Annotated in this window: 37 protein-coding genes, 7 tRNA genes and 1 rRNA gene; 41 read left to right on the forward strand and 4 right to left on the reverse strand. The window is 59.9% G+C overall.

Annotated elements, in window-relative coordinates; all coding sequences use genetic code 11:
* From I8J29_RS28755 to I8J29_RS28905, 31 genes are all read left to right on the forward strand, one after another.
* Nucleotides 1-101, forward strand: a 23S ribosomal RNA gene (locus I8J29_RS28755); the annotation flags it as partial.
* A gap of 191 nt (nucleotides 102-292) precedes the next feature.
* Nucleotides 293-369 (forward strand) — tRNA-Met (locus I8J29_RS28760).
* 9 nt (nucleotides 370-378) lie between these two features.
* A tRNA-Val gene (locus tag I8J29_RS28765) sits at nucleotides 379-454 on the forward strand.
* Between the two features lie 14 nt (nucleotides 455-468).
* A tRNA-Asp gene (locus tag I8J29_RS28770) sits at nucleotides 469-545 on the forward strand.
* Between the two features lie 77 nt (nucleotides 546-622).
* A tRNA-Phe gene (locus I8J29_RS28775) sits at nucleotides 623-698 on the forward strand.
* Nucleotides 699-732: 34 nt separating this feature from the next.
* Nucleotides 733-817: transfer RNA gene (locus I8J29_RS28780), tRNA-Tyr, on the forward strand.
* 15 nt (nucleotides 818-832) lie between these two features.
* Nucleotides 833-905, forward strand: a tRNA-Lys gene (locus I8J29_RS28785).
* Between the two features lie 133 nt (nucleotides 906-1,038).
* Nucleotides 1,039-1,980, forward strand: coding sequence for an MraY family glycosyltransferase (locus I8J29_RS28790; protein WP_208850780.1), 942 nt, complete (start codon nucleotides 1,039-1,041; stop codon nucleotides 1,978-1,980).
* Between the two features lie 72 nt (nucleotides 1,981-2,052).
* Entirely contained in the window at nucleotides 2,053-3,207 is a 1,155-nt protein-coding gene (locus I8J29_RS28795; RefSeq protein ID WP_208850781.1) for a PucR family transcriptional regulator, read from the forward strand.
* A gap of 91 nt (nucleotides 3,208-3,298) precedes the next feature.
* Nucleotides 3,299-4,420 (forward strand): ABC transporter ATP-binding protein, encoded by a 1,122-nt coding sequence (locus I8J29_RS28800; protein WP_208850782.1) that lies wholly within the window; start codon nucleotides 3,299-3,301, stop codon nucleotides 4,418-4,420.
* Between the two features lie 208 nt (nucleotides 4,421-4,628).
* Nucleotides 4,629-5,567, forward strand: a complete 939-nt coding sequence (gene hprK, locus I8J29_RS28805; RefSeq protein ID WP_208850783.1) for an HPr(Ser) kinase/phosphatase — start codon at nucleotides 4,629-4,631, stop codon at nucleotides 5,565-5,567.
* 61 nt (nucleotides 5,568-5,628) lie between these two features.
* Nucleotides 5,629-6,663, forward strand: a complete 1,035-nt coding sequence (gene lgt, locus I8J29_RS28810; protein WP_208850784.1) for a prolipoprotein diacylglyceryl transferase — start codon at nucleotides 5,629-5,631, stop codon at nucleotides 6,661-6,663.
* Between the two features lie 10 nt (nucleotides 6,664-6,673).
* On the forward strand, nucleotides 6,674-7,330 hold the full coding sequence (gene ppaX, locus I8J29_RS28815) for a pyrophosphatase PpaX (protein WP_208850785.1): 657 nt from the start codon (nucleotides 6,674-6,676) through the stop codon (nucleotides 7,328-7,330).
* A gap of 6 nt (nucleotides 7,331-7,336) precedes the next feature.
* A complete protein-coding gene (locus tag I8J29_RS28820; RefSeq protein ID WP_208850786.1) occupies nucleotides 7,337-7,828 on the forward strand; it encodes an acyltransferase in 492 nt (163 codons plus the stop codon).
* A gap of 1 nt (nucleotide 7,829) precedes the next feature.
* Nucleotides 7,830-8,963: a polysaccharide deacetylase family protein gene (locus I8J29_RS28825; RefSeq protein ID WP_338113312.1), complete on the forward strand. Its 1,134-nt coding sequence runs from the start codon at nucleotides 7,830-7,832 to the stop codon at nucleotides 8,961-8,963.
* A 159-nt stretch (nucleotides 8,964-9,122) separates the two neighbouring features.
* Nucleotides 9,123-10,364 carry an ATP phosphoribosyltransferase regulatory subunit gene (locus I8J29_RS28830; RefSeq protein ID WP_208850787.1) on the forward strand — a complete coding sequence of 414 codons (1,242 nt, stop codon included), beginning with the start codon at nucleotides 9,123-9,125 and terminating at the stop codon, nucleotides 10,362-10,364.
* Nucleotides 10,361-11,026: an ATP phosphoribosyltransferase gene (gene hisG / locus I8J29_RS28835; RefSeq protein ID WP_208850788.1), complete on the forward strand. Its 666-nt coding sequence runs from the start codon at nucleotides 10,361-10,363 to the stop codon at nucleotides 11,024-11,026. The genes I8J29_RS28830 and hisG overlap by 4 nt, the downstream gene beginning before the upstream one ends.
* A gap of 158 nt (nucleotides 11,027-11,184) precedes the next feature.
* The gene (gene hisD / locus I8J29_RS28840; protein WP_208850789.1) at nucleotides 11,185-12,480 is read left to right on the forward strand and encodes a histidinol dehydrogenase; all 1,296 of its coding nucleotides are present in this window, start codon (nucleotides 11,185-11,187) and stop codon (nucleotides 12,478-12,480) included.
* A 203-nt stretch (nucleotides 12,481-12,683) separates the two neighbouring features.
* Nucleotides 12,684-13,283 (forward strand): imidazoleglycerol-phosphate dehydratase HisB, encoded by a 600-nt coding sequence (hisB, locus tag I8J29_RS28845; RefSeq protein ID WP_420831172.1) that lies wholly within the window; start codon nucleotides 12,684-12,686, stop codon nucleotides 13,281-13,283.
* Complete coding sequence (gene hisH / locus I8J29_RS28850; protein ID WP_208850791.1) at nucleotides 13,284-13,904, forward strand: imidazole glycerol phosphate synthase subunit HisH; 621 nt, start codon at nucleotides 13,284-13,286, stop codon at nucleotides 13,902-13,904. It abuts the gene before it with no gap.
* 300 nt (nucleotides 13,905-14,204) lie between these two features.
* Nucleotides 14,205-14,963 (forward strand): imidazole glycerol phosphate synthase subunit HisF, encoded by a 759-nt coding sequence (hisF, locus tag I8J29_RS28855; RefSeq protein ID WP_208850792.1) that lies wholly within the window; start codon nucleotides 14,205-14,207, stop codon nucleotides 14,961-14,963.
* Nucleotides 14,960-15,649, forward strand: a complete 690-nt coding sequence (gene hisIE, locus I8J29_RS28860) for a bifunctional phosphoribosyl-AMP cyclohydrolase/phosphoribosyl-ATP diphosphatase HisIE (protein WP_208850793.1) — start codon at nucleotides 14,960-14,962, stop codon at nucleotides 15,647-15,649. The genes hisF and hisIE overlap by 4 nt, the downstream gene beginning before the upstream one ends.
* A 357-nt stretch (nucleotides 15,650-16,006) precedes the next feature.
* Nucleotides 16,007-16,957 carry a ribose-phosphate diphosphokinase gene (locus I8J29_RS28865; protein WP_208850809.1) on the forward strand — a complete coding sequence of 317 codons (951 nt, stop codon included), beginning with the start codon at nucleotides 16,007-16,009 and terminating at the stop codon, nucleotides 16,955-16,957.
* A gap of 224 nt (nucleotides 16,958-17,181) precedes the next feature.
* On the forward strand, nucleotides 17,182-18,924 hold the full coding sequence (locus tag I8J29_RS28870) for a tetratricopeptide repeat protein (protein WP_208850794.1): 1,743 nt from the start codon (nucleotides 17,182-17,184) through the stop codon (nucleotides 18,922-18,924).
* A gap of 29 nt (nucleotides 18,925-18,953) precedes the next feature.
* Nucleotides 18,954-19,901, forward strand: a complete 948-nt coding sequence (gene trxB / locus I8J29_RS28875) for a thioredoxin-disulfide reductase (protein WP_208850795.1) — start codon at nucleotides 18,954-18,956, stop codon at nucleotides 19,899-19,901.
* 201 nt (nucleotides 19,902-20,102) lie between these two features.
* A complete protein-coding gene (locus I8J29_RS28880; RefSeq protein ID WP_208850796.1) occupies nucleotides 20,103-21,053 on the forward strand; it encodes an ROK family glucokinase in 951 nt (316 codons plus the stop codon).
* Nucleotides 21,054-21,131: 78 nt separating this feature from the next.
* Nucleotides 21,132-22,022 (forward strand): RNase adapter RapZ, encoded by an 891-nt coding sequence (gene rapZ / locus I8J29_RS28885; RefSeq protein ID WP_090640016.1) that lies wholly within the window; start codon nucleotides 21,132-21,134, stop codon nucleotides 22,020-22,022.
* Nucleotides 22,023-22,030: 8 nt separating this feature from the next.
* Entirely contained in the window at nucleotides 22,031-23,014 is a 984-nt protein-coding gene (locus I8J29_RS28890; RefSeq protein ID WP_090640014.1) for a gluconeogenesis factor YvcK family protein, read from the forward strand.
* A gap of 6 nt (nucleotides 23,015-23,020) precedes the next feature.
* Nucleotides 23,021-23,950, forward strand: a complete 930-nt coding sequence (whiA, locus tag I8J29_RS28895) for a DNA-binding protein WhiA (RefSeq protein WP_208850797.1) — start codon at nucleotides 23,021-23,023, stop codon at nucleotides 23,948-23,950.
* Nucleotides 23,951-24,050: 100 nt separating this feature from the next.
* The gene (locus I8J29_RS28900) at nucleotides 24,051-24,320 is read left to right on the forward strand and encodes an HPr family phosphocarrier protein (RefSeq protein ID WP_090583454.1); all 270 of its coding nucleotides are present in this window, start codon (nucleotides 24,051-24,053) and stop codon (nucleotides 24,318-24,320) included.
* Between the two features lie 183 nt (nucleotides 24,321-24,503).
* A complete protein-coding gene (locus I8J29_RS28905; protein ID WP_208850798.1) occupies nucleotides 24,504-25,274 on the forward strand; it encodes an SIMPL domain-containing protein in 771 nt (256 codons plus the stop codon).
* A 97-nt stretch (nucleotides 25,275-25,371) separates the two neighbouring features.
* On the opposite strand, the gene sda is transcribed toward I8J29_RS28905, so the two are convergent.
* From sda to I8J29_RS28920, 3 genes are all read right to left on the reverse strand, one after another.
* Entirely contained in the window at nucleotides 25,372-25,686 is a 315-nt protein-coding gene (sda, locus tag I8J29_RS34040; protein ID WP_240546560.1) for a sporulation histidine kinase inhibitor Sda, read from the reverse strand.
* A gap of 263 nt (nucleotides 25,687-25,949) precedes the next feature.
* Nucleotides 25,950-26,531 (reverse strand): ATP-dependent Clp endopeptidase proteolytic subunit ClpP, encoded by a 582-nt coding sequence (clpP, locus tag I8J29_RS28915; RefSeq protein ID WP_208850811.1) that lies wholly within the window; start codon nucleotides 26,529-26,531, stop codon nucleotides 25,950-25,952.
* A 263-nt stretch (nucleotides 26,532-26,794) separates the two neighbouring features.
* Nucleotides 26,795-26,869 (reverse strand) — tRNA-Arg (locus I8J29_RS28920).
* Nucleotides 26,870-27,118: 249 nt separating this feature from the next.
* On the opposite strand from I8J29_RS28920, the gene I8J29_RS28925 reads away from it, so the two are divergent.
* The 7 genes from I8J29_RS28925 to I8J29_RS28955 all read left to right on the forward strand — a co-directional run bounded on the left by I8J29_RS28925 (nucleotide 27,119) and on the right by I8J29_RS28955 (nucleotide 35,411).
* A complete protein-coding gene (locus tag I8J29_RS28925; RefSeq protein WP_090640222.1) occupies nucleotides 27,119-28,165 on the forward strand; it encodes a sugar-binding transcriptional regulator in 1,047 nt (348 codons plus the stop codon).
* 92 nt (nucleotides 28,166-28,257) lie between these two features.
* Nucleotides 28,258-29,262 carry a type I glyceraldehyde-3-phosphate dehydrogenase gene (gene gap / locus I8J29_RS28930; protein WP_208850799.1) on the forward strand — a complete coding sequence of 335 codons (1,005 nt, stop codon included), beginning with the start codon at nucleotides 28,258-28,260 and terminating at the stop codon, nucleotides 29,260-29,262.
* 262 nt (nucleotides 29,263-29,524) lie between these two features.
* Nucleotides 29,525-30,706, forward strand: coding sequence for a phosphoglycerate kinase (locus I8J29_RS28935; RefSeq protein WP_208850800.1), 1,182 nt, complete (start codon nucleotides 29,525-29,527; stop codon nucleotides 30,704-30,706).
* Nucleotides 30,707-30,746: 40 nt separating this feature from the next.
* Nucleotides 30,747-31,499, forward strand: coding sequence for a triose-phosphate isomerase (gene tpiA, locus I8J29_RS28940; protein ID WP_208850801.1), 753 nt, complete (start codon nucleotides 30,747-30,749; stop codon nucleotides 31,497-31,499).
* Nucleotide 31,500: 1 nt separating this feature from the next.
* The gene (gene gpmI, locus I8J29_RS28945) at nucleotides 31,501-33,033 is read left to right on the forward strand and encodes a 2,3-bisphosphoglycerate-independent phosphoglycerate mutase (protein ID WP_208850802.1); all 1,533 of its coding nucleotides are present in this window, start codon (nucleotides 31,501-31,503) and stop codon (nucleotides 33,031-33,033) included.
* Between the two features lie 111 nt (nucleotides 33,034-33,144).
* The gene (gene eno, locus I8J29_RS28950; RefSeq protein ID WP_208850803.1) at nucleotides 33,145-34,437 is read left to right on the forward strand and encodes a phosphopyruvate hydratase; all 1,293 of its coding nucleotides are present in this window, start codon (nucleotides 33,145-33,147) and stop codon (nucleotides 34,435-34,437) included.
* Nucleotides 34,438-34,643: 206 nt separating this feature from the next.
* Entirely contained in the window at nucleotides 34,644-35,411 is a 768-nt protein-coding gene (locus I8J29_RS28955; RefSeq protein ID WP_208850804.1) for a sugar phosphate isomerase/epimerase family protein, read from the forward strand.
* Nucleotides 35,412-35,604: 193 nt separating this feature from the next.
* Here I8J29_RS28955 and I8J29_RS28960 read toward each other — a convergent pair whose 3' ends face one another.
* Entirely contained in the window at nucleotides 35,605-36,531 is a 927-nt protein-coding gene (locus I8J29_RS28960; protein WP_208850805.1) for an AraC family transcriptional regulator, read from the reverse strand.
* Between the two features lie 178 nt (nucleotides 36,532-36,709).
* Here I8J29_RS28960 and I8J29_RS28965 point away from each other — a divergent pair, with 178 nt between their 5' ends.
* The 3 genes from I8J29_RS28965 to rnr all read left to right on the forward strand — a co-directional run.
* Complete coding sequence (locus I8J29_RS28965) at nucleotides 36,710-37,645, forward strand: phytanoyl-CoA dioxygenase family protein (RefSeq protein ID WP_208850806.1); 936 nt, start codon at nucleotides 36,710-36,712, stop codon at nucleotides 37,643-37,645.
* Nucleotides 37,646-37,760: 115 nt separating this feature from the next.
* Nucleotides 37,761-37,997, forward strand: coding sequence for a preprotein translocase subunit SecG (gene secG, locus I8J29_RS28970; RefSeq protein WP_090639985.1), 237 nt, complete (start codon nucleotides 37,761-37,763; stop codon nucleotides 37,995-37,997).
* A gap of 228 nt (nucleotides 37,998-38,225) precedes the next feature.
* The coding region (gene rnr, locus I8J29_RS28975) for a ribonuclease R (RefSeq protein ID WP_208850807.1) at nucleotides 38,226-40,455 on the forward strand (2,230 nt) is incomplete at its 3' end.

Genomic DNA, 40,455 nt, shown 5'->3' on the forward strand with positions numbered 1-40,455 from the left:
GTATGTAAGACCCCTTGAAGACGACGAGGTAGATAGGTTCGAGGTGGAAGCGCAGCAATGCGTGGAGCTGACGAATACTAATCGGTCGAGGGCTTATCCAAGGTACATCGTTCAGCTAAGCAAGACCTTCGCAAAGGTTCGTATCCAGTTTTCAGGGTGCAATTCCGAGTATTGACTGTCGACAAGTGCGCCATGTTAATTACCGATTGTAAAGACGTTTGGCGACGTCTAAACCTGACCTACATAACTGCCTCGGTTATGAATGGACAAGCAGTTCGCGAGGCAACAACGTGGCGGCGTAGCTCAGCTGGCTAGAGCATTCGGTTCATACCCGGAGGGTCGGGGGTTCGAGTCCCTCTGCCGCTACCATATTCCCTAGGAGGCTTAGCTCAGCTGGGAGAGCATCTGCCTTACAAGCAGAGGGTCGGGGGTTCGATCCCCTCAGCCTCCACCATTCATTACTAACGCGGAGCCGTGGTGTAGAGGCCTAACATGCCTGCCTGTCACGCAGGAGACCGCGGGTTCGAATCCCGTCGGCTCCGCCATTTCCTTCAAAATCGTGAGTTGTCTTCAGATAGCTGAACCATCGGCCGAAGCTCGACGTCACATTTTGTTCTTGCTTGGCTCGGTAGCTCAGTTGGTAGAGCAGAGGACTGAAAATCCTCGTGTCGGCGGTTCGATTCCGTCCCGAGCCACCATTTGTTTTCTAGGCAATATGCCTGATGCATTCGTGGAGGGCTAGCGAAGTGGCCAAACGCGGGAGACTGTAAATCTCTTCCTTCCAGGTTCGGTGGTTCGAATCCATCGCCCTCCACCATTCCCTTCACAGTAAGAGCCATTAGCTCAGTTGGTAGAGCACCTGACTTTTAATCAGGGTGTCGTAGGTTCGAGTCCTACATGGCTCACTTTCGACGCTTTCAAGAACCTGTAGGTCATTGACCTGCAGGTTTTTTGTTGTTCCCCGAGCGGATTAATCATTCGGCTGCGGGTAAACTGAACTCAAAGACGTACTGCTTCGCGTCAGGGGGTTTCATCTAAATGACATTAGCACTTGCGGCATTGTTATGCTTTACGATCGTGGCTACGCTCGTTCCCGTTCTTCGGCGACTGGCAATTCGATACGGATTCGTCGACCGTCCGAATGCCCGGAAAATTCACAAGACGCCGGTTCCGCTTATGGGAGGCGCCGCGCTTTACGTCGGCATTGCCACGACGCTTTTGATCGTTCAAGGCGCTACTTCGCTCAGTCTGACCATCGCCATCGGCGGCCTCGCGCTCGTCCTGACCGGGCTGCTCGACGATGCGGCCAAGGCAAAAGGAAAGGATTTTCCCGTATGGCCGCGCGTGATCGTTTATTTGGTCGTAGCGGCTACGCCCTTATGGTTCGGCATTGAGATCGAAGGTTTGTCGAGCCCGCACGGCATGCTGATTTTCCCGCATTGGCTGGGCATCGTCGGGTCGATTGTTTGGGTGTTCGCCTTAATCAACATGATCAACTTCATTGATGGCGTAGACGGTCTCGCCTCTGGGGTCGCGACGCTCTCTTCGTTGACCCTATTCGTTGCCGCGCTCATCAAACATCAATTCCCGACCGCGCTGCTTGCGGTGATTCTGGTTGCCGCGTGCATCGCCTTCTTAATGTATAATTTTTACCCGGCGCGGATCTTCATGGGCGATGCGGGGGCTACGTTCCTCGGCTATTCCTTGGCCGTAACGGCGGTGGACGGGGCTTTCAAGAGCGCTACGCTGGTTACGGTGGCGGTGCCGCTGCTGGCCCTCGGGGTACCGATTTTGGATACGGCCGTCGTCATGCTCCGGAGGCTCCTATCGGGCAAAGGGCTTCACCGCGCGGATAAACTGCATACGCACCATGTTCTCATGCGTTGGGGGCTTACGCAAATTCAGACGGTCTCCTTCATTTATTTGATCGCCGCGCTTTTCTCGCTGCTGTCGCTGGTGCTGCTGCTCGCGCTAAGCTGAAAAAACAGTCGATTTGTGGTATACTGGTGCATAAAAAAAGCGCGATTCGCGCCGACGGATAGGGGCAAACCGATGAGTGATGCAAAATGGATCACGCAGTTGCAAGCCGTTCTGGACTGCCCGGTCCGAGAGCATCAGCTCCCGATTCATGACTGGCGATTGTTGAGCAGCGAGCAGAGCCATTCTCCGAATGGCCGATTGCAAAAGTCAAAAGCGAATGCGGTTACAATTGGCGATTATGTCGAAGGTCCGGAAGGCGCGACGTGGTTTGCGCTGGAGCAGGAAACGGAGCTTCTGCATATCCTCGAAGTTTGTCGGCGCGAGCTGAGCGAGACGGAGCAGCGCCTCATCGGGTGGACGTTGAGTCAAATGCTTACGGATCGTTCCAAAACGTTCGACGGCATGACGGAGTCCGAACGCTATGCCAGAGAACTAGGAGCGTGGATCGACGAGCAGTTGGAAACCGGCGATCCGAAGCAGCAGCTGCCCGATCGGTTTGTCTCGCGGGGACGATTGTTTTCGTCCATGATCCCGTTCCTGCTGGTCAGCGAACAGCCGGAGCCGGGAGGATCCAACTTCGGAGAACTGGAAAAGCTGCTGCGGACGTTCCTGGCGGAAGAGGTGCTGATCATTCCCCTGAAGGAGCAGGAGTGGCTGATTCTGGGGCCGGCTTCCCTCATTCATGACGCCCAGTCGGGCGAGCGGGACGAGGAGGATGACGAATCCCTCGAAGAGAGCTTGTCTTCGATCGCTTCCGGTCTGCACGAAATGCTGTCCAGCGAATGGATGGGCGGCGAATGCCACCTGGCGGTCTCCCACCCGATCTCGCCGGCGAATTCCATCGTCGGGACGACGGCTCTGCTGCGCGAAACCGTTCATCTCGGCCGTGCCTTTCATCTCGGGTCGAATATTCATTTGCCATGGATGCTTCATCTGGAGCGGCTGCTCAATACCATTCCCGAAGCGCACCGCATCAAATTCGTGGAACAGGCGCTCAAACGGACGGACGCCTTCTTGGATCCGGAAATTCTGACGACCCTGGAAACGTTCTTCGCGTTGGATTGCAATGTCAGCGAAACCGCGAAAAAGCTCTATATTCATCGGAATACGCTGCTGTACCGGTTGGACAAGCTGAAACAGGAGACGGAGCTGGACGTCCGGCAGTTCCGGGACGCCGTGCTCGTCAAAATTATTTTGCTATTGTATAAAGTGACGAAAAGGACTTAGTTTTTTTGTAAGGTATGTGCATAGTCATATGGACAGCACTGATATAAACTAAATGTAGTGAAAGACAACTAATCGTTAGGGGGAAGCACAAATGGCTGGTGTACGCTTAGAACACGTTTACAAAAAATACGCGGGTAGTGACCTCGCTTCGGTTAAAGATTTCAACCTCGACATCAAAGACAAGGAATTCCTGGTTCTGGTCGGTCCGTCCGGTTGCGGCAAGTCCACGACGCTTCGTATGATCGCAGGTCTTGAAGAAATCTCCGAAGGTAAACTGTTCATCGGCGAACGTCTCGTTAACGACGTTGCTCCGAAAGACCGCGACATCGCGATGGTATTCCAATCGTACGCCCTGTACCCTCACATGAACGTTTACCAAAACATGGCTTTTGGTCTGAAACTGCGTAAATTCAAAAAAGCGGAGATCGACAAGCGCGTTCGCGAAGCCGCTAAAATTCTCGATATCGAACACCTGCTCGACCGTAAACCGAAAGCACTCTCCGGCGGTCAGCGTCAACGTGTCGCCCTCGGCCGTGCTATCGTCCGTGAGCCGCAAGTCTTCCTGATGGACGAACCGCTCTCCAACTTGGACGCGAAACTTCGCGGTCAAATGCGCGCGGAAATCTCCAAGCTGGCAAAACGTCTGGAAACGACCGTTATCTACGTAACGCATGACCAGATCGAAGCCATGACGATGGGTGACCGGATCGTCGTTATGAAAGACGGCATCATCCAACAAGCCGCTTCCCCGGAAGAACTGTACAACCACCCGGTTAACATTTTCGTAGCTGGCTTCATCGGAGCCCCTGCGATGAACTTCATCACGGGCACGCTGAACGAAGCTGGCGGTTCCGTTCGCTTCAAAGCGTCGGGCGTCGACGTTCTCGTCCCTGATGGCAAAGCGCAATTGCTGCGCGAAAGAGGCTTGATCGGCAAAGAAATCATCCTGGGCATTCGTCCGGAAGACCTGCACGAAGAGCCGGTATTCCACGAGGCTTCCCCGCAAACGATCGTGAACGCTCACGTCGAAGTTGCCGAGAACCTTGGTCACGAAATGTACCTGTACCTGAACGGCGTAGGCAAAGATACGGTTATCGCGCGTATCGACGGCCGTTCCGGCGTAAAAGAAGGCACGAACGTGAAGCTCGCGCTCGATATGAACAAAGTTCATATCTTCGACAAAGAGAGCGAACTGAACGTATTCGAAGCTTAATTAACGGGACTTATCCCTACGAACGGCCGTCCGATTTTATCGGGCGGCCGTTTTTTGCGCATGGGCGTCCGACGGAGCAAGGACCTGCCTGTCTTCCCACTCGCTTGGCGTTGATTTCGGTTCTTATTTCCTATAGGATGAATACATCTGGAATTTTACTACTACCAATCAACGCGTAGCCGGCTGCGGGTTTTGAGGAGGCCAATCGATGGGCAAGAAAGTGAAAGTATCGGATCTGGTGAGCCAGTTTCAGCTCGAAATTTTGGGCGGCGAAGACGGTCTGAAACGCAGCATCTCCCTGGACGATTTGTCCCGACCGGGACTTGAAATGGCAGGGTATTTCGATTTCTACCCGAAGGAACGCGTGCAAATTCTCGGGAAAACGGAAATTACGTTCATGGACACGCTGTCCAAGCAGGAGCGGATCGACCGGATCGAGCGGCTGTTCGACGACGAAACCCCTTGCTTCATTATTACGCGGGGCTTGGACGCGCCCGCCGAGCTGATCGAACAGGCAAATCTGCGGCAGATCCCGGTGCTGCGCAGCAACGCGGCGACGACGATCTTCTTAAGCCGCATCACGAACTTCCTCGAGCGCAAACTGGCACCATCCGCGACGATTCATGGCGTCCTCGTGGACGTGTACGGGGTCGGGATGCTGATAACGGGCGGCAGCGGCATCGGCAAGAGCGAAACGGCGCTCGAATTGGTGAAGCGCAGCCATCGCCTCGTTGCCGACGATGCGGTGGAAATCCGCCAGACGTCCGACAACCAACTGCACGGGACGGCGCCCGAGCTGATCCGGCATCTGCTCGAGATTCGCGGACTGGGCATCATCAACGTCATGACGCTGTTCGGTGCAGGCGCCGTTCGCAATAACAAGCGGATCAGCGTCGTCATTAAGCTGGAGAACTGGCAGGCCGACAAGCAGTATGACCGGCTTGGCCTCGACGAAGAGACGACGCGGATCATCGATACGGACGTGCCGATCGTGACGGTCCCGGTCCGGCCCGGACGAAACCTCGCGGTCATCATCGAAGTGGCGGCGATGAACTTTAGGCTGAAGCGGATGGGGTACAACGCGGCGCTGCAGTTTACGAACAAGCTGACGGAGACGATCGCGGAGGACGCGGACGATTTCGATTGATTGCCGGCTTGAGGTGGACCCGGATTATCAAAACCGATAATAGAGAAGGAGCCAAGGACGCATGTTTGGATTACGTTTAGATCCGATCGCTTTCTCGCTGGGCCCGATCAGCGTGCACTGGTATGGCATCATTTTGGGAAGCGCGGCGCTTGTCGGCTTGCTGCTGGCGGTGCGGGAAGGCCGGCGCTTCGGGTTATCGCCGGACTTTTTCATGGATTTGCTGCTGTTCGGGGTACCGTCGGCCATTATCGGCGCCCGCATTTATTTCGTGGCCTTTCAATGGGACGAGTACAAGAACCATTTGATGGACGTCTTTAAAATTTGGAACGGCGGGATCGCGATCTACGGCGCGCTGATCGGCGCGTTCGTCTGCGGCATTATCTATTTCCGGCAAAAGGGCTATAGCTTCTGGCGGATCGCCGACATCTGCGCGCCGTCGCTCATCGCGGGCCAAATGATCGGCCGCTGGGGCAACTTCGTCAACCAGGAAGCGTACGGCGGCCCCGTCGAGGAGGGCTTCTTGCGCAATACGCTTCACCTGCCGGGCTGGATCGTAAACCAAATGAACGTCGAAGGCACGTTCCATCACCCGACTTTCCTCTACGAGTCGCTCTGGAACCTGGTCGGTCTCGTCATCCTGCTCATTATTCGCCGCCGTCCGTTTCTGCGCGCGGGCGAGGCGCTCTTCTTCTACTTCATCTGGTACTCCGTCGGCCGCTTCTACGTCGAAGGACTGCGGACGGACAGCCTGGCGTTCCATGGGGCGGACTGGGCCGCTAGCGTCCTGAACGCGCTCTGGTCGCCGATGAAGACGGTATTCACGGCGCAAGGATTCCTGGATCCGTCGTACGGCAACATCCGGATCTCGCAGCTTCTGGCGGTGCTGCTCGTCGTCGCGTCCATCGCGATGATCATCGTCCGGCGCCGCACGGGGGCCGCTGCCGAGCATTATAACGATCCGATCATCAACTTCAAGACCGGCCTTCCCGCCGGTACCGAAAACAAAAAGAAGACGGATGCTGCGAACGGCAATCCGCCTGTCGAACACGACGGCGGCATGACGCGCGGAGCGGACGAATCGCCGATAAAGGAGTAACTCGCAAGGCATGACAAACACGATCAAAGCGGTACTGTTCGACTTGGACGGCACAATCATGGATACGAACGAGCTGATTATTCAGTCGTTTCTCTTCGCCTTGAAGGACATCGTTCCGCCGGATTTCACGCGGGAGCACATCATTCCGAGCATGGGTCTGCCGCTGTCTACGCAGCTGCAGCTGTTCTCGGGCCGCGAGCAGGTCGAAGATCTGGTGTTGGCGTACCGGGAAGTGAATCTCAGGCTGCATGACGAATACGTAAAAGCATTTCCCAGCGTCAACGAAGCGTTCCTGAAGCTGCGCGAAGCCGGCATCAAGATCGGGATCGTCACGACGAAGATTCGGCTCACGACCGAGCGCGGGCTGCGGTATGTCGGCCTGTACGAGTATGTGGAACCGGGCGCGATCGTGACGATCGAGGACGTAACCCGCCCGAAGCCCGATCCGGAGCCCGTGCGGCGCGCGCTGGACATCATCGGCACCAAGCCCGAAGAGACGCTGATGGTCGGCGACAGCGTGGTCGATATTCAAGCCGCGGAAGCGGCCGGCGTCGGATCGGTCGGCGTGGCCTGGTCGCTGAAGGGCGAACGGGTGCTGCGGGAATGCGGAGCCCGGCACATCCTACGCGATATGCGCGATTTATACGCCTTGGTCGGATTGGAGTAATCGCCGTTGAGAAACGTGGAGCGTTATCCCGTGGAAGGGCCGAACGCCCTCTGGCAGGTGTACCGGACGGTAAGCCGCCGAAAGGCGGTGCGCAACTTCGTCTTTATCCAGGCGGCGCGCTACTGTCCCTCCTTGCCGGTCAAAAACTGGATCTATCGGCGCGTGCTCGGCATGCAGGTAGGGCGCCATGCCGCGTTTGCGCTGATGGTCATGGTGGACGTGTTTTTTCCGGAGAAGATCGCGATCGGGGACAACTCGATCATCGGTTATAACACCACGATTCTGACGCATGAATATTTGATCCGGGAATACAGGCTCGGCCCCGTCCGCATCGGAGCGAACGTCATGATCGGCGCGAACACGACGATATTGCCCGGCGTGACGATCGGCGACGGCGCGGTGGTCGCGGCCGGTTCCGTGGTGCACAAGGACGTCCCGCCCGGTGCCTTCGTCGGCGGCAACCCCATTCAAGACATCCAGAGAAGGCAGGAGAACTGACGTGAACACGAACCGCAAAGCGTCCCTGACGGCGCTGCTCGTCGTGCTGGCTGCCGTGCTGACGGGCGGCTATTACCTTCAAGTCAAATGGTTATCGCATTCGTCGGCGGCCGCAATGGCACGACCAGGGGGCACGCCGCGCAAGCCGAGCGCAGCCGGCAAGCCGGGGGGCGGACCGATCGAAACCGACAATCCGCACGGGGTGTATTACCGCAATCGCGTCATCGTGCTCATGTATCACGAGGTGGCGGCAAAGCCGATGGACGACAAGGCGCTGCCGCTCGACAAGTTCAAACAGCAGCTGATGCTGATGAAACGAAACAACTTTCATTGGATTACGATGGAACAGTACAGACGGTTTATTTTGAAGGATGCGCCTGTCCCGGACAATGCCGTGCTGATGACGTTCGACGACGGCTACGAATCGTATTACACGGACGCTTATCCGGTGCTCAGGCAGTTCCATGTGCCGGCGACGAACTTCCTGATCGTCAACACCGTCGGCAATCCGCATCATATCGGGATTCCGAAGCTGACGTGGCAGCAGGTCGAGGAGATGCATCGGAACGGGTACGACTTCTACAACCACACCTTCGATTCCCATGCGTACGCTTCGCACGACGGCAAAGGCGGCAAACAGCTGCCGATGCTGGCGGCGCCGATGTACCTGAAGAAGCTGCACCGGAGCGAAACGACGAAGGAGTACCTCGTCCGCGTGAAAGACGACCTGGCGAAGGCGGATGACGTATTGGACGGCAAGCTGGGCAACAAGGATCATATCCTGGCCTTCCCGTACGGCGCGTACAGCAATGCCGTCCTCCGTCTCTGCCGCAAGCTGGGCATCGACGTCACGTTCACCGTCAAGCCCGGCATCAATGGCTACGGTCAGCGCAACGGTTACCGCGTCAACGCCGGCGGCATCGACGACAAGCCGGTCGCCCTGATCGATTTGATGAAAGAAGGAACCCGCATCACCAAACCGGGAAGCGACGCTTCCCGGTTTTTGCTGGAGTTCGGCGCGTTCAGCACGGCGATTCTGACGACCGTCCTGCTGAAGCTCCTGGTGAACGCGTGGGAGGACAACCATGGCCGGCGGATGCTGCGCAGGCGCCACGCGCACGACGATCGGGGGTAGCCGGCACCCGGCGCCGCGCTTAGGATGTTTTGCTGCGGTAAAGAGCTGCCGTATTGACGGAACATGCGGGGCGTGTTATTATTACGACTAATCCTTTATTTTGGCAGTATGGTAATATGGTAACACGTTAACAAACTAAAGTGTCGTAGGTGAAGAGAAATGTCCAAACCGAAGGTATTCGAGAAACCGATCGGCGTGAAGGATTATCTGCCGCATGCGGTAACGAAGCTGAGACAAATCGAAAATCAAGTGCTGGCTTGCATGCGTTCATGGGGGTATGAGCAAATCATGACTCCGACGATGGAATATTACGATACGGTCGGCGTAGCGAGTTCGACGTCCGACCAAAAGCTGTTCAAGCTGCTGAATAACCGCGGCACGACGCTCGTGCTCCGCTCCGACATGACGGCGCCGATCGCGCGCGTCGTGTCTTCCGTGCTGAAGGACGTCCAGTTCCCGATCCGGCTGTCGTATCATTCGTCCGTCTACCGCGCGATCGAAGAAGAAGCGGGACGCGATGCGGAGTTTTTCCAAACGGGCGTGGAGTTGGTCGGCGACGCCTCGCCGGACGCGGACGCGGAAGTGGTCGCGCTGGCCATCGCGTCGCTGAAGGCGGCGGGCGTGAAACGGTTCAAGATCGCGATCGGCCACGTCGGCTTCTTGAACGGGCTGTTCGAAGCGGCGCTTCCGGGCTGCCGCGACGCGCAGGAAGAGCTGAAGGCGTACCTGCTCGGCCGCGACTACGTCGGGTACCGGGAACGACTGCGCTCGCTGACGATCTCGGATGAGATGCGCGCGGAGCTCGAAGGCATCCTTCGCCTGCGGGGCGGCCAAGAGATCTGCAATCAGGCCATGGCGCTGCGGCTGGACGACATGGCGCTGTCCTCCATCCGCCATCTGTGCGAAATGTGGGACGTGCTCGAAGCATATGGCGTCTGCGAGCATGCGTTGATCGACCTGACGATGATCGGGGACTTCCAATACTACACGGGCATGACGTTCGAAGCGTACGCCGCGGATCTGGGCTTCCCGGTGGCGAGCGGCGGCCGCTACGACAATCTGCTGAAGCAGTTTGGGCGTCCGGCGCCGGCGACGGGCTTCGCGCTGAAGACGACGCGCATCCTCGAGCTGATCGGCGATGCCGACGATGACGCGGGGCCGGCGCGCGTGCTGATCGGCTACGATCCGGCCGGCCGCGCGGTCGCGCTGGAGAAGGCGCGCGAGCTGCGCGAAGCCGGCGGAGCGTCCGTTACCGTCATGACGGAACGGATGGATGCCGTTTCGCAGGCGGCCGTGCGCGAAGCGGCGTCGGGGGGCGGGCAGGTGCTGTACAAGGGCGTCGCGTTTACGAAGCTGCTGACGTATTTCGGCGGCGAGCGGGAAGGGGAGCAGCTGGCATGAATGCAAACGAATCGCAAGCGGCCGGGCGCGAGCTGCTGAAGGTCGCGATGCCGAAGGGCCGCATCTATAAGGTCGCCTCGCAGCTATTCCGCGACGCGGACGTGCCGATTCCGAGCGACTTCGACGACACGCGCAAGCTGATTATCGAGCTGCCGGATGCGGGCATGTCCTTCATCATGGCGAAGCCGGTGGACGTGCCGACCTACGTGGAATACGGCGTGGCCGATATCGGGATCGTGGGCAAGGACGTGCTGATGGAGGAAAACAAGGACGTCTACGAGCTGCTGGATCTTGGCATCGCGAAGTGCCGCATGTCGGTCATCGGGCTGCCGGATTGGAAGCCGGTGATCCATCCCCGCGTGGCGACCAAATACCCGAGCGTGGCCTCGCAGTATTTCCGCGAGCAGGGACAACAGGTCGAGGTCATCAAGCTGAACGGCTCCATCGAGCTGGCGCCGTTGATCGGGCTGGCCGACCGGATCGTCGACATGGTCGAGACCGGGCAGACGCTTCGCGAGAACGGCCTCGTGGAGATGGAGACGATTTTCGGCATCACGAGCCGGCTGATCGCGAACCGCGTCAGCTACCGGATGAAAAATGAGGCGATCCAAAGCCTGTGCGATAAGCTGCAGCACGCGATCGCGGCGAAGGCGCTCGTGTAAGAAAGGGCAGCCTGGATCGGCGGCGCCCGGGTGTGGCGGGAACCGAACGGCTGGCTCAGGGTGGCGCGCTAGCACATGCGGCGCCCCGGCGGGCCGGATGCGGGCGCGTCCGAGCCTGCACGGACAAACGATAACGAGCGCGAAAGGAGCGGAGCGGCATGCGAAAGCTGCGTGCGGAGCAATTTGGATTAGAACGCAAGGTGGAGTACGGCTCCCCCGAGCAAAACGAGACGGTCGCCCGGATCGTCGAGGACGTCCGGACGGAAGGCGACGCGGCGCTGCTGCGCTATACGGAGCAGCTGGACCGGGTAACGCTGGACGCGGGGTCGCTGCGCGTCGCGGGCGAGGAGATACAGGCCGCGTACGATCGCGTGGATGCGGACTTCCTGGCGGCCATCCGTCAGGCGGCGGCGAATATCCGGGCGTTCCACGAGAAGCAGCTGCGGCAGTCATGGGTCGACGTGCAGCCGGACGGGACGATGCTCGGCCAGCTGCTGCGTCCGCTGAAGCGCGTTGGCGTCTACGTGCCGGGCGGCAAGGCGGCGTATCCGTCGTCCGTGCTGATGAACGTGATTCCGGCGCAGGTGGCGGGCGTGCCCGAGATCGTCATGGCGACGCCGCCGGCGACCGGCGGTCAGGCGGGCATCGATCCGTACATCCTGGTCGCCGCCGCGGAAGCGGGCGTCAAGGAGATGTACCGCGTCGGCGGCGCGCAAGCCGTCGCCGCGCTGGCGTACGGCACGGCCACGATTCCGCCGGTGGACAAAATCTGCGGCCCCGGCAACATCTACGTCGCGCTGGCGAAGCGCGCCGTCTTCGGCGTCGTGGCGATCGATAGCATCGCCGGCCCGAGCGAGATCGTCGTGCTCGCCGACGAGACGGCGGATCCCGCCTACGTCGCGGCCGACCTGCTGTCGCAGGCGGAGCATGACGAGATGGCGTCGGCGATACTCGTGACGACGTCCGAGACGCTCGGCGACGCCGTGACGGCCGAAGTCGAGCGGCAGTTGGCGACGCTGCCGCGCGAGGGAACGGCCCGCCGCTCCATCGAGGGCAACGGCGCGATTCTGCTGGCCGCGTCGATGGACGAAGCCGTCGCGGCCGTGAACCGGATGGCGCCGGAGCACTTGGAAATCATGACGGCCGAACCGATGACGCTGCTGGGCCGGATCGAGAACGCGGGCGCGATCTTCGTCGGCCCGTACAGCTCGGAGCCGGTCGGCGATTATTTTGCCGGCCCGAACCACATCCTGCCGACCAACGGCACGGCGCGGTTCTCGTCGCCGGTGAACGTGGACGATTTCGTGAAGAAATCGAGCTTGATCTCCTACAGCCGCGAGGCACTGCTGGCGAACGGCGGTCAAATCATGACGCTGGCGCGGCACGAAGGCCTCGAGGCGCACGCGAGAGCGATCGAGATCCGGCTGGAGCGGGAGCGTCTGAACGAACGTTAAGTTCAAGATGTAAGTTCTCGAGGTAAGCTAAGCGGGATGACCGAACGGGAGATCAAGCGGCGAGACGATCCGAACCGGTGCCGGCAGGCTCGACGGCCGCAAGCCGGCAGCACGTTAGGATCGGTCTGCATTAGGCTCGCATCGCGCAAGCCAGGCGGCGGCATTACGATCAGATTCGACGGGAAAGAAGGATGGATGCGATTATGGCGGAACAAGCAATTCGCGCGGCCGACGTGGCGCGCAAGACGAACGAAACGGACATTACGCTCGCGTTCGCGCTGGACGGGACGGGCGTATCGAAGCTCGAGACGGACGTGCCGTTCCTGAACCACATGCTGGACCTGTTCACCAAGCACGGCCAGTTCGACCTGACGGTCGAGGCGCGCGGCGACGTGGACATCGACGACCATCACACGGTCGAGGACATCGGCATCTGCCTCGGGCAGACCATCCGCGATGCGCTGGGCGACAAGCGCGGCATCAAGCGTTACGCGTCGGTGTTCGTGCCGATGGACGAGGCGCTGGCGCAGGTCGTGCTCGATCTCAGCAACCGGCCGCACTTCGAGTACCGGGCGGCGTATCCGTCTCAGCAGGTCGGCAGCTTCTCGACGGAGCTCGTGCACGAGTTTCTGTGGAAGCTGGCGTTGGAAGCGCGCATGACGCTGCACGTCATCGTGCATTACGGCCACAATACCCATCATATGATCGAAGCGGTGTTCAAGGCGCTCGGCCGCGCGCTTGACGAAGCGTCGACCGTCGATCCGCGCGTGCAAGGAGTGCCCTCGACGAAGGGGGTCCTGTAAATGATCGCCATCATCGATTACGGCATGGGCAATCTGCACAGCGTGAGCAAGGCGGTGGAACGGCTCGGCTTCGAGGCGGTCGTGACCGCGGACGCGAAGGCGATCATGGACGCGGACGGCGCGATTTTGCCGGGCGTGGGAGCCTTCGGCGACGCGATGGAAAATCTGCGGAACACCGGGCTCGACGATGCGGTGCGGGCATACGGGGCGACCGGCAAGCCGCTGCTCGGCATTTGCCTCGGCATGCAGCTGCTCTTCAGCGAAAGCGAGGAGTACGGCCCGCACGAGGGCTTGAACCTGCTGCCGGGCACGGTCGTGCGGTTCCGGGGCGACTTCAAGGTGCCGCACATGGGCTGGAACAAGCTGACGTTCCGCCAAGAGAGTCCGCTATTCGCGGGGCTTGAGCCGGGGCATGTTTACTTCGTGCATTCCTTCCACGCGAAGCCGGAGCGCGACGGAGACCTGCTGGCGACGACGGATTACAACGGTCCGGTCACGGCGATCGTCGGCAGCGGCAACGTGTACGGCATGCAGTTCCACCCGGAGAAGAGCGGCGATCTCGGCATGAGCCTGCTCCGCAATTTCCTGGCGCTAACGGGCGCGCGCGAAGCGGTTCGCTGATCGCGGGCGGGCCGCGAAGCGCAGGGCGCGCGACGAACGGTTCCTCGGTTAACTCTTGATGAGGTTAAGTATTCGCGTCGTCAATAAAGCATGGCGTGAGGTTAAAGATTCGCATCACAAAGGTTTCACCCACAAAACTTAGCCCATGCTTCCGAAGCGAGTTTTGTTTTTCTTGCCGTTTTCTCCGGCGAGCTTCGCACCACAAAACTTAGCCTATGCTTCCGAAGCGAGTTTTGCTTTAACTTAACTTTTCCCAGGTTAAAGTTTCACTCACAAAACTTTTAGAATGGAGCGTCCTCCATGTTAGCGAAACGGATTATTCCCTGCCTCGACGTGAAGGACGGGCGCGTCGTCAAAGGCGTGAACTTCGTGAACCTTCGCGACGCCGGCGATCCCGTCGAGCTGGCGGCGATTTACGATAAGGAAGGCGCGGACGAGCTGGTGTTTCTCGATATTTCCGCTTCCGTCGAAGGCCGGGCCACGATGGTCGAGGTCGTCAAACGGACGGCGGGCGAAATCACGATCCCGTTCACGGTCGGCGGGGGCATCGGCCATGTCGACGACATGAAGCGGCTGCTGCGCGCCGGCGCCGACAAGATCGGCATCAACACGGCCGCCGTGAAGAATCCTTCGCTTGTCCAAGACGGCGCGAAGAAGTTCGGCTCGCAATGCATCGTGGTCGCGATCGACGCCAAGTTCAACCCCGAATGGGGCGAGTGGGAAGTGTACACGCACGGCGGCCGGACCGCGACCGGCATCAAGGCGCTCGCCTGGGCCAAGGAAGTCGAACGGCTCGGCGCCGGCGAGATTCTGCTGACGAGCATGGACGCCGACGGCACGAAGGACGGCTTCGACCTGAAGCTGACCCGCGCGGTGTCGGACGCGCTCGGCATTCCGGTCATCGCCTCCGGCGGCGCGGGCCGGGTGGAGCACTTTTACGACGTTTTCGAGCAGGGGCGCGCGGACGCGGGCCTGGCGGCGACGATTTTTCACTACAAAGAAATGACGATCCGCGACGTGAAGGACGACTTGCGGTTGAAAGGGGTCGAGATTCGATGAGCACGGGCAAGACGATTGGGGAACTAACCGAGCAAATCAAATGGGACGAGGCGGGCCTAGTCCCGGCGATCGTGCAGGATGCGAAAAGCAAGGAAGTGCTGATGCTGGCGTACATGAACCGGGAATCGCTGGCGCTGTCGGCGGAGTCGGGGACGACGTGGTTCTGGAGCCGCTCGCGTAGCGAGCTGTGGAACAAAGGCGCGACAAGCGGCCACACGCAGCGCATCGTGGCGATGCATTACGACTGCGACGGCGATACGCTGCTCGTCCGGGTGGACCAAACCGGTCCGGCGTGCCACACCGGCGCGTACAGCTGCTTCACCGGCGAAGTGGCGGGCATCAAGGGCGCGGAAGAAGGCGCGAGCTCCTTCCAGCAGTCCGGCGACCGGTTCGCGATGCTGAACCAGCTGGAAGCGACGATCGCCGAGCGCTACGCCGAGCGTCCCGAAGGCGCGTACACGACGTACCTGTTCGAGAAAGGCGTCGACAAGATCTTGAAGAAGGTCGGCGAGGAGACGGCGGAAGTCATCATCGCGGCCAAGAACCAAGACAACGACGAGCTTCGCTGCGAGACGAGCGATCTCCTTTTCCACCTGATGGTGCTGCTGCGCGAGCGGGGCTTGTCGCTGGACGAGGTCATGCGCGAGCTCGGCCATCGCCATAATCAGAAGAAGGCGTCCTCCTGATCCGTTGGGGGAGGCGCGAGCCGTAACCGAGCCGCGGAGCGCGCTCGGTTCTGTCGCGTCCGAAGGCGCGAAAATGCGTCAAGTCCGTGAACAAGCCCCGCGAGACGCCGCAAAGCGCCGGGATCGTGACGGCGGCCCTGGGCATGCGCGGTTGAGCGCCGGCCAGGGGCGGTCAGGGCGGTTCATTTCCAAAGATCGTTTTTTGAAATATGGCGGTTTCCATGTATAATGAAAGTTGTCGAAACAAGCGGTATTTTCAAATGCCGGAAAGTCGGTCGTTAAGTTGTATCTCCCGGCCGTTCGCGGAGGGAAGAAAGTCTTACATTCAGTGGTCTAATCGCTCAGGAGGGTATTATGTTGTTTAGCGACAAGCTGCGTATTTTCTCGGGTTCCTCGAATCCTCAATTGGCTGAAAAAATCAGCGGAGAGCTCGGGCTGCCGCTCGGTAAAATCAAGGTGTCCCGGTTCAAAAGCGGCGAGATTTATGTTCACTACGAGGAAACGATCCGGAACTGCGACGTATTCCTGGTCCAATCGTTTTCGCATCCCATCAACGATCACTTCGTCGAATTGCTCGTCATGATCGATGCGGCGAAGCGTGCTTCCGCCCGTACGGTAAACATCATCATGCCTTATTACGGCTATGCGCGGCAAGAGCGCAAAGCGGCTCCCCGCGAACCGATTTCGGCCAAGATGGTCGCGGACGTCCTGACGACCGTAGGCGCGACGCGCGTCATTACGATCGATCTGCACGCCCCGGCGATTCAAGGGTTCTTCAACATTCCGGTGGATCACCTGACGGGTCTCGACCTGCTCAGCGACTACCTGAAATCGAAGAATATCCGGAACCCGGTCGTCGTGTCCCCGGATGCCGGACGCGCGTCGACCGCCGAGAAGCTGGCCAACTACTTGGATGCGCCGTTTGCCATCATGATCAAGAAGCGCCCGGCCCACAACGAGTCCATCATCACGCACGTCATCGGCGACGTCCAAGGGCAGACGCCGATCATCATCGAGGACATGATCGACACGGGCACCACGATCGTCAACGTCGTGGAAGGCTTGAAGGAACGCGGCGCCGAGGACGTATACGTCTGCGCGACGCATCCGCTCTTCTCGGGTCCCGCCCTGCAGCGATTGGATCATCCCAATATTAGAGAAGTCGTCGTCACGGACACGATCGCGCTCCCGGACAACCGTTCCGACCGGTTCAAGGTGCTCTCGGTCGCGCCGATCCTGGCGGAAACGACGCGGATCATCATCGAAGGCGGCTCCATCAGCACGCTCTTCAAGAACGCGGGCATCTAACCGGCGGCAGCCGGGGAGACGCCCCATACGGCCGCATTTCGCGGCCACCCACCGGAATCGCGGGCACTCGTCCGCGATTTGCCACGTATTCTTGCGTGTATGGATAGGCCGCGCTATGGTATAATCGTAGAAACTTTGTACGGGGCTGTTCATAATGACGTGCATAATTTCTGATGCGCTTGCGGGTACCGCTCGCCTGCGCAACCGAGGAGGTGCCTTGCGTTTTGAAAGAAAAAAAACTTGCGTTCGCCGGCCGCAGCACGAAAATCATACCGATTCAATGGGACGCAACGTTCTTCTTCGAGCGCGCGGTTCGCTCGATGGATCGATATCATTATGACAAGGCACTGAAATATTTCCGGCGCGCGGCCGAATACGAACCGGACAATCCCGTCAACCACTGCAACATGGCGGGCATTTTGTCCGAGATGGGGAATTACGAAGAATCCAACCGCATTCTCCAGTCCATCGTGACCGAGCTCGATCCCGAAATGACGGAATGCCACTTTTATATGGCGAACAACTACGCCAACATGGAAAGGTACGAAGACGCGGAGAACGCGCTGATCCGATACCTGGAGGAAGACGCCGAGGGGCAGTTCCTCGAGGAAGCGGAAGAGATGATGGAGCTGCTCCACTACGAGCTCGAGCGTCCGACGAAGCTGGCGTTCGTCAAGGCGCGCGAAGGCTTCTTCGAGCACGACAAAGCGAGAGCGATGCTGGAAGAAGGCAAATTCGCGGAGGCCGTCCGGCTGCTGGAGAGCATCGTCGAGAAGAACGGCGAGTTCCTGGCGGCGCGCAACAATCTGGCGTTGGCGTATTATTACATGGGCGTGTTCGATAAAGCGATGATCACGATCAAGCAGGTGCTGGAGCTGGAGCCCGGCAACCTGCACGCCTTGTGCAACCTGGCGATTTTCTACCAGCATGGCGGGGACAAAGAGCTGCTCGCGCCGCTCGTCGGGCTGCTGCGCAAGACCGTGCCGTTCCACCAGGAGCACGTGTTTAAGCTGGCGACGACAATGGGCATTCTAGGAGAGCATGGCGAAGCCTACCGGCACTTCATGCGGCTGCTCAAGGACGGCGGGCTGAAATCGGATGCCTGCTTGTACCACTACGCGGCCGTGGCGGCGTTCAACCTGGAACGCTACGACGAATCGCGGCGGTTATGGCTGCAAGTCCGGAAGCTGGACGCCGACTCCCACGTGCCGGGCTACTATCTGGAGCAGCTCGACCGCATGGCCCAAGGCCAGCCCGCCGCGCCGGCCAGCTATCATTATCACCTGCCGTTCGAGGAGCAATTCAAGCTGTGGGAGAAGTCGACGGAATCGCTGCCGGACCATATGAAGCGCGACCCGCTCGTCCGCTCGTCCTTCTTCTGGGCGCTGCGCCACGGCGACCGGCACACCAAGCTGCAGGTCATCCAGGCGCTCGGCATGATCGCCGACGGCGAAGTGAAGGACGCGCTGCGCGACTTCATCGTGGAGCCGCAGGAGGACGACTACCTGAAGCGGATCGCGATCTTCGTGCTCCGTTCCATCGGGGTGCACGAATCGCTGCACGCGATTCTCGAAGGCAAAGAGACCGTCATCGAGCACAGCCGGATGCCGTCTCGCCTGCCGATCTGGGAAGACAAATGGCAGTCCGTGCTGGAAGCGGCGCTCATGCGCATGAATAAGCAGTACGACCTCGTGCAGCAGCATGACCTGCTCACGCTCTGGATCGAATTCCTGTCTCGGGTCTACCCCGACGTGCCCAAGCTCGGGAAAGTCGAAGGGTGGGCCGCCGCGCTCGAATATCTGACCGCGAAGATGCACCGCCGCGAAATTTCGTACCACGAGGTCTCGCAGCGCTACGGCATCTCGATCGCGACCGTCAGCAAATGCGCCAAGCGCATCGACGAGATTTGCGGCATCAAAGAAAAAATGAGAACGATCTTCCCGGCATTGGCGGATCACCGCGACTAAGGGAGCGCACACGCAAAGGAGGCAACATCGTGTACAAAGCTATTATTATCGGAACCGGCCCGGCAGGTCTTACGGCCGCGATTTACCTGGCTCGCGCCAACATGAACCCGCTGGTCATCGAAGGCCCCGAACCGGGCGGCCAATTGACGACGACGACGGAAGTGGAGAACTTCCCGGGCTTCCCGGACGGCATCATGGGTCCGGACCTGATGGCCAACATGCGCAAGCAGGCGGAGCGCTTCGGCGCGGAATTCCGCACCGGCTGGGTCAACTCCGTCGATACCTCCAAGCGTCCGTTCACGCTGCAGGTCGAAGGCCAAGGCGAGCTGCAGGCCGAAGCGCTGATCATCTCGACCGGCGCCTCCGCGAAATACCTGGGCATCGCGAACGAGCGCGAGAACGTGGGCCGCGGCGTCAGCACGTGCGCGACCTGCGACGGCTTCTTCTTCCGCGGCAAGAAAATCATCGTGGTCGGCGGCGGCGACTCCGCCATGGAAGAAGCGAGCTTCCTGACGCGTTTCGCTTCCGAGGTCGTGCTGGTTCACCGCCGTCCGGAAATGCGCGCCTCCAAAATCATGCAGGACCGCGCGCGCGCGAACGACAAAATCAGCTGGGCGCTCGATCGCACGCCGCTTGAAGTCGTGGCCGGCGGCATGGGCGTCACCGGGCTGAAGGTGAAGAATAACGCGACGGGCGAAGAAGAAGTCATCGAGACGAACGGCATTTTCGTCGCGATCGGCCATACGCCGAACACGAAGTTCCTGAACGGCCAGCTGGAGACGGACGAAACCGGCTATCTGATCGTCAAGCCGGGCACGTCGGAGACGAACATCCCGGGCATCTTCGCCTGCGGCGACGTACAGGATCATAAGTACCGGCAAGCGATTACCGCGGCCGGCAGCGGCTGCATGGCGGCGCTGGATTGCGAGAAGTTCCTCGAGGGCCATGCGGTTCACGACTGGAGCCAATCGCTGTAATCGAAGCTTAAGGTTAGCGGAAGCGCGACGGGACGCTGTTCGGACGGACGAACAGCGTCGCTTCATGTCGGCGGACGTGCGCGAACCGGTTGATTTTGGCAAGTCCGGCTTATTCTTGACCAGTTGGAAGCGTTCGCTTATAGTTTAGTTGGAACGGAAGCAAGACCTGATCCTTATATTAGTTATAGAGGTGGCCCAGTGATGTCTGAGAAAATTGTCGTAGGCGTTGATATTGGCGGTACGTCCATCAAGGTAGGCATTTGCGATAGTGAAGGCAGTCTGCTGCATACGTATGAAGGACCGACGGAAGTCGAGAAAGGCTCCGACGTCGTCTGCGAGAACATCGCGGCGTACGCCCGCCTTATCGTGGAGCAGTCCCCGTTCGAGTGGGACCAAGTCGAAGGCGTCGGCATCGGCATCGCCGGCTTCTTGGACATTCCGCGCGGTTTCGTCCACAAGTCGGTCAACCTGTTCTTCGAGAACGTGCCGCTTAAAGATATTTTGGAAGAGAAGCTCGAGAAGAAAGTGCTCGTGAACAACGACGCGAACGTGGCGGCGCTCGGCGAAGCATGGGCCGGCGCGGGCCGCGGCATCTCGGATTGCGTCTGCTACACGCTCGGCACGGGCGTCGGCGGCGGCGTCATCATTAACGGCAAAGTCGTCGAAGGCTACAAAGGCATGGCCGGCGAGCTGGGCCATATGGCGATCGTGCCGGATCTCGAAGCGATCCAGTGCGGCTGCGGCAACAAAGGCTGCCTGGAAACCGTGTCGTCCGCGACCGGCATCATCCGGATGGCCAAAGACGCGGTAGAGCGCGGCGACCGCACGTCCCTGACGTTCGTGGAGCATATCATGGCGAAGGACGTCATCGACGCGGCGAAGGCCGGCGACGAAGTGGCGGCGCGCATCGTCAACCGCGCGGCGTTCTATCTGGGCAAATCGATGGCGACGGTCGCCGTCGTGCTCAATCCGCAGCGCTTCATCATCGGCGGCGGCGTATCGAAGGCGGGCGAGTTCCTGTTCGAACAGATCCGCGACGTCTTCCGCAAATCGACGCCGGACATGGCGCAGGAAGGCGTGGAAATCGTGCCGGCCATCCTCGGCAACGACGCGGGCGTCGTCGGCGCGGCCGGCCTGATCATCCGCGCGTAAGCAACCCGAGAAGTCTTTGGTTATCATAGATGCGTTATTCGACGGTTGAAGGGTTTCACGGGTAAGGAGGGATTGACGATGGAATCGGGAGGAACGGCGAAGGCGAAGCTCGTCATCATAACGGGCATGTCCGGTGCGGGCAAGACGATCGCGGTGCAGAGCCTGGAGGATCTGGGCTACTTCTGCGTCGATAATCTGCCGCCGGTGCTTATACCGAAATTCGCCGAATTGATCGAACAGTCCAACGGTAAAATCGGCAAGGTGGCGCTCGTGATCGACTTGCGGGGACGCGAGTTTTTCACGGCGCTGTCGGAATCGCTCAGCTATGTGAAAGAACATTATACGATCAGCTACGAGATCATCTTCCTCGACGCGACGGACAGCGTGCTCGTGCAGCGCTACAAGGAGAGCCGCCGGATGCATCCGCTGGCGCCCGAAGGGCTTCCGCTCGAAGGGATCGGCCTGGAGCGCCGGATGCTGGAGGATTTGAAGGGCTGGGCGACGCAGGTGATCGATACGAGCAGCCTGAAGCCGTCCCAGCTGAAGGAACGGATCAAATCCCGGTTTACGAATTCGGATTTGAGCACGATCTCGGTGAACGTCATTTCCTTCGGTTTTAAATACGGCGTCCCGATCGATGCCGATCTGATCTTCGACGTCCGGTTTTTGCCCAATCCGCATTATGTCGACCATCTGCGCCCGAACACGGGGCAGGATCCCGAGGTCTACGAGTACGTGATGAAATGGCCGGAGACGCAGGCGTTTCTCGCGAAGCTGCTCGACATGCTGCAATTTCTTATCCCTTTATACCGCAAGGAAGGCAAGAGTCAAGTCGTGATCGGCATCGGCTGTACGGGCGGCAAGCACCGGTCGGTGGCGATCGCGGAATACTTGGGGCGCATGCTCGGCAGCAGCGATACGGAAATCGTGCGCGTCAGTCATCGAGATGCAGATCGTGATCGGAGCTGAGGCAACCCATGGCGCAAGCTAGAAAGCAACAATTGCCCCGTATCGTCGTCATCGGCGGCGGCACGGGCTTGTCGGTCATGCTCCGGGGACTGAAGGAGAAGCCGCTCGACATCACCGCGATCGTCACCGTGGCGGACGACGGCGGCAGTTCCGGCATCCTGCGAAGCGAGCTGCAGATGCCGCCGCCGGGCGATATCCGCAACGTGCTCATCGCGCTCGCGGACGTCGAGCCGTTGCTGTCCGACGTGCTGAAGTACCGATTCAATTCCGGCACCGGTTTGGCGGGCCATAGTTTGGGCAACCTGATGCTGGCGGCGATGACCGACATTTCCGGCGATTTCGTCTCCGCGGTCCGGATGCTGAGCAAAGTATTGGCCGTCCGGGGACGGGTGCTGCCGGCCGCGGGCGAAGCCATCGTACTGAAGGGCGAAACGGTCGACGGCACCATTATTACGGGCGAATCCAACATTCCGAAAGCCGGCCAGGCGATCAAGCGGGTCTTCATCGAGCCGCCGGACGTCGAGCCGCTGGAGGAAGCGGTGGAGGCGATCCGGGAGGCGGACGCCATCCTGATCGGTCCGGGCAGCCTCTATACGAGCATCATTCCCAACCTGCTCGTGCCGAAGCTCGCGCAGAGCATCGTCGAGTCGTGCGCGATCAAGATGTTCGTCTGCAACGTCATGACGCAGCCGGGCGAGACGGACGATTATGCGGTCAGCGACCATTTGGCGGCCGTGCAGCAGCATATCGGCCATCAGTTGTTTGACTATGTCATCGTCAACGACGGCGAGATCCCGGAGCAGGTGCAGCAGAAATACGCCGAGATGGGGGCGAAAGCCGTCCATCTGGATTTGGACGAAGTGCAGCGGCGCGGTTACAAGGTAATCGCCGACAAGCTGGTCTTGTTCCGCACGTATTTGCGGCATGACGCCGACAAGCTGAGTCATCATATTTATCAGCTCGTGGAAAACTGGATGGAACGAAAGAGGTGAGGGAACATGTCTTTTGCGGGACAAACCAAAAAAGAATTGACGCTCATCGAAGCGGATGCGTGCTGTGAACGGGCGGAGTTGTCGGCGCTCATTCGCATGAACGGTTCGGTCTCGCTGTCCAGCCGAAAAATCATTCTCGACATCTCGACGGAAAACGCGGCAATCGCCAGACGGATCTACTCCCTCATCAAGAAGCAGTTCGCCGTGCACACGGAGCTGCTCGTGCGCAAGAAAATGAGGCTGAAGAAAAACAACGTGTATATCGTCCGAATCCCGGCCAAAGTGCAGGAGATCCTGAGCGAGCTCAGAATCGTCTCCGAGGGGTTTGTCTTTAATCAAGGCATCGACAAGGAGATCATCCGCAAATCATGCTGCAAGCGCTCCTACCTGAGAGGGGCGTTCTTGGCGGGCGGCTCCGTGAACAATCCGGAAGGCTCCTCGTACCACCTGGAGATTGCCACGATGTATGAAGAGCATTGCAAGGCGCTCGTAGAGCTGGCGAACAAGTTCGGCTTGAACGCCCGCTGCATCGAACGGAAGAAGGGGTTCATCTTCTACATGAAAGAGGGCGAGAAAATCATCGAGCTCCTCAGCATCATCGGGGCGCATCAAGCGCTGTTCAAGTTCGAGGATGTCCGAATCATGCGGGATATGCGCAACTCCGTCAACCGGATCGTCAACTGCGAGACGGCGAATTTGAATAAGACGATCGGGGCGGCGGTCCGTCAGATCGATAATATCAAGCTGCTGGAGCGCGAGGTGGGGCTCGAAAGCCTGCCCGACAAGCTCCGCGAGGTGGCGCATATACGATTGAGCCATCCGGACCTGAATTTGACGGAGGTCGGCGAAATGCTCAAAGGCAAGGTGAGCAAGTCCGGCGTCAATCACCGGCTGCGTAAAATCGACGAGCTTGCGGAAAAATTAAGGAACGGATAGGCAGAGGCTAGTGTACAATGCGTAAAAGTGGTATAATAGTGAATAAAACGACGTTTGCATATATGGTAACGGTTGAATTTCGTATAGGGGGTAAGGTTTCATGACAAGGCATCCGGTTGTCGTTCGACTGAAGACAGGTCTTCATGCAAGACCGGCCGCACTTTTTGTCCAGGAAGCGAACAAGTTTTCTTCCGAGGTCTTTGTTGAGAAAGACGATAAAAAAGTGAACGCAAAATCCATTATGGGGATTATGAGCCTTGCAATCAGCTCAGGCACTGAAGTCACGATAAGTGCGGAAGGTTCGGATGCCGACCAAGCTGTAACCGCTTTAGTCAACCTGGTCAGCAAGGAAGAGCTTGAGAACCAATAAGGACGAAATTACGGCTGTTTGGGGCCGTTCATTTCGATACGAGGAAACTCCCGTACGGGGGTTTTTTCTGTTTTTGTCCGGAGACGGGAGAATGTTTGCGCTATCCCGCAACATCGATGCGGCGGAACGCGTCTTACATAATGGAATCACCTAAATTTGACCAAAAGGGGCGGGTCGAACGTGATGAAGATGGCAAAACCGAAATGGCTGCTGGTGCCGGTCTTGGCGCTCGCGGTAGGAGTGGGTGCGATGCTCGGAGGAGCGGGACAAGGCGGCAAGCCGGTCTATGCGGTGGACAACGGCGCGGCCGTGCAGAAGAACACGATTACGGTGTCGGGCAACGGCAAGATCGAAGCGGCGCCGGACGTCGCCTACGTGAGCGTGGCGGTCGAGGCGCGGGCGGCGACGGCGAAGGACGCGCAGGCGAAGAACGCGACGCAGTTCTCGGGGCTGACGAAGCTGCTCTACGAGACGTACAAGATCGCGACGAAGGACGTCAAGACGACGGGCTTCTCCGTGCAGCCGGAGTACGAGTACAACCCGAAGGACGGCTCGAGCAAGGTCAAGGACTACGTAGCCGTGCATGCGGTGCAGGTGACGACCCGCGACTTGAACGGCATCGGCAAGCTGCTGGACGATCTGTCCGCTGCCGGCGCGAACCGCGTCGACGGCGTACGGTTCGATACGGAGAAGCAGGAGCAGTATGAGCTGCAGGCGCTCGATAATGCGATGGCGAACGCCAAAGCGAAAGCCGCGGCGCTCGCGAAGGCGGCCGGCAAGCAGGTGACGGACGTCGTCACGATTACGCAGAACAGCGCAAGCAGCGGTCCGATCTTCATCAACAAAGGCGAAATGGCGGCGGCGGATTCGGCGGCAGGGGCGCCAAGCACGAGCGTGCAGACGGGCGAAATTACCGTCTCCGCCGACATTACCGTCGTGTACGAAATGCAATAAAGCATGCAAAGCGCAAGAACCCGTGCCATAACCAAAGAAGACCGGCCTCTCCGGAAGAGGCCGGTCTTCTTTATGAACTGCCTTGCAAGCGGCGCGGCTAAGCCGGCGACTTCTGGTCGTCGTTGGCGTTTAGTCCGCGCTGCTCGATCGCGTGCTCGATCAGCGAGATGAACTCTTCGGAGAGGTGCATCGCTTTCGCTTCCTGGTACACTTCGATTAGATGAGTATCGCTAAGCGGACGCAGCAAAAGCGATCGATCCTGCATCGGCAGAAACAGATTGTGCGTATCGGGTTCGGACGGCGCATGCGTAAATTTGGGTTCGAACGTGGGTGCGTATGGCGTAAAGGCATTGCCCGGGTCATTGGATCGAATGAAATTTCGCACGCTTGCGAATGGTTTCGTAAGTTTCATGCGTGTGCAACTCCGTTTTATAGATTTTACTGCGTAGCCTAAGGGAAGGTGAAACTGGAATCATTTAGTACATAGTAACACGATTTAAAGGGATCGTCCTTATGCATTCACAGCGTTGAATGCTTATTGACAATCAGTCACATGTGTGATATATGAGAGAAATTTAACAACATTAAAACGCGTTAACCCCGTGAAGGATTAACGCGTCTGAATGTCGTGCCGCATGAAATCTTACAAATCTTACACAAAGCAAATCGCGGACCTTACAGCTTTTCGATTACTTTGTCGACGAGGCCGTAGGCTGCCGCTTCGGCCGCCGACATGAAATAGTCGCGGTCCGTGTCGCGTTCGATTTTCTCGAGCGTTTGGCCGGTGCGCTCCACGAGGATGCGGTTCAGCGTGTCCCGCGTCTTCAGGATGTGCTTCGCGCGAATCTCGATGTCGCTGGCTTGGCCTTGCGCGCCGCCGAGCGGCTGATGGATCATCACTTCGCTGTTCGGGAGGGCGTAGCGCTTGCCTTTCGCGCCGGCCGCGAGAAGGAAGGCGCCCATGGAAGCCGCCATGCCGACGCAGATCGTCGAGACCTCCGGCTTAATGAAGTTCATTGTATCGAAGATGGCGAGACCGGCCGAAACCGAGCCGCCGGGGCTGTTGATGTAGAGCGAGATGTCTTTGTCGGGATCGTCCGCCGCCAGGAACAGCAGCTGCGCGATAATGGAGTTGGCGACCAGATCATTGACCGGCGTGCCGAGGAAGACAATCCGATCCTTCAGCAAGCGGGAGTAAATGTCGTAGGCGCGCTCCCCGCGGTTGTTTTGCTCGATAACCATGGGTACGAAGTTCATCGATTCCATCGTGGTTCCCTCCTAAAACGAAAATGGTTTTTTGAAAAAGATGTAGCGTGTAATGACATTCTAACGGATAAAACGGCAAAAGTCAAAGAAGGTCAAATAACGGGCGGAAGCGAGAGAAACCGGGCCTCGGGGGGTTACTTTCCGGGAGATTTGGAGATGCTGATTGGGTCGGCCGCGGTTCCGGAAACGCAAGAAGGACCTTCCGGAAGCGGAAGGCCCTTCTTCATATGTAGACGTTCTGATTAATAAGGTAATGGCGCGCCCGCGAGGAATTGAACCTCGATCTCAGGCTCCGGAGGCCTACGTCATATCCATTGGACCACGGGCGCATGCTCGTTTGTGACAGCAAAATTGATTATAGGGGATAGCAAGCAAAATTGCAAGTCCGACTTTGAAAATAATTTTGTGTAAATCGTGTCCGTAATCGTTTTCAATCCTCCGGCCGGTCTTGCCCCCGCCAATCGAATGGGGTACAATAACGGTGGGACGAAAAACGATCATGCGGGACATTTTGTGTCCCTTGATATTGTCGGTCCCGGAATAATCCAGCTCTCTCGTAACTGGAGTTGATGTTGAAGATGCACGCGCTGATCGCCATACAACAGCAGCTTCTGCCGGACTTGCTCGTCGTCATGCGCAAGCGGTACCTTATACTCCGTCAGGTGATGCTCTCGGATATGATCGGCAGGCGCTCGCTCGCCGCATCCCTGGACATGACGGAACGCGTGCTTCGCGCCGAAACGGACTTCCTCAAATCGCAGGACCTACTGATCATCGACGCCGGCGGCATGCGGATCAGCGAAGCGGGCAAACGCCTCCTCGAAGAGATGGAGCCGTTCTATAAGGCGATGTTCGGCTTATCGGAGCTGGAAGAGAAGATCCGCAGGCATTTCGGCCTGAAGCAGGTGGTCATCGTATCCGGAGACTCGGACGAATCGCCGGTCACGCGGCGGGAGCTCGGGCGGGCAGGCTGCAGCGTGCTCCGCAAGGATATGAAGGACAACGACGTCATCGCGGTGACGGGCGGGTCGACGCTCGCGCAGATGGCGGGTCAGCTGACCTCGCAGGCGCCGCTCAAGAACAACCTGTTCGTGCCGGCGCGCGGCGGATTGGGCGAAAGCCTCGATTACCAGGCGAACACGATCGCCTCCACCATGGCGAAGCGGACGGGGGCGCAGTACCGGCTGCTGCATGTGCCCGACCATCTCGGCGAGGAAGCGTACACGTCGCTCATGCAGGAACCGAACGTGCGCGAGATCGTGGAGGTCATCCGCAGGTCCCGCATCGTCGTTCACGGCATCGGAGACGCTATGGTCATGGCAAGGCGAAGGCGCGTGGACGCCACGGTCGCGGAAGCGATGCAGGCGGAGGGAGCGCTCGCGGAATCGTTCGGGTATTATTTCGACCGCAACGGCGCCGTCGTCCACAAGATGCTGACCGCGGGACTGCGGCTCGAAGACATCATGGAGACGGAAGTCGTCATCGCGATCGCCGGCGGACGGAGCAAAGGCGAAGCCATCGCGGCGGTCATGCGCTTCGGGCACGACGACGTGCTCGTGACGGACGAAGCCGCGGCGCTGGAAATCGCGTCGATCATCGATAAGGAGTCGGCGCAGCAAGGATGAACGCAGTGATCTTGACGAATCGGGGCGGCCCCGTGGCCTTTCGCCGAAGCTCGTCTTGAGATAAATGAAATCATGTCTAGGAGGAAACAAAAATGGTAAAAGTTGGTATTAACGGTTTTGGTCGCATCGGTCGCAACGTATTCCGCGCCGCTCTGAACAACCCGAATGTCGAAATCGTCGCAGTCAACGATCTGACGGACACGAACACGCTTGCTCACCTGCTGAAGTACGACACGACGCACGGCAAGCTCGACGGCACGGTTGAAGCAAAAGAAGGCGCGCTGGTCGTAAACGGCCGCGAGATCAAAGTGTTTGCTGAACGCAACCCTGAAAACCTCCCTTGGGCATCCGTCGGCGCGGAAATCGTCGTTGAATCCACGGGTATTTTCACGGCGAAAGAAAAAGCCGAGCTTCACCTGAAGGGCGGCGCGAAGAAAGTCATCATCTCCGCACCGGCTTCCAACGAAGACATCACGATCGTCATGGGCGTCAACGAAGACAAGTACGATGCGGCCGCTCACACGATTATCTCCAACGCGTCTTGCACGACGAACTGTCTGGCTCCGTTCGCAAAAGTGCTTAACGACAAATTCGGCATCGTAAAAGGCATGATGACGACCATTCACTCGTACACGAACGATCAATCCGTGCTTGACGTTCCGCATAAAGATCTGCGCCGCGCTCGCGCTGCCGCGGAAAACATCATTCCTTCTTCCACGGGCGCTGCCAAGGCGGTATCCCTTGTACTGCCCGAGCTGAAAGGCAAATTGAACGGCATGGCCATGCGCGTACCTACGCCTAACGTTTCCGTAACCGACCTGGTTGCCGAGCTGAAAGTCAACGTGACGGTCGAAGAAGTGAACGCGGCGCTGAAAGACGCTTCCGAAACGTCCCTTAAAGGCATCTTGAACTACAACGAAGAGCCGCTTGTATCGAGCGACTACAACCACGACCCTGCTTCCTCCACGATCGACGCGCTGTCGACGATGGTCGTTGAAGGCAACATGGTTAAAGTCATCTCCTGGTACGACAACGAGTGGGGCTATTCCAACCGCGTCGTCGACCTGGCTGCATATATCGCGTCGAAAGGCCTGTAAGAAGCGGCGGATGTCCGTTGTCCCCCTTTGAACGGGGATACCGAGGGTCCACCTCTGGACACCCGACGTTTGGCGAAGGAGCTGCCGGTGCAGCTCCTTCGCGGTGGTTTACGGGGACCCGCGGCCCGGCGCCGTTCTCGGCGCCTTCACACATAGACAGATAGACCCGCGAGAGCGGATATTGGATAGCGTGGAGAATTTCAATACACTTTGACCTGTTTTCCGCTTCATGGCGGCTTGGGTACCGGGAGGAATTCTGCTAATGAACAAGAAGAGTGTGCGTGACGTAGAAGTAGCGGGCAAGCGCGTATTCGTGCGCGTCGATTTCAACGTGCCGATGGAGAACGGATCGATTACGGACGATACGCGGATCCGCGAGACGCTGCCGACGATCCAATACTTGATCGAGAAGGGCGCGAAAGTGATTTTGGCGAGCCACATGGGCCGTCCGAAAGGCCAAGTCGTGGAAGAGCTGCGCCTCACGAAAGCCGGCGAGCGTCTGTCCGAGCTGCTCGGCAAGCCCGTGGCGAAAGCCGACGAGGCGATCGGCGACGCGGCGAAGGCGGCGGCAGCCGGCCTGAAGGACGGCGACGTGCTGCTGCTCGAGAACGTGCGCTTCTACGAGGGCGAAGAGAAGAACGATCCGGAGCTGGCGAAGGCGTTCGCCGAGCTGGCCGACCTGTTCGTCAACGACGCGTTCGGCGCCGCGCACCGCGCGCATGCGTCGACGGAAGGCATCGCGCACTACCTGCCGGCCGTATCCGGCCTGCTGATGGAGAAGGAACTCGACGTCCTCGGCAAGGCGCTGTCGAACCCCGAGCGTCCGTTCACGGCGATCGTCGGCGGCTCCAAGGTCAAGGACAAGATCGACGTCATCAACAAAATGATCGAGATAGCGGACAACATCATCATCGGCGGCGGCCTGTCCTACACGTTCTTCAAGGCGCAAGGCCATGAAATCGGCCAATCGCTGTGCGATAACTCGAAGCTCGACCTGGCGCTGGAATTCATCGAGAAGGCGAAGGCGCAAGGCAAGCAGTTCCTGCTGCCGGTCGACATCGTCATCACGGACGAGTTCAGCCCGAACGCGAACACGAAGATCGTCGACGTCGACGGCATCCCGGCCGACTGGGAAGGCATCGACATCGGACCGAAGACGCGCGAGATCTACGCGGACGTCATCAAGAACTCCAAGCTTGTCGTCTGGAACGGCCCGATGGGCGTGTTCGAGATCGAGCCGTTCTCCCACGGCACGCGCGCGGTCGCGCAAGCCTGCGCCGAGACGGAAGCCTATACGGTCATCGGCGGCGGCGACTCCGCGGCGGCGGCCGAGAAGTTCCGCCTGGCCGACAAAATGGACCACATCTCCACGGGCGGCGGCGCTTCCCTGGAATTCATGGAAGGCAAGGCGCTTCCGGGCGTCGTTGCGCTGAACGATAAGTAAGAACCGAACCGATTGCGAAGGTAAAGGAGCGATTGCGACCATGCGTAAACCGATTATTGCGGGCAACTGGAAAATGTTCAAAACCGTGTCGGAGGCGACGGCATTCTTCGCGGACGTGAAGGGCAAAGCGGAAGTCGACGGCGTCGAAACCGTCATTTGCGCGCCGTTCACGACGCTGCCGGCGCTCGTCGAAGCGGCGAAAGGCACGTCGATCGCCATCGGCGCGCAAAACGTCCATTTCGAGGACAACGGCGCGTTCACGGGCGAGATCAGCGGCGTCATGCTGAAGGACCTCGGCGTGAAATACGTCATTATCGGGCACTCCGAGCGCCGCGCGTACTTCGCGGAGACGGACGAGATCGTGAACAAGAAGGTGCAGGCGGCGTTCAAGCACGGCCTGACGCCGATCGTCTGCGTCGGCGAGAAGCTCGAAGAGCGCGAAGCCGAGCAAACGAAAACCGTCTGCAAGGTGCAGACGGAAGCGGCGTTCCAAGGCCTTTCCGCCGCGCAAGCGGCCGAAGTGGTCGTCGCGTACGAGCCGATCTGGGCGATCGGAACGGGCAAATCGTCGACGGCGGCCGACGCCGAGGACGTCATCGCGTTCATCCGCGGCGTCATCGCCGGGCTGTACGACGCGGCGACGGCGAACGCGGTCCGCATCCAATACGGCGGCAGCGTAAAGCCGAACAACGTAAGCGAATATATGGGACAATCCGACATCGACGGCGCCTTGGTCGGCGGAGCGAGCCTCGAGCCCGCTTCCTTCATTCAGCTGGTCGAGGGGGCAAAATAAGATGACGGCACCGGTAGCACTCATCATCTTGGACGGCTTCGGCCTTCGCAACGACGTGACGGGCAACGCGGTCGCGCAGGCGAACAAGCCGAATTACGACCGTTATTGGTCGACGTATCCGCACACGACGCTCACGGCGAGCGGCGAAGCGGTCGGCTTGCCGGAAGGCCAGATGGGCAACTCCGAGGTCGGCCATCTGAACATCGGCGCGGGCCGGATCGTCTATCAAGACCTGACCCGCATCAGCAAGTCCATCCGCGACGGCGAGTTCTTCGATAACGAGACGCTAGTCGGCGCGGTTCGCCACGCCAAGGCGAACGGCAAGAAGCTTCACCTGTACGGCCTGCTCTCCGACGGCGGCGTGCACAGCCACATCGAACACCTCTTCGCGCTGCTTGACCTGGCGAAGAAGGAAGAGATGCCGGACGTGTACATCCACGCGTTCCTCGACGGCCGCGACGTCGCGCCGGACAGCGCGAAGGGCTACCTGGAGAGGCTGACGGCGAAGATCCAGGAAGTCGGCGTAGGCAAAATCGCGACGGTGCAGGGCCGCTACTACGCGATGGACCGCGACAAACGCTGGGAGCGCACCGAGAAGTCGTTCCGCGCGATGGTATACGGCGAAGGTCCGCAGTATACGGATCCGATCCAAGCGGTCACGGAATCGTACGAGAAATCGGTGTTCGACGAGTTCGTCATGCCGACGGTCATCGTGAAGGAGGACGGCAAGCCGGTCGGCCTCGTGGAATCCGAAGATTCCGTCGTGTTCTTCAACTTCCGCCCGGACCGCGCGATCCAGCTGTCGCAGGTGTTCACGAACGAAGATTTCCGCGGCTTCGACCGCGGGCCGCAAGCGCCGAAGAACCTGTACTTCGTCTGCTTGACGCTGTTCAGCGAAACCGTGGGCGGGTACGTGGCGTATTCGCCGAAGAACCTGGACAACACGCTGGGCGAGGTGCTCGTGCAGAACGGCAAGCGCCAGCTGCGCATCGCCGAGACGGAGAAGTACCCGCACGTCACGTTCTTCTTCAGCGGCGGACGCGACCATGAGCTCGAAGGCGAGACGCGGATTCTGATCCCGTCGCCGAAGGTCGCCACGTACGACCTGAAGCCGGAAATGAGCGCCTACGAAGTGGCGGCGGCCGCGGTGAAAGAGATCGAAGCGGATCGTCAGGACGTCATCATCCTGAACTTCGCCAATCCCGACATGGTCGGCCACTCCGGCATGCTGGAGCCGACGATCAAGGCGGTCGAAGCGACGGACGCGTGCCTCGGACAAGTCGTGGAAGCGGTGCTGGCCAAAGGCGGCGTCTGCCTCATCACGGCGGACCACGGCAACGCGGACATGGTCATCGACGAGAACGGACGTCCGTTCACGGCGCATACGACGAACCCGGTTCCGTTCATCGTGACCAAGCAGGTCGGCGCGCTGCGCGAAGGCGGCATCCTGGCCGACATCGCGCCGACGATCCTCCATTTCGCGGGCTTGAGCCAGCCGGAAGAAATGACCGGCCGGTCGCTTGTCCAAGGCTGAGAGATACAGTACAATCGTAGACGATAACGACCGGTACCGGGCGCGTCCCATTCGGCGCCCCCAGGGCCGCGCAAGAACCCAACCATCTATTAAAAGGAGTGTTTCGAAACCATGTCCATCATCACCGACGTATACGCACGCGAAGTCCTGGACTCCCGCGGCAACCCTACGGTAGAAGTCGAAGTCATCCTCGAGTCCGGCGGCAAAGGCCGCGCGATCGTGCCGTCCGGCGCGTCCACGGGCGCCTACGAAGCCGTTGAGCTCCGCGACGGCGACAAGTCCCGTTACCTCGGCAAAGGCGTCCTGAAAGCCGTCGAGAACGTCAACACGATCATCGCGCCGGAAATCATCGGCCTCGACGCGCTGGACCAAGTGTCGATCGACCGCAAGATGATCCAACTGGACGGCACGCATAACAAAGGCAAGCTGGGCGCCAACGCGATCCTCGCCGTATCCATGGCGTGCGCGCGCGCGGCAGCCGATGCGCTGGACGTGCCGCTGTACACGTACCTGGGCGGTTTCAACGCCAAAACGCTGCCGGTTCCGATGATGAACATCGTCAACGGCGGCGAGCACGCCGACAACAACATCGACGTGCAGGAATTCATGGTTCTGCCGGTCGGCGCGGACAGCTTCAAGGAAGCGCTGCGCATCGGCGCGGAAATCTTCCACAACCTGAAATCGGTTCTGAAGGACAAAGGCCTGAATACGGCCGTCGGCGACGAAGGCGGCTTCGCGCCGAACCTCGGTTCCAACGAAGAAGCGATCACGACGATCATCTCCGCGATCGAGCGCGCGGGCTACAAGCCGGGCGAAGACGTATTCCTCGGCATGGACGTCGCGTCCACGGAGTTCTATAAAGACGGCAAGTACCACCTCGAAGGCGAAGGCCGTTCGTTCACGTCCGCCGAGTTCGTCGACCTGCTCGCTTCGTGGGTAGACAAGTACCCGATCATCACGATCGAAGACGGCTGCTCCGAAGACGACTGGGAAGGCTGGAAGCTGCTGACCGACCGTCTGGGCGGCAAAGTGCAGCTCGTCGGCGACGACCTGTTCGTCACGAACACCGAGCGCCTGTCCGACGGCATCGAGAAGGGCGTAGGCAACTCGATCCTCGTTAAAGTCAACCAAATCGGCTCGCTGACGGAAACGTTCGACGCGATCGAAATGGCGAAGCGCGCGGGCTACACGGCGGTCATTTCCCACCGTTCCGGCGAATCCGAAGACAGCACGATCGCCGACATCGCGGTCGCGACGAACGCCGGCCAAATCAAAACGGGCGCGCCGTCCCGCACGGACCGCGTCGCGAAGTACAACCAATTGCTCCGCATCGAGGACGAGCTGGGCTCCACGGCGCAATACGCCGGCAAGAGCGCGTTCTATAACCTGAAGAACTTTAAATAAAAAAGTTTAGGCCGGCGGCGATTCCCTCATTCGGGCGCGAAGCCAAAAAAACAAAAGAATGTCCCAATTGGCGGCGTGGATTCGCCCCGGGGGACGGCTATAATTAGGGGAGGGACGACAGGGCGCAAGGACCTGCGGCTCTCCTCTTTTTTAGCCGAACGTACGGACCGAAGACCGACTATACTCAATCATTCGAGGTGGATATCGTGGCAAAACCGGTGGTGGGCTTGCAGCTGTACACGCTCCGCGATCAGACGGAGAAGGATTTCCTGGGCACGATCCGCAAAGTGGCGGAAATGGGCTACACGGCGGTGGAATTCGCGGGGTATTACAACACGCCGGCTTCCGAGCTGAGAGCGCTGCTCGACGAGCTGAAATTGGAAGCGCCTTCGGCGCACGTCGGACTGAATTTCGGCGAGCCGGAGAAGATCGACCAAGACCTGAGAAAGCAGATCGACTACGCCAAGGAGCTCGGCTTGAAATACATCGTGACGCCATGGGCGCCGCTTCCGGAAAATCCGACGATCGACGACGTCAACAAGCTGGCGGGCATTCTCGAAGCCGCGGGCAAGCAGGTGACGGAGGCCGGACTCAAATACGGCTACCACAACCACGACTTCGAATTCAAGCTCGTGGAGGGCAAGCCGATCATCGACTGGCTGCTGGAGAAAGTGTCGCCGGAGTACTTGGTCGCCGAATTCGACCTCGGCTGGGTGCACATGGGCGGCCGGAAGCCGACCGATTACGTGAACCGCTATGCGGGACGCGTGCCGCTGGCGCATTTTAAAGACTTCGGCCAAGGCCGCAGCGACACGGAAGTCGGCAAAGGCGTCGTCGACCTGAAAGGCGTTCTCGACATCGCGGAGCAGGCCGGCATCGAATACTTCATCGTCGAGCAGGAAGAGTTCGAGAACTCCTCCCTCGAGAGCGCCAAGCTCAGCCTGGAGTTCTTCCGCCGGCACGGCTTCGCGTAAGACGACCTGAAGGGATAAGCGCGGCCGGCCAAGCGCGGCCGGATAAGCGGCATAACCCGTCGCCGGCCGAACAAGCCGGCGATATTTCATCGCCTAAACGAATAAGGCCCCGTTCTCCGTCGCTTCGCGGCGCGGAGGCGGGGCCTTTTTAAGATGCTTTGCGGCCTTAAGGACCGGCGAACCGTTCGCGCCCTTAAATAAACCGGCTGTCGCCGCGAAACTTCCCGGGCGGCACGCCGGCGCGCTGCTTGAACCATTTGGTGAAATTGTGGATGCTGCCGGCTTCCAGTTCCGCCGCGATCGCGAGAAGCGGGAGCTCGGTGTGGGCGAGCAGGTCCTTGGCCAGCTGCAGCTTGCGGGCCATGAAGTAGTCGTACGGCGCGACGCCGAGCTGCGCGCGGAACTGCCGGGCGATATAGTCGGGGTGGTAGGCGCTCCACTCGCCCAGCCAGCGGCGGTCGTAGCGCTCCCGCGCGCGGCGGGCCAGCCGTTCGGCGATGCCGGCGACGAGCGGCGAGATCGGCTGCCGGCCCTCGCGCCGCTCCCCCTGCTTGATGGAGGCGATGAGCTCCAGCAGCAGGCCGCGCAGCAGCGACGCCTTGAAGCCGCGGTCCTCCATGCCGTAGCATTCGGCGATCCGGGCGAACAGCGGCTCGAAGCGCTCCGCGGGCAGCTCGCGGACGTCGCCGATCGTCAGATCGTCCTCGGGGCGGCCGGGACTCTCGACGACCATCCGGTTGTCGCGCTTCGCGTCCGCGGCGGGGTCGAAGGAGGTTTCCCGGATCGAGATGCCAGCGCCCGTCCCGGCATACTCGCCGGTCCAGCTGAAGTGGAGCCCGTACAGCAGGAACGGCCGCTCCCGGTCCGCCTCGAAGCGGTGCACCGTCTCCGGGCCGTAGTAGAACAGGCTGCCGGGGACCGCGTCATAACGTTCGCCCTGGATCCAAGCCGATCCGCGCCCGTCCGCGACCAAGATGAACTGGTGCTCGTCGATCACCCGCGGCCCGAAGACGAACCCCGGCGGACACTGCATCCGGTTGGCGTACCAGACGACCGGCTGCAGGTCGTCCCAAGCGATCGTCTTGGGGAGCGGGAGATCGGCAGGGCTATGGCCGCACATGCGGTCTCACCTCGCTTCCTCGGTTTTGGATGCGCTTGCAAGTTGTCGGTCAGAGTTAAACCTTCGTCGGGCTTCAGCAAATACGTGCCGCTTCCTACACCATACAATGGGAATAACCGATCGGCAAGGGTTAATCGGACGCGATCGACCAACCAACGACGGAAGGGACGGGATCGGCATGGATCCGGCAACGAAACCGGCAACGCGGGCGTTCGAGGACGCGACGCCGCTGCTCGCGCGGCCCGAGGCGCTGCGCCGCGAAGCCAGGGCGAAAGGCTATTTGTTCTTCAAAGGGTTTTTCGAGCGGGAAGAGGTCATGGACGTGCGGCGCCTGCTGCTGAACATTCTGGACGAAGAGGAGCTGCTCGACCCGGCGCGGCCGCTCATGGACGGCTTCGGCAATCAGCCCGTCATCGACGCGCTGAAGCCGGAGGAGATCAACTGGAACGGCATCGGCACGACGCAGCGGGTCTACCATCGGGTGCAAAAGCTGGAGGCGTTCCATGCGTTCGCGCAGCATCCGAAGCTCATGGCGTTGTTCGACGCCTTGTTCGGCGAGCGGACGTTCCCGCATCCGCGCAACATCGCGCGCATCATGCTGCCGAGCGCGTCGCTGAACGTGACGCCGCCGCATCAGGACTTCCTGCATATCCAGGGCAGCGCCGACACCTGGACCTGCTGGGCGCCGATGGGCGACGTGCCGCGTTCGCTCGGCGGGCTGTCGATCCTGGAAGGCAGCCACGAGGCCGGCCTGCTCGGCGTGACCGCCAACCCCGGCGCCGGCGGGCTGGAGTCCATCCTTTGCAGCCTTGGCTATGAATGGGCCGAAGGCGACTACGAAGCGGGCGACATCGTCGTCTTCCACAGCCACACGGTGCACAAGGCGCTGCCGAACCGGGAGCCCGGCCGCGTGCGCCTGTCGCTCGACCTGCGTTACCAGCCGGCGAGCCAGCCGATCGAGCGCGCGTCGCTGCTGCCGCACGGGCCGTTCGAGTGGGAGGAGCTGTACGAGGGCTGGACGCGCGAGGACCTGAAGCATTACTGGCGGCGCGAAGACTTCGCGTTCCTGCCCTTCGACGAATCGATCCGGTGGCAAAAGGATAAGATCTGTTAACTTGTATTCATTTTAGGCCTATGATACAATCATATTGGTGTTTCTAGGTCTTGTCCCCACTACTGACAAGGCAGCGGAAATCGAAAAATGTGCTCCTTGTGCAGGAGGTGGAACAATGGATATTACGTTTAAAATTTTGCTCATTATCTTCGCTCTTGCTTTGATTGCGATCGTATTGCTTCAAAAAGGGAAGAGCGCAGGGCTTTCCGGCGCAATTTCCGGCGGCGCCGAGCATTTGTTCGGCAAGACGAAAGCGCGCGGCCTGGACCTGTTTTTGCAGCGTCTGACGGTTGCGGTCGCGGCGGGCTTCTTCATTCTGGCGCTGGTCGTGGCGTATCTCGTGAAAGTTTAATATCCGGAACGAAAGCGGGCGTACGGCCCGCTTTTTTTTGTGCCTCCGGTTCGTGGAAGATGTTGGCAGGGTAATAAACCGGAACGGGCGCGGCATTTTTTGTATTTTGGCCGGGCGGCCGCGGATGGTCGTCCCCGCTTTCGTGTATACTATATGGTATATGATAATCTATCAACCGACTGCTGCAATTGTGGATGGACGGCATCGCGGTATATGAGGTGAAGAAGAATGGTAACCGAGCAGCAGCTCCTTGATTATATGCGCGAGCAATCGTACAAGCCGATGACATATCAAGAGCTGGACCGGCAGTTCGGGGGAGAGGGCACGGCGTCGTCGTTCCGGTCGTTCCTCGTGCTGTTGAACGATTTGGAGAACGAAGGGAAAATCGTGCGCGACGCGAACGACCGTTACGGGTTGCCCGAACGGATGCATCTGGTGCGCGGGCGGATTCAGGCGCACGCGAAAGGCTTCGCGTTCCTCCTCCCCGAGGACAAGGAACACGGGGACGTGTACATCGGCGCGAACGATCTCAAGAGCGCGATGAACGGCGACGTGGTTCTCGTGCGCATCACGTCGCGCAGCGCGGCCGGGGGCCGCATGGAGGGCGAGGTCATCCGCATCGCGGAGCGCGCGGTGACGCAGCTCGTCGGCACGTTCCAGAACCACGAAGTTTACGGCTTCGTCATTCCGGACGACAAGCGGATCAACCGGGATATTTTCATCCCGCAGGGCAAGTTTCTCGGAGCGGTGACGGGACAGAAGGTCGTCGCGCGCATCGTCGCGTATCCGGAAGGCCGTTCGGCCGCGGAGGGCGAAGTGATCGAGGTGCTGGGGCACAAGGACGACCCCGGCATCGACATTCTCTCCATCATCCGCAAGCATCAGCTGCCCGAGAGCTTCCCGGACGACGTGATGCGGGAGGCGGAAGCCGCGCCGGACTCCATCACGGAGGACGAGATCGTCCGGCAGGGCCGGCGCGATCTGCGGAACAAGGTCATCGTCACGATCGACGGCGAAGACGCCAAGGATCTGGACGACGCGGTCAACATCGAGCGGCTGGAGAACGGCAACTACGTGCTCGGCGTCCATATCGCGGACGTCGGCTATTACGTGCGGGAGAACTCCGCATTGGATCAAGAAGCGTACCGCCGCGGCTGCAGCGTCTATCTCGTCGACCGGGTCATTCCGATGCTGCCGCACCGGCTGTCGAACGGCATCTGCTCGCTCAATCCCCAGGTGGACCGCCTGACGATGTCCTGCGAGATGGAGTTCGACGGGCAGACGCTGAAGCGGGTACGCCACGACGTGTTCACGAGCGTGATCCGGACGAAGGAACGGATGACGTACGCGAACGTGCGCAAGATTTTGCAAAACGAGGACGAGGACGTGACGGCGCGCTACGCCGATCTCGTCGACACGTTCAAGCTGATGGAGGAGCTGGCGACGCGGCTGCGCGGCATGCGGATGAAGCGGGGCGCGATCGACTTCGACTTCGTCGAGGCGAAGGTCATCGTCGACGAGGAAGGCAAGGCGGTCGACATCGTCAAGCGCGAGCGTTCCATCGCGGAATCGATCATCGAGGAATTCATGCTGGCGGCCAACGAGACGGTCGCGGAGCATTTCTACTGGCTGAAAGTGCCGTTCCTGTATCGGACGCACGACAATCCCGATCAGGAGAAGCTGCTGCATTTCGTGCAGTTCGCGGCGAATTTCGGCTATACGATCAAAGGCAAGGGCGGCAGCGTGATCCATCCGCGCTCGCTCCAGACGCTGCTTGAGGATATTCGCGGCACGAAGGAGCAGACCGTCATCTCGACGGTGATGCTGCGCTCGATGAAGCAGGCGAAGTACGATGCCGAGAGCCTGGGCCACTTCGGCCTGGCCGCGGAGTTCTATACGCACTTCACGTCGCCGATCCGCCGGTATCCCGACTTGGTCATCCACCGCGTGATGCGGGAGGTGTTCGAGAACGGCGGGACGCTGCCGGAAGCCCGCATCGAGGCGCTGGCCGCGAAGATGGCGGACATCGCCCAGCAATCGTCCGAGCGCGAACGGGTCGCCGTCGACGCGGAGCGCGACACGGAGAAGCTGAAGAAATGCGAGTACATGGTCGATAAGGTCGGCCAGGAATTCGAGGGCATCGTCAGCAGCGTGACGAGCTTCGGCATCTTCGTGGAGCTGCCGAACACGGTCGAAGGACTCGTCCGCCTGAGCGAGCTATCGGACGACTATTACCACTTCCATGAGCAGCACATGCTGCTTATCGGCGAGCGGACGTCGAAGACGTTCCGCATCGGCGACGAGGTGCGCGTCCGCGTGGAGCGGGTGAACATGGACGAGTATACGATCGATTTCGCGATGCTCGAGAACTTGGAAGCGGGCGCGGCCAACGGCGATTTGGCGCGCGAGCTGGGCTTCGGCGGCCGCGAGCGCGGGGGCGCGCGCGGCCGCAAGGGCC

It is taken from the genome of Paenibacillus artemisiicola, from assembly GCF_017652985.1.
GTDB classification, from domain to species: domain Bacteria; phylum Bacillota; class Bacilli; order Paenibacillales; family Paenibacillaceae; genus Paenibacillus_Z; species Paenibacillus_Z artemisiicola.

Coding starts and splice junctions, on each gene's coding strand:
- I8J29_RS28790 (WP_208850780.1), top strand. CDS start 1,039: ATGACATTAGCACTTGCGGCATTGTTATGCTTTACGATCGTGGCTACG.
- I8J29_RS28795 (WP_208850781.1), top strand. CDS start 2,053: ATGAGTGATGCAAAATGGATCACGCAGTTGCAAGCCGTTCTGGACTGC.
- I8J29_RS28800 (WP_208850782.1), top strand. CDS start 3,299: ATGGCTGGTGTACGCTTAGAACACGTTTACAAAAAATACGCGGGTAGT.
- hprK (WP_208850783.1), top strand. CDS start 4,629: ATGGGCAAGAAAGTGAAAGTATCGGATCTGGTGAGCCAGTTTCAGCTC.
- lgt (WP_208850784.1), top strand. CDS start 5,629: ATGTTTGGATTACGTTTAGATCCGATCGCTTTCTCGCTGGGCCCGATC.
- ppaX (WP_208850785.1), top strand. CDS start 6,674: ATGACAAACACGATCAAAGCGGTACTGTTCGACTTGGACGGCACAATC.
- I8J29_RS28830 (WP_208850787.1), top strand. CDS start 9,123: ATGTCCAAACCGAAGGTATTCGAGAAACCGATCGGCGTGAAGGATTAT.
- hisG (WP_208850788.1), top strand. CDS start 10,361: ATGAATGCAAACGAATCGCAAGCGGCCGGGCGCGAGCTGCTGAAGGTC.
- hisD (WP_208850789.1), top strand. CDS start 11,185: ATGCGAAAGCTGCGTGCGGAGCAATTTGGATTAGAACGCAAGGTGGAG.
- hisB (WP_420831172.1), top strand. CDS start 12,684: ATGGCGGAACAAGCAATTCGCGCGGCCGACGTGGCGCGCAAGACGAAC.
- hisH (WP_208850791.1), top strand. CDS start 13,284: ATGATCGCCATCATCGATTACGGCATGGGCAATCTGCACAGCGTGAGC.
- hisF (WP_208850792.1), top strand. CDS start 14,205: ATGTTAGCGAAACGGATTATTCCCTGCCTCGACGTGAAGGACGGGCGC.
- hisIE (WP_208850793.1), top strand. CDS start 14,960: ATGAGCACGGGCAAGACGATTGGGGAACTAACCGAGCAAATCAAATGG.
- I8J29_RS28880 (WP_208850796.1), top strand. CDS start 20,103: ATGTCTGAGAAAATTGTCGTAGGCGTTGATATTGGCGGTACGTCCATC.
- rapZ (WP_090640016.1), top strand. CDS start 21,132: ATGGAATCGGGAGGAACGGCGAAGGCGAAGCTCGTCATCATAACGGGC.
- I8J29_RS28890 (WP_090640014.1), top strand. CDS start 22,031: ATGGCGCAAGCTAGAAAGCAACAATTGCCCCGTATCGTCGTCATCGGC.
- whiA (WP_208850797.1), top strand. CDS start 23,021: ATGTCTTTTGCGGGACAAACCAAAAAAGAATTGACGCTCATCGAAGCG.
- I8J29_RS28900 (WP_090583454.1), top strand. CDS start 24,051: ATGACAAGGCATCCGGTTGTCGTTCGACTGAAGACAGGTCTTCATGCA.
- I8J29_RS28905 (WP_208850798.1), top strand. CDS start 24,504: ATGAAGATGGCAAAACCGAAATGGCTGCTGGTGCCGGTCTTGGCGCTC.
- sda (WP_240546560.1), bottom strand. CDS start 25,686: ATGAAACTTACGAAACCATTCGCAAGCGTGCGAAATTTCATTCGATCC.
- clpP (WP_208850811.1), bottom strand. CDS start 26,531: ATGAACTTCGTACCCATGGTTATCGAGCAAAACAACCGCGGGGAGCGC.
- I8J29_RS28925 (WP_090640222.1), top strand. CDS start 27,119: ATGCACGCGCTGATCGCCATACAACAGCAGCTTCTGCCGGACTTGCTC.
- gap (WP_208850799.1), top strand. CDS start 28,258: ATGGTAAAAGTTGGTATTAACGGTTTTGGTCGCATCGGTCGCAACGTA.
- I8J29_RS28935 (WP_208850800.1), top strand. CDS start 29,525: ATGAACAAGAAGAGTGTGCGTGACGTAGAAGTAGCGGGCAAGCGCGTA.
- tpiA (WP_208850801.1), top strand. CDS start 30,747: ATGCGTAAACCGATTATTGCGGGCAACTGGAAAATGTTCAAAACCGTG.
- gpmI (WP_208850802.1), top strand. CDS start 31,501: ATGACGGCACCGGTAGCACTCATCATCTTGGACGGCTTCGGCCTTCGC.
- eno (WP_208850803.1), top strand. CDS start 33,145: ATGTCCATCATCACCGACGTATACGCACGCGAAGTCCTGGACTCCCGC.
- I8J29_RS28960 (WP_208850805.1), bottom strand. CDS start 36,531: ATGTGCGGCCATAGCCCTGCCGATCTCCCGCTCCCCAAGACGATCGCT.
- I8J29_RS28965 (WP_208850806.1), top strand. CDS start 36,710: ATGGATCCGGCAACGAAACCGGCAACGCGGGCGTTCGAGGACGCGACG.
- secG (WP_090639985.1), top strand. CDS start 37,761: ATGGATATTACGTTTAAAATTTTGCTCATTATCTTCGCTCTTGCTTTG.